The sequence below is a fragment of the Leclercia pneumoniae genome (assembly GCF_017348915.1).
GTDB classification, from domain to species: Bacteria; Pseudomonadota; Gammaproteobacteria; order Enterobacterales; family Enterobacteriaceae; genus Enterobacter; species Enterobacter pneumoniae.
Window position 1 is genome coordinate 3,900,155 of the sequence record NZ_CP071383.1, and the last position, 53,846, is coordinate 3,954,000.

68 protein-coding genes (2 of these 68 running past the window's edge) are annotated in these 53,846 nt (G+C 54.5%); 17 read left to right on the forward strand and 51 right to left on the reverse strand.

Going from position 1 to position 53,846, the window contains the following annotated elements; all coding sequences use genetic code 11:
* The 16 genes from rpsH to rpsJ form a co-directional block, all read right to left on the reverse strand.
* A protein-coding gene (gene rpsH, locus JZ655_RS18945) for a 30S ribosomal protein S8 (protein WP_032614699.1) crosses the window boundary here: on the reverse strand, window positions 1-360 show its 5' portion. It extends 33 nt beyond the left edge of the window; only the first 360 of its 393 coding nucleotides appear in the window; its start codon is at window positions 358-360; its stop codon lies beyond the left edge, outside the window.
* A gap of 30 nt (window positions 361-390) precedes the next feature.
* Window positions 391-696: a 30S ribosomal protein S14 gene (rpsN, locus tag JZ655_RS18950; RefSeq protein ID WP_032614701.1), complete on the reverse strand. Its 306-nt coding sequence runs from the start codon at window positions 694-696 to the stop codon at window positions 391-393.
* Window positions 697-710: 14 nt separating this feature from the next.
* Window positions 711-1,250: a 50S ribosomal protein L5 gene (gene rplE / locus JZ655_RS18955; RefSeq protein ID WP_032614703.1), complete on the reverse strand. Its 540-nt coding sequence runs from the start codon at window positions 1,248-1,250 to the stop codon at window positions 711-713.
* A 14-nt stretch (window positions 1,251-1,264) separates the two neighbouring features.
* The gene (rplX, locus tag JZ655_RS18960) at window positions 1,265-1,579 is read right to left on the reverse strand and encodes a 50S ribosomal protein L24 (protein WP_003863287.1); all 315 of its coding nucleotides are present in this window, start codon (window positions 1,577-1,579) and stop codon (window positions 1,265-1,267) included.
* 10 nt (window positions 1,580-1,589) lie between these two features.
* Window positions 1,590-1,961: a 50S ribosomal protein L14 gene (gene rplN, locus JZ655_RS18965; protein WP_002919748.1), complete on the reverse strand. Its 372-nt coding sequence runs from the start codon at window positions 1,959-1,961 to the stop codon at window positions 1,590-1,592.
* Between the two features lie 166 nt (window positions 1,962-2,127).
* Window positions 2,128-2,382, reverse strand: a complete 255-nt coding sequence (gene rpsQ, locus JZ655_RS18970) for a 30S ribosomal protein S17 (protein WP_040078356.1) — start codon at window positions 2,380-2,382, stop codon at window positions 2,128-2,130.
* A complete protein-coding gene (rpmC, locus tag JZ655_RS18975) occupies window positions 2,382-2,573 on the reverse strand; it encodes a 50S ribosomal protein L29 (RefSeq protein WP_032614707.1) in 192 nt (63 codons plus the stop codon). The genes rpsQ and rpmC overlap by 1 nt, the downstream gene beginning before the upstream one ends.
* Window positions 2,573-2,983, reverse strand: coding sequence for a 50S ribosomal protein L16 (gene rplP / locus JZ655_RS18980; RefSeq protein WP_002919759.1), 411 nt, complete (start codon window positions 2,981-2,983; stop codon window positions 2,573-2,575). The genes rpmC and rplP overlap by 1 nt, the downstream gene beginning before the upstream one ends.
* A 12-nt stretch (window positions 2,984-2,995) precedes the next feature.
* Window positions 2,996-3,697, reverse strand: a complete 702-nt coding sequence (gene rpsC, locus JZ655_RS18985; RefSeq protein WP_000529945.1) for a 30S ribosomal protein S3 — start codon at window positions 3,695-3,697, stop codon at window positions 2,996-2,998.
* 17 nt (window positions 3,698-3,714) lie between these two features.
* The gene (rplV, locus tag JZ655_RS18990; protein ID WP_002919773.1) at window positions 3,715-4,047 is read right to left on the reverse strand and encodes a 50S ribosomal protein L22; all 333 of its coding nucleotides are present in this window, start codon (window positions 4,045-4,047) and stop codon (window positions 3,715-3,717) included.
* Between the two features lie 14 nt (window positions 4,048-4,061).
* Window positions 4,062-4,340: a 30S ribosomal protein S19 gene (gene rpsS / locus JZ655_RS18995; protein ID WP_001138117.1), complete on the reverse strand. Its 279-nt coding sequence runs from the start codon at window positions 4,338-4,340 to the stop codon at window positions 4,062-4,064.
* 16 nt (window positions 4,341-4,356) lie between these two features.
* Window positions 4,357-5,178, reverse strand: a complete 822-nt coding sequence (gene rplB / locus JZ655_RS19000) for a 50S ribosomal protein L2 (RefSeq protein ID WP_002919786.1) — start codon at window positions 5,176-5,178, stop codon at window positions 4,357-4,359.
* Window positions 5,179-5,195: 17 nt separating this feature from the next.
* A complete protein-coding gene (rplW, locus tag JZ655_RS19005; RefSeq protein WP_000617546.1) occupies window positions 5,196-5,498 on the reverse strand; it encodes a 50S ribosomal protein L23 in 303 nt (100 codons plus the stop codon).
* Entirely contained in the window at window positions 5,495-6,100 is a 606-nt protein-coding gene (rplD, locus tag JZ655_RS19010) for a 50S ribosomal protein L4 (protein WP_003031119.1), read from the reverse strand. The genes rplW and rplD overlap by 4 nt, the downstream gene beginning before the upstream one ends.
* Before the next feature lie 10 nt (window positions 6,101-6,110).
* Window positions 6,111-6,740, reverse strand: coding sequence for a 50S ribosomal protein L3 (gene rplC, locus JZ655_RS19015; protein ID WP_016538466.1), 630 nt, complete (start codon window positions 6,738-6,740; stop codon window positions 6,111-6,113).
* Between the two features lie 32 nt (window positions 6,741-6,772).
* Complete coding sequence (gene rpsJ, locus JZ655_RS19020; RefSeq protein WP_001181005.1) at window positions 6,773-7,084, reverse strand: 30S ribosomal protein S10; 312 nt, start codon at window positions 7,082-7,084, stop codon at window positions 6,773-6,775.
* A 385-nt stretch (window positions 7,085-7,469) separates the two neighbouring features.
* On the opposite strand from rpsJ, the gene JZ655_RS19025 reads away from it, so the two are divergent.
* Window positions 7,470-7,943 (forward strand): prepilin peptidase, encoded by a 474-nt coding sequence (locus JZ655_RS19025; protein WP_207293882.1) that lies wholly within the window; start codon window positions 7,470-7,472, stop codon window positions 7,941-7,943.
* Here JZ655_RS19025 and bfr read toward each other — a convergent pair.
* The 11 genes from bfr to fkpA form a co-directional block, all read right to left on the reverse strand.
* The gene (bfr, locus tag JZ655_RS19030) at window positions 7,927-8,403 is read right to left on the reverse strand and encodes a bacterioferritin (RefSeq protein WP_040078352.1); all 477 of its coding nucleotides are present in this window, start codon (window positions 8,401-8,403) and stop codon (window positions 7,927-7,929) included. The two genes, JZ655_RS19025 and bfr, sit on opposite strands and share 17 nt — an antisense overlap.
* 72 nt (window positions 8,404-8,475) lie before the next feature.
* Complete coding sequence (bfd, locus tag JZ655_RS19035) at window positions 8,476-8,670, reverse strand: bacterioferritin-associated ferredoxin (protein WP_003863268.1); 195 nt, start codon at window positions 8,668-8,670, stop codon at window positions 8,476-8,478.
* A gap of 178 nt (window positions 8,671-8,848) precedes the next feature.
* The gene (tuf, locus tag JZ655_RS19040) at window positions 8,849-10,033 is read right to left on the reverse strand and encodes an elongation factor Tu (protein ID WP_040078350.1); all 1,185 of its coding nucleotides are present in this window, start codon (window positions 10,031-10,033) and stop codon (window positions 8,849-8,851) included.
* 69 nt (window positions 10,034-10,102) lie between these two features.
* The gene (fusA, locus tag JZ655_RS19045; RefSeq protein ID WP_040078349.1) at window positions 10,103-12,217 is read right to left on the reverse strand and encodes an elongation factor G; all 2,115 of its coding nucleotides are present in this window, start codon (window positions 12,215-12,217) and stop codon (window positions 10,103-10,105) included.
* A gap of 96 nt (window positions 12,218-12,313) precedes the next feature.
* Window positions 12,314-12,784 (reverse strand): 30S ribosomal protein S7, encoded by a 471-nt coding sequence (gene rpsG, locus JZ655_RS19050; protein WP_004106370.1) that lies wholly within the window; start codon window positions 12,782-12,784, stop codon window positions 12,314-12,316.
* A 96-nt stretch (window positions 12,785-12,880) separates the two neighbouring features.
* A complete protein-coding gene (rpsL, locus tag JZ655_RS19055) occupies window positions 12,881-13,255 on the reverse strand; it encodes a 30S ribosomal protein S12 (RefSeq protein ID WP_000246815.1) in 375 nt (124 codons plus the stop codon).
* A 124-nt stretch (window positions 13,256-13,379) separates the two neighbouring features.
* Window positions 13,380-13,667 (reverse strand): sulfurtransferase complex subunit TusB, encoded by a 288-nt coding sequence (gene tusB / locus JZ655_RS19060; RefSeq protein WP_207292502.1) that lies wholly within the window; start codon window positions 13,665-13,667, stop codon window positions 13,380-13,382.
* 7 nt (window positions 13,668-13,674) lie between these two features.
* Window positions 13,675-14,034 carry a sulfurtransferase complex subunit TusC gene (gene tusC / locus JZ655_RS19065; protein ID WP_207292503.1) on the reverse strand — a complete coding sequence of 120 codons (360 nt, stop codon included), beginning with the start codon at window positions 14,032-14,034 and terminating at the stop codon, window positions 13,675-13,677.
* Window positions 14,034-14,420, reverse strand: a complete 387-nt coding sequence (gene tusD, locus JZ655_RS19070) for a sulfurtransferase complex subunit TusD (protein ID WP_046886732.1) — start codon at window positions 14,418-14,420, stop codon at window positions 14,034-14,036. The genes tusC and tusD overlap by 1 nt, the downstream gene beginning before the upstream one ends.
* Window positions 14,420-15,142: a helix-turn-helix transcriptional regulator gene (locus JZ655_RS19075; protein ID WP_040078344.1), complete on the reverse strand. Its 723-nt coding sequence runs from the start codon at window positions 15,140-15,142 to the stop codon at window positions 14,420-14,422. Before JZ655_RS19075 ends, tusD begins: the two co-directional genes overlap by 1 nt.
* A 166-nt stretch (window positions 15,143-15,308) precedes the next feature.
* Window positions 15,309-16,130: an FKBP-type peptidyl-prolyl cis-trans isomerase gene (gene fkpA / locus JZ655_RS19080; protein ID WP_040078343.1), complete on the reverse strand. Its 822-nt coding sequence runs from the start codon at window positions 16,128-16,130 to the stop codon at window positions 15,309-15,311.
* A gap of 219 nt (window positions 16,131-16,349) precedes the next feature.
* On the opposite strand from fkpA, the gene JZ655_RS19085 reads away from it, so the two are divergent.
* Window positions 16,350-16,568 carry a protein SlyX gene (locus JZ655_RS19085; RefSeq protein WP_040078342.1) on the forward strand — a complete coding sequence of 73 codons (219 nt, stop codon included), beginning with the start codon at window positions 16,350-16,352 and terminating at the stop codon, window positions 16,566-16,568.
* 48 nt (window positions 16,569-16,616) lie between these two features.
* Here the strand turns inward: JZ655_RS19085 and slyD are convergent, their stop codons facing one another.
* From slyD to kefG, 4 genes are all read right to left on the reverse strand, one after another.
* Window positions 16,617-17,213, reverse strand: a complete 597-nt coding sequence (slyD, locus tag JZ655_RS19090; protein ID WP_207292504.1) for a peptidylprolyl isomerase — start codon at window positions 17,211-17,213, stop codon at window positions 16,617-16,619.
* A gap of 94 nt (window positions 17,214-17,307) precedes the next feature.
* A complete protein-coding gene (locus tag JZ655_RS19095; protein ID WP_003861689.1) occupies window positions 17,308-17,508 on the reverse strand; it encodes a YheV family putative zinc ribbon protein in 201 nt (66 codons plus the stop codon).
* A 13-nt stretch (window positions 17,509-17,521) separates the two neighbouring features.
* Window positions 17,522-19,327 (reverse strand): glutathione-regulated potassium-efflux system protein KefB, encoded by a 1,806-nt coding sequence (gene kefB, locus JZ655_RS19100; protein ID WP_046886733.1) that lies wholly within the window; start codon window positions 19,325-19,327, stop codon window positions 17,522-17,524.
* Window positions 19,327-19,878 (reverse strand): glutathione-regulated potassium-efflux system ancillary protein KefG, encoded by a 552-nt coding sequence (kefG, locus tag JZ655_RS19105; RefSeq protein WP_207293883.1) that lies wholly within the window; start codon window positions 19,876-19,878, stop codon window positions 19,327-19,329. Before kefG ends, kefB begins: the two co-directional genes overlap by 1 nt.
* 141 nt (window positions 19,879-20,019) lie before the next feature.
* Between kefG and JZ655_RS19110 the strand changes: the two genes are divergently transcribed.
* The 5 genes from JZ655_RS19110 to JZ655_RS21680 all read left to right on the forward strand — a co-directional run bounded on the left by JZ655_RS19110 (window position 20,020) and on the right by JZ655_RS21680 (window position 24,913).
* Window positions 20,020-21,924: an ABC transporter ATP-binding protein gene (locus JZ655_RS19110; RefSeq protein ID WP_040078336.1), complete on the forward strand. Its 1,905-nt coding sequence runs from the start codon at window positions 20,020-20,022 to the stop codon at window positions 21,922-21,924.
* Between the two features lie 15 nt (window positions 21,925-21,939).
* Window positions 21,940-22,881 carry a LysR family transcriptional regulator gene (locus JZ655_RS19115; RefSeq protein ID WP_040078335.1) on the forward strand — a complete coding sequence of 314 codons (942 nt, stop codon included), beginning with the start codon at window positions 21,940-21,942 and terminating at the stop codon, window positions 22,879-22,881.
* Window positions 22,882-22,994: 113 nt separating this feature from the next.
* The gene (locus tag JZ655_RS19120) at window positions 22,995-24,152 is read left to right on the forward strand and encodes a DUF8093 domain-containing protein (RefSeq protein WP_207292505.1); all 1,158 of its coding nucleotides are present in this window, start codon (window positions 22,995-22,997) and stop codon (window positions 24,150-24,152) included.
* Complete coding sequence (locus JZ655_RS19125) at window positions 24,149-24,439, forward strand: DUF6966 domain-containing protein (protein WP_207292506.1); 291 nt, start codon at window positions 24,149-24,151, stop codon at window positions 24,437-24,439. Before JZ655_RS19120 ends, JZ655_RS19125 begins: the two co-directional genes overlap by 4 nt.
* A gap of 258 nt (window positions 24,440-24,697) precedes the next feature.
* Window positions 24,698-24,913, forward strand: a complete 216-nt coding sequence (locus JZ655_RS21680) for a DUF6966 domain-containing protein (protein ID WP_425352495.1) — start codon at window positions 24,698-24,700, stop codon at window positions 24,911-24,913.
* Between the two features lie 142 nt (window positions 24,914-25,055).
* Here JZ655_RS21680 and mdcH read toward each other — a convergent pair whose 3' ends face one another.
* The 8 genes from mdcH to mdcA all read right to left on the reverse strand — a co-directional run bounded on the left by mdcH (window position 25,056) and on the right by mdcA (window position 32,102).
* Window positions 25,056-25,952 carry a malonate decarboxylase subunit epsilon gene (gene mdcH, locus JZ655_RS19130; protein WP_207292507.1) on the reverse strand — a complete coding sequence of 299 codons (897 nt, stop codon included), beginning with the start codon at window positions 25,950-25,952 and terminating at the stop codon, window positions 25,056-25,058.
* Window positions 25,952-26,569, reverse strand: a complete 618-nt coding sequence (locus tag JZ655_RS19135) for a malonate decarboxylase holo-ACP synthase (protein ID WP_207292508.1) — start codon at window positions 26,567-26,569, stop codon at window positions 25,952-25,954. The genes mdcH and JZ655_RS19135 overlap by 1 nt, the downstream gene beginning before the upstream one ends.
* Window positions 26,570-26,571: 2 nt before the next feature.
* A complete protein-coding gene (locus JZ655_RS19140) occupies window positions 26,572-27,531 on the reverse strand; it encodes an AEC family transporter (RefSeq protein WP_046886741.1) in 960 nt (319 codons plus the stop codon).
* 123 nt (window positions 27,532-27,654) lie between these two features.
* Entirely contained in the window at window positions 27,655-28,455 is an 801-nt protein-coding gene (mdcE, locus tag JZ655_RS19145; protein ID WP_040078329.1) for a biotin-independent malonate decarboxylase subunit gamma, read from the reverse strand.
* Window positions 28,455-29,288: a biotin-independent malonate decarboxylase subunit beta gene (locus tag JZ655_RS19150; RefSeq protein ID WP_207292509.1), complete on the reverse strand. Its 834-nt coding sequence runs from the start codon at window positions 29,286-29,288 to the stop codon at window positions 28,455-28,457. The genes mdcE and JZ655_RS19150 overlap by 1 nt, the downstream gene beginning before the upstream one ends.
* Window positions 29,281-29,580: a malonate decarboxylase acyl carrier protein gene (mdcC, locus tag JZ655_RS19155; RefSeq protein WP_006177845.1), complete on the reverse strand. Its 300-nt coding sequence runs from the start codon at window positions 29,578-29,580 to the stop codon at window positions 29,281-29,283. Before mdcC ends, JZ655_RS19150 begins: the two co-directional genes overlap by 8 nt.
* A gap of 9 nt (window positions 29,581-29,589) precedes the next feature.
* Window positions 29,590-30,447, reverse strand: a complete 858-nt coding sequence (locus JZ655_RS19160; RefSeq protein WP_046886744.1) for a triphosphoribosyl-dephospho-CoA synthase — start codon at window positions 30,445-30,447, stop codon at window positions 29,590-29,592.
* Window positions 30,447-32,102, reverse strand: coding sequence for a malonate decarboxylase subunit alpha (mdcA, locus tag JZ655_RS19165; protein WP_207292510.1), 1,656 nt, complete (start codon window positions 32,100-32,102; stop codon window positions 30,447-30,449). Before mdcA ends, JZ655_RS19160 begins: the two co-directional genes overlap by 1 nt.
* A 228-nt stretch (window positions 32,103-32,330) precedes the next feature.
* Between mdcA and JZ655_RS19170 the strand changes: the two genes are divergently transcribed.
* Genes JZ655_RS19170 through JZ655_RS19180 form a run of 3 tightly spaced genes read left to right on the forward strand, consistent with a single transcriptional unit; the run spans window position 32,331 to window position 34,468 of the window.
* Entirely contained in the window at window positions 32,331-33,353 is a 1,023-nt protein-coding gene (locus tag JZ655_RS19170) for a hydrolase (RefSeq protein ID WP_040078325.1), read from the forward strand.
* Window positions 33,350-33,568 (forward strand): YheU family protein, encoded by a 219-nt coding sequence (locus JZ655_RS19175; protein WP_040078324.1) that lies wholly within the window; start codon window positions 33,350-33,352, stop codon window positions 33,566-33,568. The genes JZ655_RS19170 and JZ655_RS19175 overlap by 4 nt, the downstream gene beginning before the upstream one ends.
* A gap of 30 nt (window positions 33,569-33,598) precedes the next feature.
* On the forward strand, window positions 33,599-34,468 hold the full coding sequence (locus tag JZ655_RS19180; protein ID WP_040078322.1) for a phosphoribulokinase: 870 nt from the start codon (window positions 33,599-33,601) through the stop codon (window positions 34,466-34,468).
* Window positions 34,469-34,534: 66 nt separating this feature from the next.
* Here JZ655_RS19180 and JZ655_RS19185 read toward each other — a convergent pair whose 3' ends face one another.
* A complete protein-coding gene (locus tag JZ655_RS19185) occupies window positions 34,535-34,939 on the reverse strand; it encodes an OsmC family protein (RefSeq protein WP_040078321.1) in 405 nt (134 codons plus the stop codon).
* A 310-nt stretch (window positions 34,940-35,249) separates the two neighbouring features.
* On the opposite strand from JZ655_RS19185, the gene crp reads away from it, so the two are divergent.
* Entirely contained in the window at window positions 35,250-35,882 is a 633-nt protein-coding gene (gene crp / locus JZ655_RS19190) for a cAMP-activated global transcriptional regulator CRP (RefSeq protein WP_000242758.1), read from the forward strand.
* Between the two features lie 57 nt (window positions 35,883-35,939).
* On the forward strand, window positions 35,940-38,027 hold the full coding sequence (locus tag JZ655_RS19195; protein ID WP_046886748.1) for a YccS/YhfK family putative transporter: 2,088 nt from the start codon (window positions 35,940-35,942) through the stop codon (window positions 38,025-38,027).
* Here the strand turns inward: JZ655_RS19195 and argD are convergent, their stop codons facing one another.
* From argD to ppiA, 5 genes are all read right to left on the reverse strand, one after another.
* Window positions 38,028-39,248: a bifunctional acetylornithine/succinyldiaminopimelate transaminase gene (gene argD, locus JZ655_RS19200; protein ID WP_207292511.1), complete on the reverse strand. Its 1,221-nt coding sequence runs from the start codon at window positions 39,246-39,248 to the stop codon at window positions 38,028-38,030. It abuts the gene before it with no gap.
* Window positions 39,249-39,335: 87 nt separating this feature from the next.
* Window positions 39,336-39,899, reverse strand: a complete 564-nt coding sequence (pabA, locus tag JZ655_RS19205; RefSeq protein WP_207292512.1) for an aminodeoxychorismate synthase component 2 — start codon at window positions 39,897-39,899, stop codon at window positions 39,336-39,338.
* Between the two features lie 32 nt (window positions 39,900-39,931).
* Window positions 39,932-40,534: a putative adenosine monophosphate-protein transferase Fic gene (locus JZ655_RS19210; RefSeq protein ID WP_046886751.1), complete on the reverse strand. Its 603-nt coding sequence runs from the start codon at window positions 40,532-40,534 to the stop codon at window positions 39,932-39,934.
* The gene (locus JZ655_RS19215; protein WP_207292513.1) at window positions 40,524-40,691 is read right to left on the reverse strand and encodes a YhfG family protein; all 168 of its coding nucleotides are present in this window, start codon (window positions 40,689-40,691) and stop codon (window positions 40,524-40,526) included. Before JZ655_RS19215 ends, JZ655_RS19210 begins: the two co-directional genes overlap by 11 nt.
* 109 nt (window positions 40,692-40,800) lie before the next feature.
* Window positions 40,801-41,373: a peptidylprolyl isomerase A gene (gene ppiA, locus JZ655_RS19220; protein ID WP_040078315.1), complete on the reverse strand. Its 573-nt coding sequence runs from the start codon at window positions 41,371-41,373 to the stop codon at window positions 40,801-40,803.
* A gap of 278 nt (window positions 41,374-41,651) precedes the next feature.
* On the opposite strand from ppiA, the gene tsgA reads away from it, so the two are divergent.
* Window positions 41,652-42,836, forward strand: coding sequence for an MFS transporter TsgA (gene tsgA / locus JZ655_RS19225; RefSeq protein WP_040078313.1), 1,185 nt, complete (start codon window positions 41,652-41,654; stop codon window positions 42,834-42,836).
* 3 nt (window positions 42,837-42,839) lie between these two features.
* On the opposite strand, the gene JZ655_RS19230 is transcribed toward tsgA, so the two are convergent.
* The gene (locus JZ655_RS19230) at window positions 42,840-44,156 is read right to left on the reverse strand and encodes a cytosine deaminase (RefSeq protein WP_207292514.1); all 1,317 of its coding nucleotides are present in this window, start codon (window positions 44,154-44,156) and stop codon (window positions 42,840-42,842) included.
* A gap of 240 nt (window positions 44,157-44,396) precedes the next feature.
* Between JZ655_RS19230 and nirB the strand changes: the two genes are divergently transcribed.
* From nirB to cysG, 4 genes are all read left to right on the forward strand, one after another.
* On the forward strand, window positions 44,397-46,940 hold the full coding sequence (gene nirB, locus JZ655_RS19235) for a nitrite reductase large subunit NirB (RefSeq protein ID WP_040078311.1): 2,544 nt from the start codon (window positions 44,397-44,399) through the stop codon (window positions 46,938-46,940).
* A complete protein-coding gene (gene nirD / locus JZ655_RS19240) occupies window positions 46,937-47,263 on the forward strand; it encodes a nitrite reductase small subunit NirD (protein ID WP_040078310.1) in 327 nt (108 codons plus the stop codon). The genes nirB and nirD overlap by 4 nt, the downstream gene beginning before the upstream one ends.
* 68 nt (window positions 47,264-47,331) lie before the next feature.
* Window positions 47,332-48,141, forward strand: coding sequence for a nitrite transporter NirC (nirC, locus tag JZ655_RS19245; protein WP_207292515.1), 810 nt, complete (start codon window positions 47,332-47,334; stop codon window positions 48,139-48,141).
* Window positions 48,142-48,152: 11 nt separating this feature from the next.
* On the forward strand, window positions 48,153-49,526 hold the full coding sequence (gene cysG / locus JZ655_RS19250; RefSeq protein ID WP_040078307.1) for a siroheme synthase CysG: 1,374 nt from the start codon (window positions 48,153-48,155) through the stop codon (window positions 49,524-49,526).
* A gap of 60 nt (window positions 49,527-49,586) precedes the next feature.
* Here cysG and trpS read toward each other — a convergent pair whose 3' ends face one another.
* The 5 genes from trpS to damX all read right to left on the reverse strand — a co-directional run.
* Window positions 49,587-50,591: a tryptophan--tRNA ligase gene (gene trpS / locus JZ655_RS19255; RefSeq protein WP_040078306.1), complete on the reverse strand. Its 1,005-nt coding sequence runs from the start codon at window positions 50,589-50,591 to the stop codon at window positions 49,587-49,589.
* The gene (gph, locus tag JZ655_RS19260; protein ID WP_040078305.1) at window positions 50,584-51,345 is read right to left on the reverse strand and encodes a phosphoglycolate phosphatase; all 762 of its coding nucleotides are present in this window, start codon (window positions 51,343-51,345) and stop codon (window positions 50,584-50,586) included. The genes trpS and gph overlap by 8 nt, the downstream gene beginning before the upstream one ends.
* Window positions 51,338-52,015 carry a ribulose-phosphate 3-epimerase gene (gene rpe / locus JZ655_RS19265; protein WP_040078304.1) on the reverse strand — a complete coding sequence of 226 codons (678 nt, stop codon included), beginning with the start codon at window positions 52,013-52,015 and terminating at the stop codon, window positions 51,338-51,340. The genes gph and rpe overlap by 8 nt, the downstream gene beginning before the upstream one ends.
* Window positions 52,016-52,056: 41 nt before the next feature.
* Complete coding sequence (gene dam, locus JZ655_RS19270; RefSeq protein ID WP_040078303.1) at window positions 52,057-52,869, reverse strand: adenine-specific DNA-methyltransferase; 813 nt, start codon at window positions 52,867-52,869, stop codon at window positions 52,057-52,059.
* 67 nt (window positions 52,870-52,936) lie between these two features.
* Window positions 52,937-53,846, reverse strand: partial view of a cell division protein DamX gene (damX, locus tag JZ655_RS19275; protein WP_207292516.1) — the 3' portion only. It continues 353 nt past the right edge of the window; 910 of the gene's 1,263 nt are visible here — the last part of the coding sequence; its start codon lies beyond the right edge, outside the window — the gene reads right to left on this strand; the stop codon is at window positions 52,937-52,939.

Here is a 53,846-nt window from a genome sequence, read left to right on the forward strand (position 1 = left end):
ACCAGCCTGGCGCGCTGCACGATCAGTCATAACACCTTTAGAGGTAGAAACAACTGCGATACCCATGCCGGCCATAACTTTTGGCAGCTCATCTTTTTTCTTATAGATGCGCAGACCTGGGCGGCTGACACGCTGAATGCTTTCTACAACAGCTTTACCCTGGAAATACTTAAGAGTAAGTTCCAGTTCCGGCTTGGTGTCGCCTTCAACTTTAAAATCTTCGATAAAACCTTCTTCCTTCAGCACGTTGGCAATTGCCACTTTCAGCTTGGCGGAAGGCATGGTGACCGCAACTTTGTTCGCGGCCTGACCGTTACGGATACGGGTCAGCATATCCGCGATCGGATCTTGCATGCTCATCTGTCTTTACTCCCGTGATTCAATTGGTAATTACCAGCTAGCCTTTTTCAAGCCTGGTACTTCACCGCGCATGGCGGCTTCACGCAGTTTGATACGGCTCAACCCGAACTTGCCCACAAAACCATGTGGACGACCTGTTTGACGACAGCGGTTACGCTGACGAGACGGGCTGGAATCACGCGGCAGAGACTGCAGCTTGAGAACAGCATTCCAACGATCTTCGTCGGAAGCGTTCACATCAGAAATGATCGCTTTCAGTTCAGCGCGTTTAGCGAAGAATTTATCAGCTAAAGCTACGCGCTTTACTTCGCGTGCTTTCATTGATTGCTTAGCCATTCAGTAACCCTACCTTACTTGCGGAACGGGAAGTCAAAGGCAGCCAGCAGAGCACGGCCTTCTTCATCAGAGTTCGCAGTAGTGGTGATGGTAATATCCAAACCACGCACGCGATCGACTTTATCGTAGTCAATCTCTGGGAAGATGATCTGCTCACGGACACCCATGCTGTAGTTGCCACGACCGTCGAAAGACTTAGCGGACAAGCCACGGAAGTCACGGATACGTGGTACAGCAATAGAGATCAGGCGCTCAAGGAACTCCCACATGCGTTCGCCACGCAGAGTTACTTTACAGCCGATCGGATAGCCCTGACGGATTTTGAAGCCTGCAACTGATTTGCGTGCTTTGGTGATCAACGGCTTTTGACCGGAGATAGCTGTCAGGTCAGCTGCTGCGTTATCCAGCAGTTTCTTGTCAGCGATCGCTTCACCAACACCCATGTTCAGGGTGATCTTCTCGACCCGAGGGACTTGCATGACAGAATTGTAGTTAAACTCAGTCATGAGTTTGTTAACTACTTCGTCTTTGTAGTAATCATGCAGTTTCGCCATCGTACTACTCCAAATTACTTGATAGTTTCGCTGTTAGATTTGAAGAAACGGACTTTTTTGCCGTCTTCGAATCTAAAGCCTACACGGTCAGCCTTGCCGGTAGCCGCATTGAAGATTGCAACGTTAGAAACCTGAATAGCAGCTTCTTTTTCAACGATGCCACCTGGTTGGTTCAGGGCCGGAACCGGCTTCTGATGTTTCTTAACCAGGTTGATACCTTCAACGACAAGTTTGCCGGAAGACAGAACATTTTTTACTTTACCGCGTTTACCTTTGTCTTTACCGGTTAACACGATAACTTCGTCATCACGACGGATTTTCGCTGCCATGATTCGCTCCTTAGAGTACTTCTGGTGCCAGAGAGATAATTTTCATGAACTTCTCAGTACGAAGCTCACGAGTTACCGGCCCAAAGATACGCGTGCCGATAGGCTGCTCGCTGTTATTGTTCAAAATAACGCATGCATTACCATCGAAGCGAATGACAGAACCGTCAGGGCGACGAACACCCTTCTTGGTGCGCACCACTACCGCTTTCAGCACATCACCTTTCTTGACCTTACCACGTGGAATTGCTTCTTTGATGGTGATCTTGATGATGTCGCCTACGCCTGCGTAGCGACGGTGCGAGCCACCCAGAACCTTGATACACATTACGCGACGTGCACCGGAGTTGTCGGCGACGTTCAGCATAGTCTGTTCTTGGATCATTTTAGTGCTCCGCTAATGTCAACTACTACCTGAGACTCTAAAATCAGAGCCGTTGAAAAGCCCCATATCGAGGGCGCGGCATTATAACACCGCTTCTACAATATGGGTAGAAAAAATAAACGGCTCATCGCTGAGCCGTTTATTCGTATTGAGAAGGCTTACTGTATTACAGAACCGCTTTCTCTACAACGCGAACCAGCGTCCAGGACTTAGTCTTGGACAGCGGACGGCATTCACGGATTTCAACCTTGTCGCCGATACCGCATTCGTTGTTCTCGTCATGTACGTGCAGTTTGGTCGTACGCTTGATGAATTTACCGTAGATCGGGTGTTTCACAAAACGTTCGATAGCAACAACCAGAGATTTCTCCATTTTGTTGCTAACAACACGACCTTGCAGAGTACGGATTTTATCGGTCATTACGCACCCGCCTTCTGAGTCAGTAAAGTCTTAACGCGTGCAACATCACGACGAACCTGCTTCAGCAGGTGAGTCTGTTGCAGCTGGCCACTTGCAGCCTGCATGCGCAGGTTGAATTGCTCACGCAGCAGGTTCAGCAGCTCAGCGTTCAGCTCTTCTACGCTTTTTTCACGCAGCTCATTTGCTTTCATTACATCACCGTCTTAGTTACAAAGGTGGTTTTAATCGGCAGTTTCGCTGCTGCCAGGCCGAATGCTTCACGGGCCAGCTCTTCCGGTACGCCGTCCATTTCATACAGGACTTTACCCGGTTGGATCAAGGCAACCCAGTACTCCACGTTACCTTTACCTTTACCCATACGAACTTCCAGCGGCTTCTCGGTGATTGGTTTGTCCGGGAATACACGGATCCAAATCTTACCTTGACGCTTAACTGCACGGGTCATAGCACGACGTGCTGCTTCGATCTGACGTGCAGTCAGACGACCACGGCCAACAGCTTTCAGACCGAAAGTGCCGAAGCTAACATCCGTACCCTGCGCCAGACCACGGTTGCGGCCTTTGTGCACTTTACGGAATTTTGTACGCTTTGGTTGTAACATCAGCGACGCTCCTTATTTACGGCCTTTACGCTGCTGCTTTTTAGGTTGAGCAGCCGGTTTTTCCGGTTGTTCAACAGCAGCCATACCACCCAGGATCTCACCTTTGAAGATCCATACCTTAACGCCGATTACACCGTAAGTGGTGTGCGCTTCAGAGGTGTTGTAGTCGATGTCAGCACGCAGAGTGTGCAGCGGTACGCGACCTTCACGGTACCATTCGGTACGTGCGATTTCCGCGCCGCCCAGACGGCCGCTAACTTCAACTTTGATACCTTTAGCGCCCAGACGCATTGCGTTCTGAACAGCACGCTTCATCGCACGACGGAACATAACACGACGTTCCAACTGAGAAGTGATGCTGTCAGCAACCAATTTAGCGTCCAGTTCAGGCTTACGAACTTCAGCGATATTGATCTGTGCAGGAACGCCAGCGATATCCGCTACGACCTTGCGCAGTTTTTCTACGTCTTCGCCTTTCTTACCGATAACGATGCCAGGACGAGCAGTGTGAATAGTTACACGGATGCTCTTAGCCGGACGCTCGATAACGATACGAGATACGGACGCTTTAGCCAGTTCCTTAGTCAGGTACTGACGTACTTTAAAATCGCTGTCCAGGTTGTCAGCGAATTCTTTGGTGTTCGCAAACCAGGTAGAGTTCCATGGTTTTACAATACCCAGGCGAATACCATTAGGATGTACTTTCTGACCCATTGCTAGTCTCCAGAGTCTCAGCGATCGGACACAACCACAGTAATGTGGCTGGTGCGCTTCAGGATGCGATCTGCACGACCTTTCGCACGCGGCATAATGCGCTTCATGCTTGGGCCTTCATCTACGAAAATTTTCGCGACTTTCAGATCGTCGATGTCAGCGCCATCGTTGTGTTCAGCGTTAGCAATGGCAGATTCCAGTACTTTCTTGACCAATACCGCAGCTTTCTTGTTGGTATAGGTCAGGATGTCCAGGGCCTGCGACACTTTCTTACCGCGAATCAGGTCAGCAACAAGGCGAACCTTCTGAGCAGAAGAACGAGCATGGCGATGTTGAGCTAAAGTTTCCATCTCTTCCTCCTACCTTATTTCTTCTTCGCTTTTTTATCAGCAGCGTGGCCGCGATAAGTACGAGTCGGTGCGAATTCACCCAGTTTGTGACCAACCATTTCGTCGGTAACAAAGACTGGAACGTGCTGACGACCATTATGGACAGCGATGGTCAAACCGATCATGTTAGGAAAGATCGTTGAACGACGGGACCAAGTGCGCAAAGGCTTCTTGTCTCCGCTTTCCACCGCTTTCTCTACCTTCTTCAGCAAGTGCAGGTCAATAAAAGGACCTTTCTTGAGAGAACGTGGCATGGCTTATCCTCTAAAATTATTTGCTACGGCGACGTACGATAAATTTATCAGTACGCTTGTTGCTGCGGGTCTTCTTACCTTTGGTCTGGAGGCCCCACGGAGATACCGGGTGCTTACCAAAGTTACGACCTTCACCACCACCATGTGGGTGATCGACTGGGTTCATCGCAGTACCGCGAACGGTAGGACGAACACCACGCCAGCGTGCAGCACCTGCTTTACCCAGAACGCGCAGCATATGCTCAGCATTGCCAACTTCGCCCAGAGTAGCGCGGCAGTCTGCTTCGACTTTACGCATTTCACCAGAACGCAGACGCAGGGTGACATAAGCACCATCACGAGCAACGATCTGAACGTAAGTACCAGCGGAACGTGCCAGCTGACCGCCTTTACCTGGTTTCATTTCTACGTTATGCACGGTAGAACCAACCGGGATATTGCGCATCGGCAGGGTGTTACCTGCTTTGATTGCAGCATCAACGCCAGACTGAATCTGGTCACCAGCTTTCAGGCCTTTAGGGGCCAGGATGTAACGGCGTTCGCCATCTTTGTACAGAACCAGCGCGATGTTCGCGGAACGGTTCGGATCGTACTCAAGACGCTCAACAACTGCTGGGATACCGTCTTTGTTGCGTTTAAAGTCAACAATACGATAAGCCTGCTTGTGGCCACCACCGATGTGACGAGTGGTGATACGGCCATTGTTGTTACGACCACCGGATTTGCTGTTTTTTTCCAGCAACGGAGCAAAAGGTTTGCCCTTGTGCAGCTCAGGGTTAACCACTTTAACTACGTGGCGACGACCCGGAGATGTCGGTTTACATTTAACAACTGCCATTGTATTACTCCTCCGACTTACTCAGCGCCGCCAACGAAGTCCAGATTCTGGCCTTCCTTCAGGGTGACGTAAGCTTTTTTCCAGTCGCTACGACGACCGATACGCTGTCCGTGACGTTTAACTTTCCCTTTAACTACCAGGGTGTTAACGACTTCGACTTCGACTTCAAACAGTTTCTGCACAGCAGCTTTGATCTCTGCTTTGGTCGCGTCTTTAGCAACTTTGAGAACGATGGTGTTAGTTTTTTCCATCGCAGTAGACGCTTTTTCAGAAACGTGCGGTGCGCGCAGCACCTTCAGCAGACGTTCTTCACGAATCATGCCAGCATCTCCTCAACTTGCTTAACAGCATCAGCAGTCATTACGACTTTGTCGAAGGCGATCAGGCTAACCGGGTCGATACCAGTTGCATCGCGTACGTCAACCTTGTGCAGGTTGCGCGCAGCCAGGAACAGGTTCTCGTCCAGCTCACCGGTGATGATCAGCACATCTTCCAGAGCCATGTCTTTCAGTTTCTGTGCCAGCAGCTTAGTTTTAGGCGCTTCAACAGAGAATGATTCGACAACGATCAGACGATCCTGACGTACCAGTTCGGACAGAATGCTTTTCAGCGCGCCGCGGTACATCTTTTTGTTAACTTTTTGACTGTGGTCCTGTGGACGCGCAGCGAAGGTCACGCCACCTGAACGCCAGATCGGGCTCTTGATAGAACCTGAACGCGCACGGCCGGTACCTTTCTGGCGCCATGGCTTTTTGCCAGAACCAGTTACTTCAGCACGAGTCTTCTGAGCACGAGTACCCTGACGAGCACCAGCTGCATAAGCAACAACAACCTGGTGAACCAGCGCTTCGTTGAAATCACGACCGAAGGTAGTTTCGGAAACAGTCAGCGCGCTCTGCGCGTCTTTCAATACTAATTCCATTGCTATCCCCTTACGCCTTCACAGCTGGTTTAACGATCAGGTCGCTACCGGTTGCACCCGGGACCGCACCTTTAACCAGCAGCAGGTTGCGCTCAGCGTCAACACGTACTACGTCCAGGCTCTGAACAGTTACACGTTCGTTACCCAGCTGACCTGCCATTTTCTTGCCTTTGAACACTTTGCCCGGAGTCTGGTTCTGACCGATAGAACCCGGTACGCGGTGAGACAAGGAGTTACCGTGGGTAGCGTCCTGGGTACGGAAGTTCCAGCGCTTAACGGTACCAGCGAAACCTTTACCTTTAGAGGTACCGGTTACGTCAACTTTTTTAACTTCAGCAAACAGCTCAACGCTAATGTCCTGACCTACGGTGAACTCTTCGCCTTCAGCAAGACGGAATTCCCACAGACCACGGCCAGCTTCTACGCCAGCTTTAGCGAAGTGACCCGCTTCTGGTTTGGTTACACGGTTAGCTTTTTTAGCACCAGTGGTAACCTGAACAGCGCGGTAGCCATCGTTAGCCAGATCTTTAACCTGAGTAACGCGGTTTGCTTCAACTTCGATTACGGTTACTGGGATAGAAACGCCATCTTCAGTGAAGATGCGGGTCATTCCCACTTTTTTACCGACTAAACCAATCATTGTTTCAACCTCTCAATCGCTCGATGACCTGATTAACCCAGGCTGATCTGCACGTCTACACCGGCAGCCAGATCCAGACGCATCAGAGCATCAACGGTTTTCTCAGTTGGCTCAACGATGTCAACCAGACGCTTGTGAGTGCGGATTTCGTACTGATCACGCGCGTCTTTGTTTACGTGCGGAGAGATCAGAACGGTGAAGCGCTCTTTGCGGGTCGGCAGCGGGATCGGACCACGGACTTGCGCACCAGTGCGCTTAGCAGTCTCGACGATTTCCGCGGTTGATTGATCGATCAGACGATGATCAAACGCTTTAAGGCGGATACGGATTCTTTGGTTCTGCATGAGACCAGAGCTCCAATTATTTTATAAACGAAAATGATTACTCCTCAAACCCATTACGATTGATGGGAGAGTGTAACCGTTCTTACGTAGCTCCCCAATTGGGAGCATTATTGAGTAACAAAATGAGTTACCCTGGTTCAGATTGAACCCGCCGTCAATTACGACAAGCCCGCGCATTATACGTAAATCTGGGCGCGACGCAAGCTTAGTTTAGAAAACAGGCGGTCCAGAACAATTTCGCGTGCTTGCTCGTACCTCTACTGCAACTTCCACACGTTGCGTCTCTTCTTTGGATAGCGCTTTCCAGTTCTGCATCTTGCTATTTGTCGCGCATTTATGGATTTGAGAAAAGTACGGCCATATCCATTGTACTGAGGTTTTTATGATGCTGAATGCCCTCCCCTTCCTGCTAGCGTATCTGGCTTTGACCGCCATTCTCATACGTGCCGATATCCGTACCGGCTTGCTGCCAGACAGGTACCTATGCCCGCTGTTATGGTCCGGACTACTTTTTCATCTCTGTATCAACCCTGACTTTTTGCCAGCCGCGATAACTGGCGCGATGGCAGGTTACGCAGGGTTCGCGCTTATCTATTGGGGTTACAGGCTAGTGTGCAAGCAAGAAGGTATGGGATATGGCGATGTGAAGTATTTAGCGGCTCTCGGTGCATGGCATGGCTGGTGTGTTTTGCCCGTACTGGCGCTCGCCGCGGCGCTGATGGCCACTGTTTATGTGTTGATACGATCAATGATAAAGCCGGGAGAGAAACTGTTTAAAAACCCGCTGCCTTTTGGCCCCTTTATGGCGGCAGCAGGTTTACTTACTGGATGGCAAAGCCTGGTTAGCTTTCCACTTTAATCTGAGACTGTAGATAATTCTGCACACCAATTTTATCGATCAGATCCAGCTCCGTTTCCAGCCAGTCGATATGGCCTTCTTCGTCTGCAAGGATCTGGATCATCATATCGCGGCTCACATAATCATGAACGCTGTCCGCATAGGCTATCGCTTCACGAAGGTCTTTCGCCCCTTCCAGCTCCAGCCGCAGATCGGAACGCAACATCTCCTCGACATCTTCGCCGATACCCAGCTTGCCGAGGTCCTGCAGATTTGGGATACCCTCGAGGAAGAGAATACGCTCGATATACTTATCGGCGTGCTTCATTTCATCGATGGATTCGTGATATTCAACGTCGTTGAGGCGAGTTAAGCCCCAATTCTTGAACATACGTGCATGAAGAAAATACTGATTGATTGCGACAAGCTCATTTCCCAATAATTTATTGAGATAACTTATGATTTTAACATCACCTTTCATTATATAGTCCCTCCGCTTCCACTCATTGAAGCGTAGAACGGGCTACAGGGATGTCAAAAAAAAGATAGGCGCTCAGGCAATCTCTTTGAATTCTGGGATCTGCATCAGTTCATCCTGCATGATCTCACGGGCAGCACGAACGCACTTACCGCATTGATTTCCGACTGGAACAAACTTGCGTAGCTGTTGGAAGGATTGTGGCTGAAATTGACGAACGGCCTGACGGATTTTTTTATCACTCACACCATTACAAAGACAAACGTACATACGCACTCCCGTTCAAAATATGCGCAAAGTGTAAGTGAGAATGGTTATGATTACAATAGCACAAGCCGCAGGATACGCGCCGGGAGAGTACAAAAAATGCGAGAATTTGTGACAGCATTAAATTGTAGAAAACAAAAAAGGACGCCGAAGCGTCCTTTTTTAATTCAGGGATAATTAATTAGCCCAGAACTTTAGCAACAACGCCCGCGCCAACGGTACGACCGCCTTCACGGATTGCGAAACGCAGACCGTCGTCCATCGCGATTGGGTGGATCAGAGTCACAACCATCTTGATGTTGTCGCCTGGCATTACCATCTCAACGCCTTCTGGCAGTTCGATGGTACCGGTCACGTCAGTTGTACGGAAGTAGAACTGCGGACGGTAGCCTTTGAAGAACGGAGTATGACGGCCGCCTTCGTCTTTGGACAGGATGTACACTTCAGATTCGAACTTGGTGTGTGGCTTGATGGAGCCTGGCTTCGCCAGAACCTGACCACGTTCGATTTCTTCACGTTTGATACCACGCAGCAGAACACCAACGTTCTCACCAGCACGGCCTTCGTCCAGCAGTTTGCGGAACATTTCAACGCCAGTACAGGTAGACTTAGCAGTGTCTTTGATACCAACGATTTCAACTTCTTCGCCAACTTTGATGATACCGCGCTCTACACGACCGGTAACAACGGTACCACGACCGGAGATGGAGAATACGTCTTCGATTGGCAGCAGGAACGGCTTGTCAATCGCACGCTCTGGCTCAGGGATGTAAGAATCCAGGTAGCCAGCCAGTTCGATGATTTTCTCTTCCCACTCTGCTTCGCCTTCCAGCGCTTTCAGCGCGGAACCACGAACGATTGGGGTGTCGTCGCCTGGGAAATCGTACTGAGACAGCAGTTCACGAACTTCCATCTCTACCAGTTCCAGCAGCTCTTCGTCATCAACCATGTCGCATTTGTTCAGGAACACGATGATGAAAGGAACGCCTACCTGACGACCCAGCAGGATGTGCTCACGGGTCTGAGGCATAGGGCCGTCAGTCGCAGCAACAACCAGGATCGCGCCGTCCATCTGCGCAGCACCGGTGATCATGTTTTTAACATAGTCGGCGTGGCCTGGGCAGTCTACGTGTGCGTAGTGGCGAGTCGGGGTGTCATATTCAACGTGAGAAGTGTTGATGGTGATACCACGCGCTTTTTCTTCTGGTGCGTTATCGATCTGGTCGAATGCACGAGCAGCACCGCCGTAGGTTTTAGCCAGTACGGTAGTGATTGCAGCGGTCAGAGTAGTTTTACCGTGGTCAACGTGGCCGATAGTACCAACGTTGACGTGCGGTTTTGTACGTTCAAATTTTTCTTTAGACACGGCTATATTCCTTACTATAGTGCTCTCCCCTCTGGAGAGAGCACGGGACTTAGGTTTTAATCCTGTGGATTATTTACCACGGGCTTCGATAACGGCCTGAGCAACGTTGTTCGGTGCATCATCATACTTCAGGAATTCCATGGTGTATGATGCACGACCTTTGGTCAGAGAACGCAGCTGAGTTGCATATCCGAACATTTCAGACAGCGGAACTTCAGCGTGGATCTTAACGCCAGTCACTTCGGATTCTTGACCACGCAGCATACCGCGACGACGGCTCAAGTCACCGATAACGTCACCGGTGTTCTCTTCCGGAGTTTCTACTTCAACCTTCATGATTGGCTCAAGCAGAACTGGTTTCGCTTTCTTAAAGCCATCTTTAAAGGCAAGAGAAGCAGCCAGTTTAAACGCCAGTTCAGAGGAGTCAACGTCGTGGTAAGAACCGAAGTGCAGACGGATACCAATGTCTACTACCGGGTAACCTGCCAGCGGACCAGACTTCAGCTGCTCCTGAATGCCTTTATCAACGGCAGGGATGTATTCGCCAGGAATTACACCACCTTTGATGTCGTTGATGAACTCGTAACCTTTCGGATTAGAGCCCGGCTCCAGTGGGTACATGTCGATCACAACGTGACCGTACTGACCGCGACCACCAGACTGCTTAGCGTGTTTACCTTCGATATCGGTAACTTTAGTACGAATCGCTTCACGGTAAGCAACCTGAGGTTTACCTACGTTCGCTTCAACGTTGAATTCACGCTTCATACGGTCAACGATGATATCCAGGTGAAGTTCACCCATACCAGCGATGATGGTCTGGTTAGATTCTTCGTCAGTCCATACGCGGAAGGACGGGTCTTCTTTCGCCAGACGGCCCAGAGCCAGACCCATTTTTTCCTGGTCAGCTTTGGTTTTAGGTTCAACGGCGATGGAGATTACCGGCTCAGGGAATTCCATACGCTCCAGAATGATCGGGTGATCCGGGTTACACAGGGTGTCACCGGTGGTCACGTCTTTCAGACCGATAGCCGCAGCGATATCGCCCGCGCGAACTTCTTTGATCTCTTCACGTTTGTTAGCGTGCATCTGTACGATACGGCCGAAACGCTCACGAGCTGCTTTCACGGAGTTCAGGATGGTGTCACCGGAGTTAACCACACCAGAGTACACGCGGAAGAACGTCAGGTTACCCACGAACGGGTCGGTAGCGATTTTGAACGCCAGTGCAGAGAACGGCTCGTCATCACTTGCGTGACGCTCAGCCGGAGTATCTTTACCGTCGTCCAGGATACCGTTGATCGCAGGAACGTCTACTGGGGATGGCAGGTAATCAATTACCGCATCCAGCATTGCCTGAACACCTTTGTTCTTGAACGCAGAACCGCAGGTTACCAGGATGATTTCGTTGTTCAGAACGCGCTGACGCAGAGCTTTTTTGATCTCTTCTTCAGTCAGTTCTTCACCACCCAGGTATTTCTCCATCAGCTCTTCAGATGCTTCAGCTGCGGATTCGATCAGGTTCTGGTGCCATTCGTCAGCCAGGTCCTGCATGTCAGCCGGGATATCTTCGTATTCGAAGGTCACGCCTGCATCTGCTTCGTTCCAGTTGATGGCTTTCATTTTCACCAGGTCAACAACACCGGTGAAACCTTCTTCAGCACCAATAGCCAGCTGCAGCGGAACAGGGTTCGCGCCCAGACGGGATTTGATCTGACCAACAACTTTCAGGAAGTTAGCACCCATACGGTCCATTTTGTTAACGAACGCGATGCGTGGAACTTTATATTTGTTAGCCTGACGCCATACGGTCTCAGACTGTGGCTGAACACCACCAACTGCGCAGTAAACCATTACTGCACCATCAAGAACACGCATGGAACGTTCTACTTCGATAGTGAAGTCAACGTGGCCCGGGGTGTCGATGATGTTTACGCGATGCGGTTCATACTGCTTAGCCATACCAGACCAGAATGCAGTAGTCGCAGCGGAAGTGATGGTGATACCACGTTCCTGCTCCTGCTCCATCCAGTCCATGGTAGCTGCACCGTCATGAACTTCACCGATTTTGTGGTTTACACCGGTGTAGAACAGAATACGTTCGGTAGTAGTGGTTTTACCGGCGTCGATGTGCGCACTGATACCGATGTTACGGTAGCGTGCGATGGGTGTTGTACGAGCCATTTGATTCCTCGTTTGTTTCTTTAGGCGTTCAGTTAAGTTACCCAGAGCGGGCGGCTTCTCTGAAGCGCCCGCCTGGTGACTACGACTCCGAAGGGATTACCAACGGTAGTGTGCGAACGCCTTGTTGGCTTCTGCCATACGGTGAACGTCTTCACGTTTCTTAACTGCAGTACCTTTGTTGTCTGCAGCATCAGAAAGTTCGTTCGCCAGACGCAGAGCCATGGATTTATCACCGCGTTTACGAGCAGCTTCAACGATCCAACGCATTGCCAGAGCATTACGACGAACCGGACGAACTTCAACTGGAACCTGATAAGTAGAACCACCAACGCGGCGGGACTTAACTTCTACAGTTGGGCGAACGTTGTCGAGAGCGACTTCGAAAGCTTCCAGTTCATTTTTACCAGAACGCTGAGCCAGGGTCTCAAGCGCGCTGTATACGATTGCTTCTGCAGTAGATTTTTTACCATCTACCATCAGGATATTTACAAATTTTGCCAGCAGTTCTGATCCGAATTTCGGATCTGGAAGGATTTTACGCTGACCAATGACGCGACGACGTGGCATGGGAATACTCCGTTGTTAATTCAGGATTGTCCAAAACTCTAAGAGTTTAGTGTGACATTAAGATAAATCAGTTTGGCCTTACTTAACGGAGAACCATTAAGCCTTAGGACGCTTCACGCCGTACTTGGAGCGAGCCTGCTTACGGTCTTTAACACCAGAGCAGTCGAGCGCACCACGAACGGTGTGGTAACGAACACCCGGAAGGTCTTTAACACGACCGCCACGGATCAGGATCACGGAGTGCTCCTGCAGGTTGTGACCTTCACCACCGATGTAGGAAGTCACTTCAAAACCGTTAGTCAAACGCACACGGCATACTTTACGCAGTGCGGAGTTTGGTTTCTTAGGAGTGGTGGTATATACACGAGTACATACGCCACGTTTCTGCGGGCAGGCTTCCAGCGCAGGCACGTTGCTTTTTGCAACTTTGCGAGCGCGTGGTTTGCGTACCAGCTGGTTAACTGTTGCCATTAAATAGCTCCTGGTTTTAGCTTTTGCTTCGTAAACACGTAATAAAACGACCTCATACAATATGAGGACGCGAAATTTTAGGGCTACGTCGAAAAGGTGTCAAGAAATATACAGCGATCTCAAATCACCAGTTCATTTGACTGGTATGCGTAACTGCAAGATCAACGAAATCAGTATAGCCAACTACGTCAATTTTGGTTGAAATTTGACCAGCCAGCCCTCGCGCGTCAAGGTCGTCTTTGAGCGCATAGACCTTAATGGGGGCGTTAGTGATATTTTCAACGTAACGACTGCCTGCAATTGCGGCCAATACGCCGTCCTGAATTAGCAACAGAGCATCGCCGTCGCGCAACATTCTCAGTAATCCGTCAATGTCGCACTGCCAGGGTGAACGGCTCAGAGTATAGAGCATGGCGGCCTCAGAAGGTTAAAACGGTATCGTAATGAGAAAGTTCTTCGCGTAAGCGGTCGGATGTCAGCCGTGTCGCATCCAGAACCAGCGGCGTCTCGTCGTCCAGCCCGCGCTCTCGCATTGACGTGGAACAGATCCAGAAGGTCTCGATATCATAGAGAGGCAGTACCTTAAACGTGGCGATATAGTCGCGCATTAATATCGTCTGGGGCTGCTGTCCGGCGAGAAGTTGAAATATACCGTCGCCAATAAAGAAGACGCCAATCTCCTCCGTCAGGGCGGAAGTGGCAAGCAGTGCATCCAGCCCTTCCCTGCCAGCAGCATTGCCATGCGGAGCGGAAGTAAAAACAAAAGCCACGCGATTCATCAGAATTGCACCATGCGGTCGCAGGTTAATGCGGCTTGCGCCAGGGCGCCTAATCCGCTGAGAGTGAAACCCGGCTGCAGATTGGCGCCTGCCAGGCCCAGACGTTCGGCTTCTGTGGCGTCGGCAATACCACGGCGCAACGCCGCAGCCACACAAATATGTAGCGCGACACCGGACTGTTGATGTAGGGCTTGCCAGCCACGCACCAGATCAAATTCATCGCTGGCAGGCGAAGTGAGCTGGTTAGCGTTATAGACGCCTTCACGATAGAAAAACACACTTATGAGCTCATGGCCGGCTTCCAGAAGTGCGCGGGCAAACTGCAGCGCGCTGCTTGCCTGCTGAGTGCCATAAGCCGGGCCGGTCACCATCAACGCAAAACGCATTACTTCTCTTGTCCCACAAAGTCGCCGCTTTTGAACTGACGGATGTAGAGGTACACCGTGTGTTTGGAGATATTCAGGCGATCCGCAACCTGGTTAATCGCATCTTTAATGTCGAAGATACCTTTCTCGTAGAGATTGAGCACGATCTGGCGATTTTTAGCATTGTTAGAAACATTGCGATCGGCATTAACCTCTTCGATGGTGAATTCCAGCGTCTGGGTGACGAGATCTTCAACGGACGAGGCGAAGTTAACGGAAGAGCCCACGTCAGGCGTTTCCGGCGGAATAAAGGTGTTCATGATTTGCGAGAACGGAACGTCAAGGTTCATGTTGATACAGAGCAAACCAATGACGCGCTGTTCGCGGTTACGGATAGCGATAGTGACCGACTTCATCAGCACGCCGCTTTTGGCGCGTGTGAAATAGCATTTGGAGACGCTACTGTCCGCGCCGGTCATGTCGTGCAGCATACGCAGTGCAAGGTCGGTGATTGGCGATCCAATTTTACGGCCGGTATGCTCACCATTAGCAATGCGGATGGCAGAACATTTCAGATCTTGCAGGGAGTGCAATACGATTTCGCAGTGGGACCCAATGAGCATCGCTAACCCGTCCACTACCGCCTCGTAGGATTTCAGAATATCGAAATCGGTCTGATCGAAAGGACGCTGATCCAGCAGATCGAGCTCACTGGTTTCGTTGGTTAAAAGCGACCTGGTCATGAAAAAAACACTCCTTTTCAGGAGCCTGTCGGTAGGTTTTCAGGGCAGGCTCATCATTTACACGGACAACTAAATTAATACAGCGTAGGTAAGGCTTTCCAGTGTTAATTGACTCTGCCCCGGAATAAAAAAAACCGCCGCCTGGAAGGCGGCGGGTTTCGCAGTTTTATTTCTTCGCTGCGTCTGCAGCTTTAGCATCTGCTGCAGCTTCAGGCTTGGCATCCGCCTTCGGTGCGGGTTTGATGTCCAGCAGCTCTACGTCAAAGACCAGCGTAGAGTTAGCCGGAATACCCGGAACGCCGGTTTTACCGTAAGCCAGATCCGGTGGGATGACCAGCTTGATTTTGCCGCCTTTCTTGATGTTTTTCAGGCCTTCTGTCCAGCCAGGGATAACACCATCCAGACGGAAGGAGAGCGGTTCGCCACGGGTGTAAGAGTTATCAAACTCTTTGCCGTCGATCAGAGTACCTTTGTAGTTAACGACCACGGTGTCGCTGTCTTTCGGTGCGTCTCCGGTACCTTCTTTCTCAACTTTGTAGACCAGGCCGGTAGAAGAGGTTTTTACGCCCTTCTCTTTCGCAAAGGTGTCACGATAGGCTTTACCTTTGGTTTCGTTCTCGGCTGAATCTTTTTCCATCTTCTCTTGTGCAGCGCCTTTCACACGCGCTTCAAAAGCCTGGAGAGTTTGTTCAATTTCCTGATCGGACAGTTTGCTCTTATCAGCAAAGGCGTCCTGAACACCGGCAATCAGCTGCGCCTGATCCAGTTTGATGCCCAGTTTTTCCTGCTCTTTGAGAGAGTTTTCCATATAACGACCCAGAGATGCTCCGAGCGCATAGGCTGATTTCTGGTCGTCATTTTTGAACGCCGCTTTGCTGTCTGCAGCAGCAGCTGGTTTCGCAGCGGTATCTGCAGCGAAAGACAGCGGTGCATTCAGCGCGACAGCCATAGTGGTTGCCAGCAGCGTTACTTTAAACAGTGATTTCATCCATATCTCCAGGGACCAGGGCCTCTCACCCCAGTGTTAAATGTAAATGAGTTGCGTACTATAAAACGTTGCGGAAGAAATCTACAGACAGACTCCCCCGAAACTCGATTCTTTTCAGACTATTTTTGTTTAAATTAGTTTCTTACTGGCAGCATGATTACTGCGAACCGGGCCAAAGTCAGTTAATATTCCGCGCCAGACTGAACAACGAGGTGAATCATGCAGGATACAACAATGGAAGCGAGACTGGCGGAGCTGGAAAGTCGGCTGGCTTTTCAGGAGATCACCATCGAAGAGCTGAACCAGACGGTCACGGCCCACGAACTTGAAATGGCAAAATTGCGCGACCTGCTACGCTTGCTGACTGAAAAGATCAAGGCGACCCAGCCTTCCCATATTGCTTCCCAGTCTGAAGAGACCCCCCCTCCTCATTATTGAGACGTAAAAAAAGCGGGATAATCCCGCTTTTTTATTACCTGCAAGGTATTAGTGGCAACCGCAGCCGCCGTTACCGCAACCACCTTTACCGTGGTCGTGACCATGGTCGTGATCGTGGCCGTGGCCGTGGCCACCGCAGCAGCCGTCGTGACCGTGATCATGATCGTGGTCATGACCGTGCGCACCGTGAACGTGGCCATGAGCCAGCTCTTCTTCGGTCGCTTCGCGGATCGCAACAACTTCAACGTTGAACTTCAGGTTCTGGCCAGCCAGCATGTGGTTGCCATCAACAACAACGTGGTCGTCTTCAACTTCGGTGATTTCAACCGGTACTGGACCCTGGTCGGTTTCTGCCAGGAAGCGCATGCCAACCTGCAGCTCGTCAACGCCCATAAATACATCTTTAGGAACACGCTGAACCAGATTCTCATCGTACTGACCGTAAGCGTCGTTTGCGCCAACAGCAACATCGAATTTATCACCGACTTCATGACCGTCCAGCGCGGTTTCCAGGCCGGAGATCAGGGAACCGTGACCATGCAGGTAGTCCAGCGGCGCACTCACCGGAGACTCATCAACCAATACACCGTCTTCTGTACGTACCTGATAGGCCAGGCTGACCACCAGGTCTTTTGCTACTTTCATGATATCTCCTGAGCGTGGGAAAATTGCTGGCGCAGATTGTAACGGAAATCTGCACCTGTGTACCCTTTAGCTTAAAAAAACTCGGGGCATATCGCTAGTCCGGATGGAAAATGCCGATCACTTGCTCTTCTTTGCGAACGTGATCGCGGGCCTCTTTGTCAGCCTCGCGCATCTGGTGGCCGCACTTAACACACTCAACGATATCAATATTATTCTCGCGCCACATCGCCAGCGTGTCTTGCGCCTGGCAGGATGGGCATTTTGCGCCCGCGATAAAGCGTTTACGTACAGCCATCTTTCGTTACCCTTTATTCAAATTCATCCCAGCCGTCCAGTTGGCGTCGTTCCTGCTGCATCTCACGCTGAAAAATCTCTTCCAGTTCACGCCGGGCTTCCCGCGCGCGGGAGATTTGCACCGTGTCGGTATGCACAGGCATCAGTTCACGCAGCATACGCATATCCAGACGACGAAAATGCAGTTGCGCGCGCTGGGCCTGATGCGGGTGCATGCCGAGGGTAACCAGCGTTTTGCGCCCCAACTCCAGCGCACTGGAGAAGGTCTCGCGGGAGAACTGTTTTACCCCCGCCTGTAGTAGCTCATGGGCCTCTACGCGACCCCGCGCGCGGGCCAGAATATGCAGATGCGGAAAATGCTGCTGGCAAATCTCCACCAGCTTCATGGTGTCTTCAGGCTCATTACAAGTAATCACAATGGATTCCGCCGCTTCAGCCCCGGCAGAACGCAACAGCTCAACCTGAGTCGCATCACCGTAATAAACCTTATAGCCATATTTGCGCATCAAATTTACCGCGCTAATGTCGCGCTCGAGCACGGTGATCCGCATCTTATTCGCCATTAACAGACGCCCAATCACCTGACCAAATCGCCCAAAGCCCACCACGATCACCTGCGGTTTATCGTCTTCGACCCATGGTGTCTCGTCTTCATCCTCTGAAGGATTAAACTGCCGCGAAAGTTGTCTATCGATCAATTTCATCAGCAGAGGCGTGGTCATCATCGATAAGGTCACGGTCACCAGCAGCAGCGCCATCTGATCATGCTGGAACAAACGCTGGGAAGATGCTGTGGAGAAGAGCACAAAAGCGAACTCACCGCCCTGGCTTAATACGCCAGCAAACTGCATTCTTTCAGAATTGCGCAGGCCATAGATTCGCGCAAGCAAATAGAGCACCAGGGTTTTTACTGCCACCAGCAAGGCTACGCCTACCACGACCAGCAGCAGATGGGTATAGAGCACCCCCAGATTCAGCGCCATGCCCACGGAGATAAAGAACAACCCCAGCAGCAAGCCCTTAAACGGATCGATTGCCATCTCCAGCTCGTGGCGATACTCGCTCTCCGCCAGCAGCACCCCGGCAATAAAGGTGCCCAGCGCCATAGACAGCCCCAGGGCATCCATAAACAGGGCCGAGCCTAATACCAGCAGCAGCGTGGCGGCGGTAAAGACTTCGCGCACGCCGGACGCGGCAATAAAGCGAAATACCGGCCGCAGCAGATAGCGTCCACCAATCAACATGCCAATAAACGCCAGCACTTTCATGCCAACCTTCATCCAGTCGAAATGGTCATCGCCGGAACCGGCCAGCAGCGGTACCAGCGCCAGCGCCGGAATCACCGCCAGGTCCTGAAAGAGCAATACCGAGAAGCCCAGTTGCCCGGCTTCGTTACGGTTCATCCCTTTTTCACGCATAAGCTGCAATGCCATCGCCGTGGAGGACATGGCCAGGCCAATCCCGCCGATGACCGCCGCCTGCCAGGAGAAATCGGTCAGCATCAACAGGCCACCCAGCACCGCTGCGCTACAGAGCACCTGCGCTGCGCCCACACCAAAAATCGAGCGCCGCAATTGCCACAACTTCGCCGGGTTGAGTTCAAGGCCGATGATAAACATCAGGAATACGACGCCAAGCTCGGAGAAATGCAGAATTTCATCGACATCGCTAATGAAGCCTAGCCCCCACGGACCAATGGCGATGCCGGCCAGCAGATAACCCAGCACCGCACCAATACCCAGCCGCGCGGCCAGCGGCACGGCGACCACCGCCGCAAATAAGAATAAAACGCCTGCCAGTAACAGATCGGAACCTTCCATCAGCGGCCTCCCGTCGGCAGGGGGTCAGCCAGCCAGTCACCATAGGCTTTGGCATGGCTTGCCAGCGTTTGCGGCTGCTGCCGACGCGCCCAGTAGATAATAATCGGACTGAGCCAGTGCATATGGCACATGGCCGCCGTTAGCTCAAAAGGCCGCAGAATGTCGCTCATGGGATAACGGTTAAGCCCATCGTGACGGTAGGCGCTCTCTGGCTCGCCAGTAGTGATCACGTTCCGCCAGTACTTTCCCGCCAGCTGATTGCCCCCCACGCCGCTGGAGAAACCCCGGCTGAGCACGCGGTCCAGCCACTCTTTCAGCAGCGCCGGGCAGCTATAGGTATAAAGCGGATGCTGGAAGACAATCACATCATGCTGACGCAGGAGTTCTTGCTCATGGGGAATATCAATAAAGAAATCAGGATAGTGCGCGTAGAGATCGTGCACTGTGACGTTGCTGAGCTGTGTCGCCGGCTTAAGCAGTACCCGGTTCGCCACCGAGTCCTGAGATTCCGGATGGGCATACAGCAGCAGCACTTTGGCTGTCTGAGACATCATTCCCCTCCCGGTAAGGTTTCTGTTTTTGTGTATCGTTGTTGTTTTGGGCTACCATGGCGGCCCGGTGCGGCGGCAAATGGTCCACACCTTACATTATCATAATGACAAATTAACATAGTCGGAACATACGGCGCTTCTATGATTGTTTTCTCCTCGTTACAAATTCGTCGCGGCGTGCGCGTCCTGCTGGACAATGCCACTGCCACCATCAACCCTGGCCAGAAGGTCGGGCTGGTCGGCAAAAACGGCTGCGGTAAATCCACCCTGCTGGCGCTGCTGAAAAACGAGATTAGCGCTGACGGCGGCAACTTTACCTACCCCGGAAACTGGCAGCTCGCCTGGGTTAACCAGGAGACGCCCGCACTGAGCGAACCGGCGCTCGACTATGTGATTGACGGTGACCGCGAATACCGCAAGCTGGAAGCGGAGCTCAATGCCGCAAACGAGCGCAACGACGGCCACGCTATCGCCACCGTTCACGGCAAGCTGGACGCCATCGACGCGTGGACCATCCGCTCCCGCGCCTCCAGCCTGCTGCACGGCCTGGGCTTTAGCAACGACCAGCTCGAACGCCCGGTGAGCGACTTCTCCGGCGGCTGGCGTATGCGCCTTAACCTGGCGCAGGCGCTGATTTGCCGCTCTGATTTACTGCTGCTTGATGAACCGACTAACCACCTCGATCTCGATGCGGTTATTTGGCTGGAGAAGTGGCTCAAGAGCTATCAGGGCACTCTGATTCTGATTTCCCACGACCGCGACTTCCTCGATCCGGTGGTGGATAAAATTATCCATATCGAACAGCAAACGATGTTCGAATACACCGGCAACTACAGCTCCTTCGAGCGCCAGCGCGCAACGCGTCTTGCCCAGCAACAATCGATGTATGAAAGCCAGCAGCAGCGCGTGGCGCACCTGCAGAGCTTTGTCGATCGTTTCAAAGCGAAAGCCTCGAAGGCCAAACAGGCGCAAAGCCGCATCAAGATGCTGGAACGCATGGAGATGATTGCGCCTGCGCACGTCGATAACCCGTTCCACTTCAGCTTCCGCGCGCCGGAGAGCCTGCCGAACCCGCTGCTGAAGATGGAAAAGGTCAGCGCAGGCTACGGCGAGCGTACGATTCTCGACTCTATCAAGCTCAACCTGGTGCCGGGTTCACGTATTGGTCTGCTGGGGCGTAACGGTGCCGGTAAATCAACGCTGATCAAACTGCTGGCGGGCGAGCTTAACCCGGTCAGCGGCGAAATCGGTCTGGCAAAGGGCATTAAGCTTGGCTACTTCGCCCAGCACCAGCTGGAATTTTTACGCGCGGATGAATCGCCGATTCAGCATCTGGCGCGGCTGGCACCGCAGGAGATGGAGCAGAAGCTGCGCGACTACCTCGGCGGGTTTGGTTTCCAGGGCGATAAAGTCACTGAGAATACCGAGCGCTTCTCCGGGGGGGAAAAAGCCCGTCTGGTGCTGGCGCTGATCGTCTGGCAGCGTCCGAACCTGCTGCTGCTCGATGAACCGACCAACCACCTGGATCTCGACATGCGTCAGGCGCTAACCGAAGCGCTGATCGAGTTTGAAGGCGCGCTGGTGGTTGTCTCGCACGATCGTCACCTGATCCGCTCCACCACGGACGATCTTTATCTGGTGCACGACGGCAAGGTCGAACCGTTCGACGGCGACCTGGAAGACTATCAGCAGTGGCTGACGGACGTGCAGAAGCAGGAAAACCAGCCGGACGAGTCGGCAAAAGACAACGCCAACAGCGCGCAGGCGCGTAAAGACCAGAAGCGCCGGGAAGCGGAACTGCGCACCCAGACGCAACCGCTGCGTAAAGAGATCGCGCGTCTGGAAAAAGAGATGGAAAAGCTTAACGCCACGCTTGCGGCCGTTGAAGAGAAGCTGGGCGACAGCGAGCTGTACGATCAGAGCCGCAAGGCCGAGCTGACGGACTGCCTGCAAACCCAGGCCAAAACCAAATCCAGCCTCGAAGAGTGTGAGATGGCGTGGCTGGACGCCCAGGAACAGCTGGAAGCGATGCTACAGGCCGACTAAACCGCCGGGAGGAGTATGAGTTTCGATACCACGAGCGACATTACATTTCGCAAGCTCAGCATCTTCATGACGTTCATGGAGAAGGGCAATATCGCGCGTACCGCCGAAACTCTGGGCCTCAGCGGTGTCAGCGTGCACCGCGCGCTGCACACCCTGGAAGAGAACGTGCGCTGCCCGCTCTTCACCCATAAGGGGCGCAACCTGATTGCGCTCCCCTCCGCCTGGACGCTGCTGGAGTATTGCCAGGAGGTGATGCAGGTCATGGCGCGCGGCGTGGAAGAGTCCCGTAAAATTGCCGGTATAGGTCAGGGACGGCTGCGCGTCGGCACGCTTTATTCGCTAACGCTGGAGACCGTGCCGCGCCTGATCATGGGCATGAAGCTGCGCCGTCCGGATCTGGAGATGGATCTGACGATGGGCTCCAACGAAACGTTACTGCATATGCTGGACGAAGGCTCGCTGGACGCGATTTTGATCTCCATTTCCGAAAGCGATATCGATCGTAACAGTCTTGAAGTGCTTCCCCTGTTCCACGACGACATTTTCCTTGCCGCACCGGCGTCTGCGTCCCTCAACACCGGCGAGCTGGCCGACCTGCGTGATTATAAAGATCAGAAATTCGTCGCGCTTGCAGAAGGGTTCGCCACCTACGCCGGGTTCCAGGAAGCGTTCCACATCGCCGGATTCGAGCCGGAAATCGTCACGCGTGTGAACGACATTTTCTCTATGTTGAGCCTGGTGCAGGCGGGGGTCGGCTTTACGCTGATGCCGGGCAGGATGAAGAAAGTGTATGAGAACTCGGTGCAGCTACTGAAGCTGGCGCAGCCGTATCAGATGCAGCAGTTGATCGCCATCGTCTTTGCCCGCAACCGCGAGCAGGATCCCAGCCTGCGCGCACTGGCCGCCGAAGGGCGGATGTATGCGCGAAGCCTCACAGCAGATACCTCGGCCCCGTAAGCCTGGTGCATTCCCCCTGTTCCAGGGTTTACTAAAACTGAACGCCACGTTTGACTTATCATCCGTTATCTCTGAATATCCACAAAAACAACATGGCTTATAGCAGGAACAGGATGTTCACACTCTATATGAAATGGGATGCGGGCTGTGATCTAGCACCGGGTGATATTCAGTTCATCCTCACGCCACGCGATGCACTGGAAATGGCAAGCGTATTTTATGAACTGGATTATCTAAAATATGACCCTCAAACCCGTTTTCAACATTTTACCATCCCCAGGCGACGTGACGGCGTATACCACCGCTTCGCGGCACAGCCATACAAACGCAAGCGCCACATTGAATACGACGGCCTTTATGATGAAGTAAAATGGAATCTAGAGCATGGCTGGATGGTTGGCGTAAACACCGCAGAGAAGTGGGACCGTTTCCGCAACCCCTTCTTCTTCGATGACGACGGTAATCTGGTTTATGACTGTTTCATGGACAGCTATAGCGACAGTTTCCAGCGAGAAGTACGGAATATTTACGAACATTGCCTGAACGCACACCCGGGACGAAAACCTGCTCCGACCATTAAACAACATGATTCCGATGCTCCCGTACAGCACGCACAGGCCACCAAAACCATTAACAGCAAAGCAGCCGGACGATTACTGGCGGCAGGTGGAATCTACAACGGCAACATTGAAGGCTTTAGGCAAACAGCGGAGCAACTTGGTGGTGATGCGCCAGCCGGATACACTGAAGTCATGGACAATAAGGGGCTAATCATTGCTGGCGCTTCTGTCGCTGCGGGATTTGGTCTTAGTCGACTAGGTACGGCAAGTGAGCTTTCTGAACTGGAGAATCTCCATGTTCTTGGAAAGGTCGAGGGTGAATATTCGATGATCAAGCCTGGACCATTGAGTAATAGATTTGCTGAAACGTTCTCAGGAGGTGTATATAAAGAAATAACGCTTTCTGAAGATACAGTTTTCTATCGAGGCGGCCAGAACGGTACTGATTTAGGACGTTTTTTTAGTTACGAGAAACCTCAAGGTATTATCCAAACTCGAATCGATAAAGCAGTCCTGCCTGAATGGCCTGATGGAAGCAAATCAATAATTAATAGTTACTTTGAAGTAGAAATACCTGCTGGCTCAAAGGTCTATATTGGAAATGTCGGTTACCAAACGGGTTTCTATGCGGGTGGTTCAGAACAGGTTTTAATTCCAGCTCCATGGGATATACCAGGAGTGAAAACACTAGGTTTTGGTAATCTAAAATGAAAGCTAATTTTCAGAAATTATTGGTAAAAATAACCCATCTGCTTTCAGATAGTGGTGAAACGAAATGGGCTGCAACATTTCAGAATTTCAGCAAGGACCTGGAGGTAGATTACGACACAACGTTAATCAAGATTAAACGTACATTCGGTGGCGCTGGGTCATTTAATGACGTAGTTTTACATCAAAACGGTCAAATGTTAACTAGTGAAAACAGAGAGTTGAACATACTGCAGGATCAACTTTATGACGCATTAACAGCAGAAATTGTGCGGACAAGAGGTCATTAAGCGCTTAATGATTGCCCCTGACATCCGTACCCGGCATAACGAAAATGTGCTCAGGAAGCGCTGCTATCATCCTATCTCAACGCTGCTGTGTTCCAGCGTAGTAGAGTTACTCTCCCATTCCAACTGCCGCATTTTTCACTGGAACGGAGCAAGAACTCGTGCGTGAACCGTGGAAAACACCTGGTGTTAGAATACTGAATAGTGTGATTTGAAATGATAAATGAAATATAGAAAACGTTAACCAATATTATTAGCGTACTGCGCTCAAACAATGAGAATGCATGGGCCAAAACCTTTGAGACACTTGGTAGTGAACTTGGCGTCGACTGTGAAACTTCAATATTCGCATTAAAAAAAGTTTACGGTGGAATGGGATCATTTAACGATATTGTTCTTCACAAAAATGGGCTACCGCTCCGTAAAGAGAATGACGAGCTGGAAGATTTGAGCCATAGGCTTTACCAGCAACTTTAGCAGGCAAACGATTTAATTAAAAAAGGGTGTTTACTCTAACACTCATCATCAGCGTCGCTGACGCATGCTCAGGGAGATATCCACCCTGAGCTATAAGCGCCTAACTTGCCTTACGTTTTTCGAAAGCGCCGTTGGGCAAAACTCACCGCTTAAGCCGCCCCGCCAAATGGACCGCTACCTCAACCCCGCTGCGTTCCAGCGATATAGACTCCCCTTCCCACGCCGCCTGGCGCGTTAAGCAGGTCAATATGCCGCCGGGCGGCATCTCAATAGCCAGTCGCGCGTCGCGTTCGTTGGCTGAAATGACTGCCTCCTGCCAGCGCACGGTGCGGGCCATATTCATCGCCAGATCGTCGGCGATCTTCTCCGGCTGCCACAGTACGCGGCCGGTGCTGCCGCTAAGATAGGCTAAGCGTGGGCGAGAGAGCGTCACGTTTTCAAACGCCGCCACCAGCTTCTGCGCCGGTTCCGCCAGCAGCGCGCAGTGCGATGGTACGCTGACTGCCAGTCGTTTGGCCTTGCTCGCCCCTTTCGCCAGCGCGCGCTCGGCTACCTGCGCCATCCCGTCATCGCGTCCGGCGATCACGATCTGCGTTTCGGCGTTCAGGTTCGCAATATAGGTTCCGGTGCCTTCGATAAGCTGTTCCACCTGCGGCAGGGTCAAGCCCATAATCGCCGTCAGGCCATAGTCGTGCGGATACGCCTGCTCCATTAAATCGCCACGCAGCGCGACCAGCCTGAGCGCGTCGGTGAAATCCAGCGCGCCCGCGATAACCGCCGCCGGGTATGCGCCAATGGAAAGCCCGCTGACGATATCCGGCGTTACGCCGTGTCGCTCAAGCTCGCGCGCCCAGGCGACACCGGCTATCAGCAGCGAAAGCTGCACCGCGCGGGTATGGGATAACGAAGCAGCGCTATCCAGCGTATCAACCTCCGCCCCCAGCACCTCGCGCGCCTGTGCCAGCTCGGTGCCCGGCAGGTTTTGCAGCATGCCTTCATGCTGCGTGCCCTGCCCCGGAAAAGTAAACAGTATTTTCATCACGCCTCCCTGTGCCACGGGTCCGTCACCAGACGCGGCCCGCGGCGTGTTTTCAGCAGCGTTTTGCCGTCGCGCAGCCACTCCGCCAGCGCAAAGCCGCCCTCGGGCGTATCCACCTGCGTATCTGCCCGGCACAGCGCGCGGCTAAGCCGGGCTTGCCAGGCAGCAAACGCATCGGGGGAGAGAGGCTGCGGCGCGCGGATCAGCAGGTCGAGATCGCTGTCGGCATGGATAACCGGAATGCCGGTTGCCAGCGCGTAACCGGTGCTGCCGGTAATGCCCCACGACCACGGCCACGGCTGCTGGGAAAGTTGCAGCGCCACCTGAACCGGCGGCTGCGTCACAAAGGGCGAGCGCAGCAGATCGGCCGTTACGCTCAGTGATTCGGGCGACACCACACGCAACACGTTTTCTGGCTTCACCCATCCGGCCGCCCGCTGGTCGCGGCGCAATCCGCGCACGCCAACGGGAATACGGCCTTCGCTATCAACATCACGCCGCACCACGACCGGCAGGCCGGTATGCCAGGCCGCCTCCACCCAGGATTCGGTGATGCCTTCCAGCGCGTCACGCGCGGTAAGCCAGATGAGGTCGTGGGGGCGTAATGTTGTGGTCATGATTACATTCCTGAAGTCAACGAGATAAACAGCGGCAGCGACAGGATACACAGTACGGAGCTTAACAGCAGCACGGCTTCCGCATCCGGTGACTGCACGCCAAAGCGGTTACCGAACACCACGCCGAAGAAGCCCGCGGACAGCGCAATCATCAGGATAGCGGTGATCGCCACAGAACCGTGCAGACCGAAGATTAAAACGATACCCCAGGCAATCGCAGGCTGGATCAGCAGCTTGGCGATGGTGGAGGTGATCACCATGGTGTTGATCTGCAGCTTACGGGCAGAGAGGATCACCCCGGTCAGGAACAGCGCAGCTGCGGTGGCAGACAGCCCCAGCGGTTTGATCGCCGCGAGAACCAGTTCCGGCATTTTGATGCCGATAGCGGAGAGGATCACCCCCAGCAGCGGGCCCATAACGATCGGTTTTTTAATCGAGCGCCACATCAGCACCGGCAGCATGGAGAGGGTTGAGCCGGAGTTATTCCCTTCGGCGCGCGCTTTTTCACGCTCAAGGATCAGCAGGCAGAACGGCGTCATCAGTACGGAGCCGCAGGCGATGGAGACCGCCACAGAGAGCGAGGTAGAAGAACTTTCACCCAGCACGCTGCCCAGGATTGGCAGGCCGAGCGCCGCATAGTTCGGCAGGGCGACGGTCAGCGTCAGCACGGCCGCATCCTGCGGAGATTTTTTAAAGACGTTGGTGGCGAGGAAATAGATGGCCGCATAGGTTATCCACATCGCCAGAGTCAGCACCAGAATCAGCGGCGACTGGGCCACGATGCCGGTCCACGGCGTTTGCACGGTGGCGCTGAACAGCGCGGCAGGCAGTGCAAAATCCATGACGAAAATATTAAGCAGGGAAACATTTTTGTTATCGACCATCTTTGCCTTACCGGCCCAGAATCCCAGCAGCATGATGACAAAAATCGGTGCAAGAGCATGAACAATTACGTAAGTCATAAATCACCTGTAGTAAAAAAGTTTAAGCACTGGCGCGATGTTTATTATTTTCAGGATGCAGCCTCCCGTGTGGGCGCAACGAGTGCGCCCACGGGGACGTGCATCTGGCAGGTCTCTTTTTACTTACCAGCTGGCTCGCATGCGTTCGCGAACGAGTGCCGAGCTGCGGCGATTGTCAGCGCCTAAGCGGTTTTTCAGGGTGGCGTCCTGACGCGCGTCGTTGATGGCCTGTTGCAGCGTGGTTTTCACCTGCGCCAGATCGTTATCGGTTGGGGCATCCGGGTTGTTGATATCCAGCAGGCTGGAAAGCAGCCCCAGCGTGGCGTAGTTGCTGATGTCATACGCCATCGGCGGAATGGTGGCCGCCAGTTTTTCCAGCGCCTCCACGGTACGCAGGGTGATACGCGCCGCTGACTCTTTACCCATTGCGTGGATCAGCACCCCTTTGTCGTTAAAGGCGATCAGGCGGTTAGCCTGGTAGCCGTGCGCCAGAAACGCGCCGGACATCGCTTTGCCGACAATCAGGCCAATCACCGGATGACCGGCCAGGCGCGCGTTAGCGTAGGCCGCAGCGGCACCGGCCAGCGCCTGGTGAATACCAAACGCCTCTTCACGACGACCATAGGCCTGACTTGGGACGTCAATCACCGCCACAATCGGGCGTTTAACGGCTTTATCGGCATCAGCGGCAACGGTTTCGCTGACTACTTTTGCCAGCGTCCAGCCTTCAAGCAGGCCCACTTCGCCCTGCGCGGCACGCGGATAGTGGTTGTTGGCATCCGGAACGACGGCGACAAAACGTACCGTTTCACCGTTAAGCTCACCGTCTGCGGCCTGCACGGACGGGCAGAGCCCTTCCAGACGTTTGGCGTTCGGGGCGAGGGTTTCCAGCCAGAGTTCGCCACGGCTCATTGAATTACTCATCATTTCACCTCCCGGGCAAAAAGCGCTTTGATCTGTTCGGCATCGGCCTGTTTGCGGGTGTCGAAATTGGTCAGACGGTTCAGGTAATCGTCGTAGTTATCGGTACGGTGTTTCGCCGGCACGCCTTTCGCCATCGCGTCGTTCATTGCTGCTTTCACCGCATTCACGCCGTCACCTACCAGCGCATCCACCAGGCCGCTTTCATAGCGCACTTCACCGCCGGTCATGCTCCAGATAAACGGACGGTCGCGGGAGTCGTACTCTTCAATCCCCGCCTCCTGTTCGATAACCTGTGGGCCGTTCAGGCCAAGACGCGCTTCGCGGGTCACAATCAGGTAGCTGCACAGCGCTGCGGCGATGGACATCCCGCCGAAGCAGCCCACGGTCCCGGCCACAATGCCGATCACCGGCGTGTAGCGACGCAGATCGACAATCGCCGCGTGGATATCGGCAATCGCCGCCAGGCCCAGGTTGGCTTCCTGCAAGCGCACGCCGCCGGTTTCGAGGCACAGCACCGCCTGAGTCGGGATGCCGTTGCGGTTATCTTCCGCCGCCAGCTCCAGCGCAGCCGCCATTTTGGCACCGGACACTTCACCCATACTGCCGCCCTGGAACGCGCCTTCGATGGCAACTACCACGGCAGGCTGACCGTTGATGGTCCCTTTCGCTACCACCATGCCGTCGTCGGCCTGTGGCACAATCCCCTGCGGCCCCAGCCACGGAGAAATAATGCCTTCAAACGGATCCAGCAGTTCGCGGTAGCTGCCCTCATCCAGCAGCGCCTGCGCACGCTGACGTGCTTTTAGTTCGATAAAGCTGCTGTCATCACGCATGGCTCACCCCCTCAAAAACCTGTTCGATACGAATGCGCGCCACGCCCGGCGTCGCGCCGAAGTCGTGGATGGTCAGTTTGCCTGCGGGCAGGCTGCTGACGGTTTGCAGGCGGGTAAACAGGGCTTCCCAGCGACCGCGGCTGTTGTCGACGGAAGTGGTGATATCAATGGTTAACGTCTGGCCCGGTTCGGCGGCGAAAAGCACCTCCATATCCCCGGAACCGACAACCCCTGCCAGCGCCTTACCGCTTAACGCGCGGCTGGCGGGCATGGTTAATGTGATTTTTTCCATAACATCCTCTTAATGCTTTGAATATGGCGTTTCGACGCGGTCGAGAAACAGCGTGGCGGCAAGCAGGTCGGCAGCACCGCCCGGTGAGGCGTTGAGTGCCAGCATCTGACGATCTAACGTTGCCAGCGCCAGTTGGCCTGCGGGCGTGGCACATCCTCCGGCGTTCAGCACGGCGCGGGCGCCGTCCTGCATGGCGTCCAGCCCCTCCATTCCGGCGCGCGACAGCACGCAGGTATCGGTAAGCGACGTCATGATGGCCATCAGCGCGTCGAGCCTCGCCTGCGCTTCGCTGCTGCCGTGAAGTCGGCTCAGACGAAGCTGCGGCAGCGCACGCTGCATGATGTGCGGAAACGCCTCCTGTGCCTCTTCACGCGCGCCCGGCACGCGATAGCGATGCGTGGCGCGTAGCCCTTTGCTGAACACTTTCGGTGCGGCGTCATCCGGCAGTTTTGCCAGCCGGGCGGCGGTCTCTGCGACGGTTTGCGCAGAGGCGTCGCCGCCCTGCATCGCCACCGCGCTGACCAGTAATCCCAGCGCCCAAATCGCACCCCGGTGGGTATTGACCCCGCCGGTTGCCTTCATCATCTGCTGCTCGCCTTCGCGGCCAAGCCGCCCGACGGTTTGCCTGAGCGCGATGTCAGCCGGACGCTGCCAGCTTTGCTGCGCCAGCGCCTGAAACGTAGGGGTCAGGCTGTGCGCGGAGCGCTCCATTAGCGCCAGCGTAAGATCGTGGTGCGCGCCGTTCCCCCGACTGTCCACCAGACCGGGTTTCGGGCTTAATCGTGCTTCGTCAATCAGACACTGCGTGGCGGTTCGCGCCAGCCATTCGGCACCGCCTTCAACCTGAATCTGGGGCAGAAGTTTCATTACCAGCTCCGGAATTTCGCAGGTGGGTTATACAGACCGCCGGACCACTCAACGAGGTCAGACACGCTGCCCGCCGCCAGCAGTGAGCGGGTGGCATCGGTGCGGCGAATGCCCATATCTTCCGGGTAAACCACTTTTCCGCTCTGACGAAGTTCTGCGACGCGTTTGGCGTCTACGCCCAGTCCGATATCGGTGATCCCCGCCACGGCAGCAACCATCGCCCGACGCTCTTCCAGATCTTTGGCACGATAGAGGTAAGCAATCCCCTCTTCGGTCAGAACGTGGGTCACGTCATCGCCGTAAATCATCACTGGCGCCAGCGGCATCCCGGAAGCTTTCGCCACGTCAACGGCATCCAGTTTCTCCACAAAGGTCGGCTTCACGCCTGCCTGGAAGGTTTCCACCATCTGTACGACCAGTTTTTTACCACGCTGCAGTGGGTCAGGCTCGGTAATCATGTTCAGCCAGGCCGGTGTGGCGTGGCGACGACCGTGCGGATCGTGGCCCATGTTTGGCGCACCGCCGAAGCCGGAGAGACGCCCGCGGGTCACGGTTGAGGAGTTAGCGTAGCCGTCCACCTGGAGGGTGGAGCCGATAAACATATCTACCGCATACTGGCCTGCCAGCTGGCAGAAGGCGCGGTTGGAACGCATGGAGCCGTCGGCACCGGTAAAGAAGATATCCGGACGGGCGCGGATGTACTCTTCCATCCCCAGCTCGCCGCCGAAGCAGTGCACGCTTTCCACCCAGCCGCTTTCAATCGCCGGGATCAGCGTTGGATGCGGGTTCAGGGTCCATTGCTTACAGATTTTGCCCTTCAGGCCGAGCTGTTCGCCGTAGGTCGGCAGCAGCAGTTCAATCGCTGCGGTGTTAAAGCCGATCCCGTGGTTGAGGGACTGCACCTGATGTTCCGCGTAGATGCCCTTAATCGCCATCATCGCCATCAGGATGTGTTCCTGTTTGATCAGACGCGGGTCACGGGTGAACAGCGGTTCAATAAAGAACGGCTTGTCGGCCACTACCACGTAGTCGATCCAGGAGCCTGGAATATCCACGCGCGGCAGATCGCATTCGTCGTCCACCAGCTCGTTCACCTGTGCGATGACGATCCCGTCGTGGAACGCGGCGGCTTCAACCAGCGCCGGGGTATCTTCGGTGCTCGCCCCGGTATAGAGGTTACCTTTACGGTCCGCTTTAAAACCGGCAATCAGAGCCACGTTGGGCGAGAGGTCGACGTAGAGGCGGGAATAGAGTTCGATATAGGTGTGGATCGCGCCAATTTCGAGCTGGCCATCTTCCAGCAACTGCGAAATACGCAGGCTCTGGGTACCCGAGAAAGAGAAGTCCAGCTTACGGGCGATCCCTTTCTCGAAGATATCCAGATGCTCGCTGCGCCCGACGCTTGGCATGATCATATGCAGGTCATGCACTATTTGCGGATTCACTTCAGCGAGTGAGCGGGAAAGAAAATCTGCCTGCTTCTGGTTGTTGCCTTCCAGAACGACTTTGTCGCCTGGTGCGATCAGTTTTTCCAGCATGGCGACAAAATCGCCAGTCGGCAGTACCTTGCCCTGAACCGGTACGGATGCCAGACGACGCGCTTTTTCCGTGCGTCTGGTGTTCCATTGCCGGGTAGGTGTTTGCCCAGATAACATTATTAACCTCCTGATTCAGCACATCATTCTGATTTGCTTAACGTTGAGTAAAGTGTGCGCGCTGGTGAGAAAGGCATCAATTAAGCGTAGAGCGCAATCATTAGCCTGAGAGTAATAATCAACGTTAGGAAATGTGATCGGGATCAGTTCATGTTTCGGAAATACGGGCTCAACGGGGTACAATTCGGAAGGTATAGTAAATTTCTGACAAGAATCATCATCATCCTTATGACTCAAATTATTCCATCAGACTTCGACATTGCGACCGAAGAGAGCGCAGAATTTGTGCCCATGCGCGGCGTGGCGAATCGCCATCTGCAAACCATGCTGCCGCGCCTTATTCGCCGCAAAGTGCGCTTTACGCCGCATTGGCAGCGTCTCGACCTGCCCGATGATGATTTTGTCGATTTAGCCTGGAGTGAAGAGCCGCTCAGTGCGCGACATAAACCCCGGCTGGTGGTGTTCCACGGCCTGGAGGGGAGCCTGCACAGCCCTTATGCTCACGGTCTGATTGAGGCGGCGAAAGCGCGCGGCTGGCTTGGCGTGGTGATGCACTTTCGCGGATGCAGCGGCGAGCCAAATCGGCAAAAGCGCATCTATCACTCCGGGGAAACGGAAGACGGTACCTGGTTCCTGCGCTGGCTGGCCGAAACGCTCGGCCCGGCCCCTACCGCTGCGGTGGGGTATTCGCTCGGGGGAAACATGCTCGCCTGTCTGCTGGCGAAAGAGGGTGAAAGCGTTCCGCTGGATGCCGCCGCTATCGTCTCGGCGCCGTTTATGCTGGAACAGTGCAGTTACCATATGGAAAAAGGCTTTTCGCGCGTCTATCAGCGCTATCTACTGAACCTGCTGAAAGCCAATGCAGCGCGAAAGCTGAAGGCTTATCCCGACACGCTGCCGGTGAGCCTGCGCCAGCTGAAGAAAGTGCGCCGTATTCGCGAGTTCGACGATCTGATCACCGCGAAAATCCACGGATTTGCCGATGCGATCGACTATTACCGCCAGTGCAGCGCCATGCCCGTACTGAGTAAGATCACCAAGCCAACGCTGATTATTCATGCTAAAGACGATCCCTTTATGGATCATCACTCCATCCCGGCGCAGGAATTTTTGCCCGCTAACGTCCATTATCAACTGACCGAGCACGGCGGCCACGTCGGCTTTGTTGGCGGCACGTTGCGTCGTCCACAGATGTGGCTGGAAACCCGTATTCCTGACTGGCTGACAACATACCTGGAACCGAAACTATGATCATTCCCTGGCAAGATCTGGCTCCCGAAACGCTGGATAATCTGATTGAAAGCTTTGTGTTACGTGAAGGCACAGATTATGGTGAACAAGAACGCACGCTCGAACAGAAAGTGGCCGATGTTAAGCGTCAGCTGCAAAACGGCGAGGTACTGATCGTGTGGTCCGAGCTACATGAAACCGTCAACGTCATGCCCCGCAATCAATTTCGCGGTTAATCGCTTCATCTTTCTACTCAGGGAGTTGCTATGTCCGCCAGACATCCGGTTATTGCCGTCACAGGATCGAGTGGTGCAGGCACCACCACTACCAGCCTCGCCTTTCGTAAAATCTTCTCTCAGCTTCATTTAAGCGCCGCAGAGGTCGAGGGTGACAGCTTTCACCGCTACACCCGTCCTGAGATGGACATGGCCATTCGTAAAGCGCGCGATCTGGGTAAGCACATCAGCTATTTCGGCCCGGAAGCGAACGATTTCGGCCTGCTGGAGCAAACCTTTCTCGAGTATGGCCTGAGCGGTAAAGGACAGTCACGCAAATACCTGCACACCTATGACGAAGCGGTGCCCTGGAATCAGGTGCCGGGCACCTTCACCCCCTGGCAGCCGCTGCCGGAGCCGACGGATGTGCTGTTTTACGAAGGGCTGCACGGCGGCGTGGTCACGCCACAGCACGACGTGGCGCGCCATGTTGACCTGCTGGTGGGCGTGGTGCCTATCGTTAACCTCGAGTGGATTCAGAAACTGACCCGCGATACCAGCGAGCGTGGACATTCGCGTGAGGCGGTGATGGACTCCGTGGTGCGCTCGATGGAAGACTATATCAATTTCCTGACGCCGCAGTTCTCGCGCACCCACATCAACTTCCAGCGCGTCCCTACAGTGGACACCTCTAACCCCTTTGCGGCTAAAGCCATCCCCTCTCTGGATGAGAGCTTTGTGGTGATCCATTTCCGCAACCTGGAGGATATCGACTATCCCTGGCTGCTGGCGATGCTGCAGGGCTCATTTATTTCGCACATGAATACGCTGGTCGTGCCGGGCGGGAAGATGGGGCTGGCGATGGAGCTGATTATGACGCCGCTGGTGCAAAGATTGATGGAAGGGAAGAAGATCGCATAAGCCTGGTCCCTCTCCCTGTGGGAGAGGGTTAGGGTGAGGGCATCAACACGCACGATGCCCGATAAATTACGCTTCGATCACCTCATACGAATGCGTAATATTCACCGCTTTCTCCAGCATCAACGCCACGGAGCAATACTTCTCTGCTGACAGATCCACGGCGCGGGAGACCGCCGCGTCTTTCAGTTCTTTACCCGTGACAATGAAGTGCAGGTTGATATGCGTGAACAGGCGCGGCGCCTCTTCACGGCGTTCCGAGGTCAGTTTCACTTCGCAGTTTGTCACCTCATGGCGACCTTTTTGCAGGATAGAAACCACATCAATTGCGCTGCAACCGCCAGCGGCCATCAGCACCATCTCCATCGGGCTTGGCGCCTTATCTCCGGAGTTGCCGTCCATCAAAATCTGGTGCCCTGAAGCCGACTCGCCCAGGAACGTTAAGCCCTCAACCCATTTCACACGCGCTTGCATTGTAGTTAACTCCGAAGTTGCAATTTTCCTGACAGATTACGCGCCAGTAACAATTCTGGCAACGGAAGGCGACCTGTATCAAGCTGAAGCGAGACACCAGGAGACAGGCGGCTAAAGCTATGCTAAAACAGTCTGGATGCTACAGTAATACATTGACATTACGCATGTATGCAGAGGACATCACACATTACAGGCTGCTGAATATTGTGACAGCCCGATTCCCAGGAATGGGGAAGAATTCGATTGCAACCCCAGAGTGAAGGCGTCCATCCCGGCTCTGGAGACAGCTTATAACAGAGGATAACAGCGCATGGTGCTTGGCAAACCGCAAACAGACCCGACTCTCGAATGGTTCTTGTCTCATTGCCACATTCATAAGTACCCATCGAAGAGCACGCTGATTCACCAGGGTGAAAAAGCGGAAACGTTGTATTACATCGTTAAAGGCTCCGTGGCCGTGTTGATCAAAGATGAAGAAGGGAAAGAGATGATCCTTTCTTATCTGAACCAGGGCGACTTTATTGGCGAACTGGGCCTGTTTGAAGAAGGTCAGGAACGTAGCGCCTGGGTACGGGCAAAAACCGCGTGTGAAGTGGCTGAGATCTCCTACAAGAAGTTCCGCCAGTTGATCCAGGTGAACCCGGACATTCTGATGCGCCTCTCCTCGCAGATGGCACGCCGCCTGCAGGTGACTTCTGAGAAAGTGGGTAACCTCGCCTTCCTGGACGTGACCGGCCGTATCGCTCAGACGCTGCTGAATCTGGCAAAACAACCTGACGCGATGACCCATCCGGATGGTATGCAGATCAAAATCACCCGTCAGGAGATTGGTCAGATTGTGGGTTGTTCCCGCGAAACCGTTGGCCGTATTCTGAAAATGCTGGAAGATCAGAACCTGATCTCCGCCCACGGTAAAACGATCGTGGTTTACGGGACGCGTTAATTCCGAAAGAACGGCGTGCCATCGCAAGATGTCACGCCGTTTTTGTCTCTGGCATCTATGTGGCGCAGGCTGATTTATCACCCGGAAGTTAACTACGCACTTCGACAAACGCTGGTGCTGTGTCTTCCTGTGGCCGTCGGTCTGATTCTCGGCCACCTGCAACAGGGTCTGCTCTTCTCTCTCGTGCCTGCCTGCTGCAACATCGCAGGGCTGGATACCCCCCATAAACGCTTTTTCAAACGTCTGATCGTTGGCGGCTCGCTCTTTGCCGGCTGTAGTCTCGCCGTCCAGTTACTTCTGGCCCGCGACATCCCCCTGCCCCTGATTCTCACCCTGCTGGCGATGACGCTAGGGGTGACGGCAGAGATCAGCTCTTTGCATGCCAGGCTGCTACCCGCCTCGCTGATTGCCGCCATCTTTACCCTGAGCCTGGCGGGCAATATGCCGGTGTGGGAGCCGTTGCTGATCTATACGCTGGGCACGCTCTGGTATGGGCTATTTAACTGGTTCTGGTTCTGGATGTGGCGCGAACAGCCGCTGCGGGAATCGCTGAGCTTGCTGTACCGCCAGCTCGCTGACTACTGCGAAGCGAAATATACCCTGCTCACCCAGCATACCGACCCGGAAAAATCCCTGCCGCCGCTGCTGGCCCGCCAGCAGAAGGTGGTGGATCTTATCAGCCAGTGTTATCAGCAGCTACACATGCTGGCAGCTAACAGAAATCACGAATACAAACGTCTGTTGCGAACCTTCCAGGTCGGGCTCGACTTGCAGGAGCATATCTCCGTCAGCCTGCATCACCCGGAAGAGGTGCAAAAGCTGGTGGAACGCAGCCACGCCGAAGCCGTGATCAGATGGAATGCCCAGACCGTCGCCGCACGCCTGCGTGTACTCTCGGATAATATTCTCTATCACCGCTACCCCACCCGCTTCAGCATGGACAAGCAGCTGGGCGCGCTGGAGAAAATCGCCCGGCAGCACCCGGAAAACCCGGTTGGGCAGTTCTGTGCCTGGCACTTTAGCCGCATCGCCCGCGTACTACGTACCCAGCGTCCGCTCTACTCGCGCGACCTGATGGCCGATAAGCAAAAACGTCTGCCGCTCTTCCCGGCGCTGAAAAGTTATCTGTCGCTCAAGTCTTCCGCGCTGCGCAATGCCGCACGCATCAGCGTCATGCTCAGCATCGCCAGCCTGATGGGGATGGCCCTCCATTTACCGAAGCCCTACTGGATCCTTATGACCGTTCTGCTGGTCACGCAAAACGGCTACGGGGCGACGCGGGTACGCATATTCCACCGGGCAGGCGGTACCCTGGCAGGGCTGATTATCGCGGGTGCCACGCTGCACTTCCACGTGCCGGAGGGCTTTACGTTACTGAGCATGCTGCTGATTACGCTGGTGAGCTACCTGATCATTCGTAAAAACTACGGCTGGGCGACGGTCGGCTTTACGGTGACCGCGGTATACACGCTGCAGCTCCTCACGCTGAACGGCGATCAATTTATCATCGCCCGTCTCGCAGACACGCTGATAGGCTGTTTAATCGCTTTTGGCGGCATGGTGTGGTTGTGGCCGCAGTGGCAAAGCGGGTTGCTACGACAGAACGCCCACGATGCGCTGGAAGCCGACCAGGAGGCTATTCGCCTGATCCTGAGCAGTGACCCTCAGCCAACACCGCTTGCCTGGCAGCGCATGAAGGTGAACCAGGCGCACAACGCCCTGTTCAACTCGCTGAATCAGGCGATGCAGGAACCGGGGTTCAATTCACACTACCTGGCCGACATGAAGCTGTGGGTCACGCACAGCCAGTTCATCGTAGAACATATCAATGCCATGACGACGCTGGCACGGGAACACACCATGCTGACGCCGGATCTGGCCGAGCGCTATCTGCAGTCTTGTGAAATTGCGCTGCAGCGTTGTCAGCAGCGGCTGGATTATGACGCGCCGGGAGAGAGTGGCGACGCCAATATTCTGGAAGCGCCGGAGACGCTGACCCACGGGCCGATGAGCACCCTGGAGCAGCATCTACAACGCATACTGGGGCATCTGAGCACCATGCACACCATTTCGTCGGTGGCATGGCGTCAACGTCCGCATCACGGTGTCTGGTTAACCCGTATTTTAAAGCGGACGCCGTACTGATCAGGCCTGGACCACGCTCTTCACCGCGGCGGCAAAACGGCTCAACCCCTCGTCAATATCGTTATCTTCCACCACCAGCGAAGGGGCAAAGCGCATCACGTCCGGGCCCGCATTGAGGACCATCACCCCTTCCTGCGCCGCAGCGTGCAGGAAATCACGCGTCCGCCCTTTAAACTGCGGCTTAAGCTCAGCACCGACCAGCAGCCCCATCCCACGGATTTCGCTGAAAACATCATACTGCTCGTCGATCTGCTGCAGCTGTTTTACAAAGCGTTCACGCTTCGCGTGCACACCCCTAAGCACCTCGGGCGTATTAATAATATCAAAGGCCGCGCCCGCAATAGCGCAGGCAAGCGGATTACCGCCGTAAGTAGAGCCGTGAGACCCCACGTGGAATGCGGAGGCGATATCCTGCGTGGTGAGCACCGCGCTGATCGGGAAGCCGCCGCCCAGCGCTTTAGCGCTGGTGAGAATATCTGGCGTCACGCCGTAATGTTGATAGGCGAAAAGTTCGCCGGTTCGGCCCATGCCGCTCTGTACTTCGTCAAAGACCAGCAGCGCCTGATGCTGGTCGCACAGATCGCGCAGCCCCTGCAGAAACGCCGGCGTCGCCGCCGTCACGCCGCCTTCGCCCTGAATCGGCTCCACCACTACGGCGCAGGTATGATCGTCCATCACCGCCTTCACCGCATGCAGATCATTGAAGGGAACATGGATGATGTCAGCCGGTTTCGGGCCAAATCCATCGGAATACTTCGGCTGGCCGCCAACGGAAACCGTGAATAGCGACCGCCCGTGAAAGGCATTATGAAAAGCGATGATTTTGGTTTTGTAGGGGCTATGGCGGGTAGAGGCATAGTAACGGGCCAGTTTAAAGGCAGTTTCGTTGGCTTCGGTCCCCGAGTTCATAAACAACACACGTTCGGCAAAGGTCGCATCAATGATCTTACGTCCCAGGCGCAGGGCGGGTTCATTGGTGAAGACGTTGCTGGTGTGCCACAGGGTCTCGCCCTGAGTTTTCAGCGCCTCTACCAGCGCCGGGTGGCAGTGGCCTAACGCGGTAACCGCAATCCCGCCGGCGAAATCAACGTACTCTTTCCCCTGCTGATCCCAGACGCGGCTCCCTTTCCCCTTAACCGGGATAAATTCAGCCGGTGCATAAACTGGCAGAATGACGTCGTCGAATGTCGCGCGTGTAATTGCAGATTGTTCAGTTGCCATGTAACCCCACCCTTTTTTTAGCAAAAACAGGAAGTGAAAATATAATCACGAAATATGCTTAAAGAATCACTTTGTGGCAACTAAAAATCAACGATGAAGGAAATTAGCCAGCAGTTGGTGCCCCTGTTCGCTAAGAATGCTCTCCGGATGGAACTGGACGCCTTCCAGATCCCACTCACGATGGCGGATACCCATGATCTCCTGCGTCTCACTCCAGGCGGTGACCTCAAAGCAGGCGGGAAGCGTAGCAGGATCAATTAACAGCGAGTGATAGCGGGTCACGGTGAGCGGGTTGTTTAGCCCCTGGAAAACGCCGGTCCCGCTATGGGTGATGGGGCTGGTTTTACCATGCATGACCCTTGCTGCACGGACAATGCTCGCGCCAAATACCTGAGCAATGGCCTGATGGCCGAGGCAGACGCCGAGCAGCGGTATGTTACCGGCATAATGGCGGATGACCTCAAGCGAGATCCCTGACTCATCAGGCGTGCAGGGGCCAGGCGAGATAACGATTTTTTGTGGATCCAGAGCAGCGATATCCGCCAGCGTTAGCGCATCGTTTCGTCGTACTTCCACCTTGGCCCCCAGCTCGCAAAAATACTGGTACAGGTTCCAGGTGAACGAATCGTAATTATCAATCAGTAAAATCATGGCGGCTCCGGGTCAACAATCGCCGCCCTATTTTACTCAGATTCTCCCGCTTCGCTCACCACTTTGCCAAAGATGGTCTGCAACGCGCTGAGATCGCCCATCGCCCCGCTCTGATTGGCCTGCGCCCAGGCCTCGGGATCAATATCGCGCCAGTTGAGCTGGTAACCCGCATGGATAGCCAGTTGTTCAAAGAAGATGCGCTGCGCAATACCATTGCCGATACGGAATGGATGCAGGACGTTAATTTCACAATAATAATGGCTGAGGCGTGCGACAAACTCCTCTGGGTTCAACCCCACCAGGTACGCCTCATCCTCCAGATCCTGCATCAGGGCATTGCCCTCTTTTTCGATATAGGCGAAGTGACAAAAACGGGTGTCCCCCTGATAAATATCGATTTCGCGAATCTCACCCGCCCAGTCAAACACATCCTGGTAAAGATGGCGATGAATGGCGCACAGATGTGGCAAGCCGCGCGCAGAGGGCCCCAGGGGCAAAGTTGCAGCGCGCAGAGCCGTCAGTTCATAGGCCGCCTGCGCAAGGCGTTCGGCCTGGCGAATTCCCAGCCGGTTACGCATCACATTCAAACCGGGATAGAGATAAGGGTCGCGACCGTCGCCGTATTTATCGCTCATAGTGCCTCCTGAGTTCCTCAAGGCGCACCTGCGCTTCTTCCGCATTAAGCGTAACCAGTGGACTGTCGACCCCCTCAAGGAGGCGGCTGGCCCGGAAATTGGCATTTCGTAGCTGCTCCCAGAGATGGGATTTTTGCTTATCGGTGAGCTTTTTCACTTATGTCCTCCCTGCTTGTGTCCGTGTTTGCCACAAGTATAAGCAGCAAATAGCGGTTCCGCAGGGAGGAAAACGCATCGCGGACGTAGAATGCCCGCGTGAAGGGCGATTAAGGCAGGACTTTCGCGGAGAGGATAACTACCGGTTTTGACGGAACATTTTGGTATGGGCCCACGTCGTGAGTCTGCACCTGAGAAATCTTATCCGCCACGTCCATTCCTTTCACAATTTTACCAAACACTGCATAGCCAAAATCACGCTGTCCGTGATCGAGGAAGGCATTGTCAGCCACATTGAGGAAGAACTGGCTGGTTGCGCTGTCTTTATCAGCGGTACGCGCCATAGAGATGGTGCCGCGCTTGTTCAGCAGTCCGTTATCCGCTTCGTTTTTGATTGGCGGGTTAGGTTTCTTCTGCTGCATCTGCTCGGTGAAACCGCCGCCCTGGATCATAAAGCCCGGGATCACACGGTGGAAGGTGGTGTTGTTATAAAAGCCACTGTTTACGTAATCGAGGAAGTTTTTTACTGATACAGGGGCTTTCTGGCTATTCAGTTCCAGCTCAATGTTGCCGGCGGAAGTGGTCAACAGAACGTGAGGGTCTCCTTTCGCTGCCAGCGCAGCAGGAGAAACGGCAGAAAGAGCAAACACAGCTGCAACAGCCGCCAGTGTTGATTTGAGCATGAGAATTCCTTAACAAAGCGCAGTATAAAAAGCGAATGGCTTGATTCTAAAGAGCAGTATGAGCCGAGACCAGCCTTTTACCTAATTTTACGAAAATGAAACAATTATTACCGCGCAAACGATTGGTTATCTCGCCGATTAATGTGATCTGGATCACATATAAAACTGCAACGATCTTCAAATTTCTCTTAAAAGATATGAATGGATCACTTTAATGTCTAAAATCTGCCCGCTCTCAGCGCCCTTTCCGGCGCTTCTCTTTTTTGAACAGGCCAGACATGACTAACAGCAATCGCATCAAGCTCACATGGATCAGCTTCTTCTCCTACGCCCTGACCGGCGCGTTGGTGATCGTCACCGGGATGGTGATGGGAAATATCGCAGACTACTTCCAGCTGCCCGTTTCCAGCATGAGTAACACCTTCACCTTCCTTAACGCGGGGATCTTGATCTCCATCTTCCTGAACGCCTGGCTGATGGAAATTGTCCCTCTGAAAACACAGCTGCGCTTTGGCTTCGTACTGATGGTTGCCGCCGTGGCGGGCCTGATGCTCAGCCACAGCATCGCGCTCTTCTCTGCCGCCATGTTCGTACTGGGTCTGGTGAGCGGGATCACCATGTCCATCGGTACCTTCCTGATTACTCACATGTATGAAGGCCGTCAGCGCGGCGCTCGCCTGCTCTTTACCGACTCCTTCTTTAGCATGGCCGGCATGATATTCCCGATGGTGGCTGCCGTGTTGCTGGCACGTAGCATTGAGTGGTACTGGGTATACGCCTGCATCGGGCTGGTGTACGTAGCGATCTTTATTCTGACCTTCGGCTGCGACTTCCCGGTGCTGGGCAAAAAAGCGCAGACGACCTCAGAGCCGGTGGTGAAAGAGAAATGGGGCATCGGCGTACTGTTTCTCTCTATCGCGGCCCTGTGCTACATCCTGGGGCAGCTGGGCTTTATCTCCTGGGTACCGGAATATGCGAAAGGTCTCGGCATGAGTCTGAATGACGCGGGTAAACTGGTGAGCGATTTCTGGATGTCTTACATGTTCGGTATGTGGGCGTTTAGCTTCATCCTGCGCTTCTTCGACCTGCAGCGCATTCTGACCGTACTGGCTGGGCTGGCAACCGTGCTGATGTATCTGTTCATCAACGGTTCACCGGAGCATATGCCATGGTTCATTCTGACCCTGGGCTTCTTCTCCAGCGCGATTTATACCTCCATCATTACGCTGGGATCGCTGCAGACCAAAGTGGCCTCGCCGAAGCTGGTGAACTTCGTTCTGACCTGCGGCACCATCGGCACCATGCTGACCTTTGTGGTTACCGGCCCTATCGTGGCTCACAGCGGCCCGCTGGCCGCCCTGCATACCGCTAACGGTCTGTACGCCGTGGTGTTTGTCATGTGTCTGGTACTGGGCTTTGTGACCCGCCACCGCCAGCACAACATGGCGGCAGCGTCGCACTAATCCTTATGCCCCTTTGCGCTCTGCGAAGGGGCTGTTTTTCGTAAAGAATACCTCCTCCCCACCGTTGTCCATCTGAATCCAGGTCTGCGCCAGCTGCGTGGTGGCAATCACCCGCCCGTGACGAATTGACCAGCGTACCGGCACCTGACAGCGCACCGCTTCAAAACCGCTCTCCGCGGGCAAAATAATCAGGTTCGCCGGATTTCCCGTCTCGATGCCGTAATCACTCAGTCCGAAGGTGCGGGCGCTTTTGTGAGTGATCAGGTTCAGCCCACTGTCGATCTGCGAATAACCCATCATCTGGCACACATGTAGCCCCATATGCAGCACCTGCAGCATATTGCCGGTGCCGAGTGGGTACCAGGGATCAAAGACGTCATCATGGCCGAAACAGACGTTAATCCCCGCCTCCTGCAGCTCTTTAACCCGGGTAATGCCCCGACGCTTAGGGTAGTCGTCAAAGCGACCCTGCAGGTGGATATTCACGAGCGGGTTAGCCACAAAGTTAATCCCCGATATCTTCAGCAGCCGGAACAGCCGCGAGGTGTAAGCGCCATTGTAAGAGTGCATAGCGGTGGTGTGACTGGCGGTCACGCGCGGGCCAATGCCTGCCTCATAGGCCAGGGTTGCCACCGTCTCGACAAACCGTGACTGTTCGTCGTCGATTTCATCGCAGTGAATGTCCAGCGGACGGTCATATTTCTTCGCCAGCGCGAAGGCGATGTGCAGCGACTCCACGCCATATTCGCGGGTGAACTCAAAATGCGGGATTGCGCCGACCACATCCGCCCCCAGCTTTAACGCCTCTTCCAGCAGCGCCGCGCCGTTCGGGTAAGAGAGGATCCCCTCCTGCGGAAATGCCACGATTTGCAGCGTCACCCACGGGGCCACCTCCTGCTTCACCTCCAGCATGGCCTTCAGGGCGGTAAGCGTCGGGTCGGAGACATCCACGTGGGTACGTACAAACTGGATGCCGTTGGCAATTTGCCATTTCAGCGTCTTCCAGGCGCGTGCTTTCACATCGTCGTGGCTCAGCTGCGCCTTGCGCTCCGCCCAACGTTCAATGCCCTCGAACAGGGTGCCGGACTGGTTCCAGTTCGGCTCACCTGCGGTCTGGGTGGTATCGAGATGAATATGCGGCTCAATAAACGGCGGGATCGCCAGGCCGCCGCGGCCATTAAGCACTTCATAACTTTCAGCGTGGGCATCGCCCATCGGCGTAATCTCGCCAAAATGACCGTTCTCCACGGCAAGTTGCCAGAGTCCTTCACGGCCAGGTAAACGGACATTCTGGATAAGCCAAAGCGGAGCTGTACTCATGATGTTCTCCTGAAGAACGCGGCTGAAATTTAGAGGTAGCCGGATCGGCATAATAACCCTGTAATTTGTACACAAATTCAACAAAGACGAAAAGCTCGATATTTCCGCAACTTAGAAAATCCCTGACAAATCAGGCATCTACTCACTAAGGAGTAGTTGAAGGCGTATTTGATTTACATCAATAAGTGGCTTTGCTGAATCGTTAAGGTAGGCAGTAATAGAAAAGAAATCGAGGCAAAAATGAGCAAAGTCAGACTCGCTATCATCGGTAACGGCATGGTCGGCCACCGCTTTATTGAGGATCTTCTCGATAAAGCCGAGGCTGACCAGTTCGACATTACCGTGTTCTGTGAAGAACCCCGTAAGGCGTACGACCGCGTGCATCTCTCTTCCTACTTCTCTCACCACACTGCCGAAGAGCTCTCTCTGGTGCGTGACGGCTTTTACGAGAAGCATGGCGTGAAGGTGCTGGTGGGCGAGCGCGCTATCACCATTAACCGTCAGGAAAAAGTGATTCATTCCAGTGCGGGACGCACGGTTTTTTACGACAAGCTGATCATGGCGACTGGCTCCTATCCATGGATCCCGCCCATTAAAGGCTCGGAAACCCAGGATTGCTTCGTTTATCGCACCATTGAAGATCTGAACGCCATCGAGTCCTGCGCCCGCCGTAGCAAACGCGGCGCGGTCGTCGGCGGCGGTCTGCTCGGTCTGGAAGCGGCCGGTGCGCTGAAGAACTTAGGCGTTGAAACCCACGTCATCGAATTTGCCCCGATGCTGATGGCAGAACAGCTCGACCACATGGGTGGCGATCAGCTGAAACGCAAAATCGAAAGTATGGGTGTGAAGGTACACACCAGCAAGAATACCAAAGAGATCGTGCAGGAAGGCACCGAGGCGCGTAAAACGATGCGCTTCGCCGACGGCAGCGAGCTGGAAGTCGACTTTATCGTCTTCTCTACCGGTATTCGTCCTCGCGACAAACTGGCGACCCAGTGCGGCCTGGCCGTGGCCCAGCGCGGCGGGATCATGATTAACGACACCTGTCAGACCTCCGATCCGGATATCTACGCCATCGGTGAGTGTGCCAGTTGGGAGAACCACGTCTACGGTCTGGTCGCCCCTGGTTACAAAATGGCGCAGGTCGTGGCAGACCATATCCTGGGTAATGAAAATGCCTTCGCGGGCGCCGACATGAGCGCCAAGCTGAAACTGCTGGGCGTGGACGTGGGCGGCATCGGTGATGCGCATGGTCGCACTCCGAACTCTCGCAGCTACGTTTATCTCGACGAAAGCAAAGAGGTCTATAAACGCCTTATCGTTAGCCCGGATAACAAAACCCTGCTCGGTGCGGTGCTGGTGGGCGACACCAGCGACTACGGTAACCTGCTGCAACTGGTTCTGAACGGGATTGAGCTGCCGGAGAATCCGGACGCCCTGATCCTCCCGGCTCACGCCTCCAGCGGTAAGCCCTCCATTGGGGTAGATAAACTGCCGGATAGCGCGCAGATCTGCTCCTGCTTCGACGTCACCAAAGGCATGCTGGTTGCGGCCATCAACAAAGGCTGTCACACCGTTGCGGCGCTGAAAGCCGAAACCAAAGCCGGTACCGGCTGCGGGGGTTGTATCCCGCTGGTAACTCAAGTGCTGAACGCCGAGCTGGCCAAACAGGGCATCGAAGTGAATAACAACCTGTGCGAGCATTTCGCTTACTCTCGCCAGGAGCTGTATCACCTGATTCGTGTTGAAGGCATCAAATCCTTCGACGAATTACTGGAAAAACACGGCCAGGGTTATGGCTGTGAAGTGTGTAAACCGACAGTGGGCTCACTGCTGGCCTCGTGCTGGAACGACTACATCCTTAAACCGCAGCATACGCCGCTGCAGGATACCAACGACAACTTCCTGGCCAACATCCAGAAAGATGGTACCTACTCGGTGATCCCACGCTCTGCCGGCGGTGAAATCACGCCGGAAGGGCTGGTCGCGGTTGGTCGCATTGCACGCGAGTTTAACCTCTATACCAAAATCACCGGTTCTCAGCGTATCGGCCTGTTTGGTGCGCAGAAAGATGACCTGCCGGAAATCTGGCGTCAGCTGATTGAAGCCGGTTTCGAAACCGGTCACGCGTATGCTAAAGCGCTGCGTATGGCGAAAACCTGCGTAGGCAGCACCTGGTGCCGCTACGGCGTGGGCGATAGCGTGGGCTTCGGCGTAGAGCTGGAAAACCGCTACAAAGGCATCCGTACGCCGCACAAAATGAAGTTTGGCGTCTCCGGCTGTACCCGTGAATGTGCGGAAGCACAGGGTAAAGACGTGGGTATCATTGCTACCGAGAAGGGCTGGAACCTGTACGTCTGCGGTAACGGCGGGATGAAACCACGCCATGCGGATCTGCTGGCGGCGGACATTGATCGCGAAACGCTGATCAAATACCTCGACCGCTTCATGATGTTCTACATCCGCACTGCGGACAAACTGACCCGTACCGCCCCGTGGTTAGATAATCTGGAAGGCGGCATCGACTACCTGAAGTCGGTCATTATTGACGACAAACTGGGTCTGAACGCACACCTGGAAGAAGAGATGGCCCGCCTGCGCGACGCGGTGATTTGCGAGTGGACAGAAACCGTGAACACCCCGGCCGCTCAGGTTCGCTTCAAACACTTCATCAACAGCACCCAGCGCGATCCGAACGTGCAGGTTGTGCCTGAGCGCGAGCAGCACCGTCCTGCAACACCGTATGAACGCATTCCCGTCACTCTGGTGGAGGAAAACGTATGAGCCAGTGGGTAAACATCTGCAGCATTGACGCTATTCTGCCTGCAACCGGCGTATGTGCGCTTTTAGGTAACGAGCAGGTCGCCATTTTCCGTCCACGTCACGATGAACAGGTTTTTGCCATCAGCAATATCGACCCGTTCTTCGAGTCCAGCGTGCTCTCCCGCGGCCTGATTGCTGAACACCAGGGTGAACTGTGGGTTGCCAGTCCGCTGAAAAAACAGCGTTTCCGTCTGAGCGACGGGCTCTGTATGGAAGATGAAGGCCACTCCGTGAAGCACTATGACGTCCGGGTGAAGGATGGGCAGGTGCAACTGCGCGGTTAAACACTTATTGGGAGGCGCAATGCCTCCCTTTTTTACATTTTTCTTTTCATTTTCAGGATAATCAAACCATGTTCACAGACACTATCAACAAGTGTGCGGCTAACGCTGCGCGCATCGCACGGCTCAGCAAGAATAACCCCCTCGGCTTTTGGGTCAGCTCAGCGATGGCGGGCGCCTACGTTGGTCTGGGCATCATCTTGATCTTCACCCTTGGCAATCTGCTGGAGCCCTCTGTTCGTCCGCTGGTAATGGGTGCAACCTTTGGTATCGCGTTAACCCTGGTCATCATCGCCGGATCGGAGCTCTTCACGGGCCATACCATGTTCCTGACGCTGGGCGTTAAAGCGGGCACCATTACTCAGGGCCAGATGTGGGCCATCCTGCCGCAAACCTGGATGGGTAACCTGCTGGGCTCGGTCTTCGTCGCGCTGCTGTATAGCTGGGGTGGCGGAAGCCTGCTGCCTGTGGATACCAGCATCGTTCACTCCGTAGCGCTGGCGAAGACGACTCAGCCAGCTATGGCTCTGTTCTTCAAGGGCGCGCTCTGTAACTGGCTGGTATGCCTGGCAATATGGATGGCAATCCGTACCGAAGGCGCGGCCAGGTTTATCGCTATCTGGTGGTGCCTGCTGGCGTTCATCGCCTCCGGCTACGAGCACTCCGTGGCAAACATGACCCTCTTCGCCCTCTCCTGGTTTGGACACCATAGCGAAGCTTTCACCCTTTCGGGTATCGGCCATAACCTGTTGTGGGTAACCCTGGGCAATACCCTTTCGGGTGCAGTATTTATGGGCTTAGGTTACTGGTATGCTACCCCTAAAGCGGAGCGTCCGACTCCGGCCAACATCGCAACAGCACCGGCGAAAGCCCATTCTTAAGAGGTAATGTCGTGGATCACCTGCCAATATTTTGTCAATTACGCAACCGCGACTGCCTGCTGGTGGGCGGTGGTGATGTCGCCGAACGCAAAGCACGTCTGCTGTTAGAGGCAGGTGCACGACTGACCGTTAACGCCCTCGCGTTCGCGCCACAGTTTGAGGTCTGGGCGAAGGAAGGGATGCTCACCCTTGCGCCTGGCGAGTTTGACGAATCCCTGCTTGATACCTGCTGGCTGACCATCGCAGCCACGGACAATGATGACGTGAACCAGCGCGTCAGCGATGCCTGCGAAGTTCGCCGCATCTTCTGCAACGTGGTGGATGCGCCGAAAGAGGCGAGCTTTATCATGCCTTCAATCATCGACCGTTCGCCGCTGATGATTGCGGTGTCATCCGGGGGACGTTCGCCCGTTCTGGCTCGCCTGTTACGGGAAAAGCTGGAGGCCCTGCTGCCCCAGCACCTCGGGCAGATTGCACACTACGCCGGGCAACTTCGCTCCCGCGTGAAGCAAACCTTCCAGACCGTTGGGGAGCGCCGCCGCTTCTGGGAAAAATTCTTTGTTAACGACAGGCTGGCGCAGTCGCTGGCGAATCAGGATCAGAAGGCCATTGAAGAGACGACAGCGCAACTGTTGAGCGAGCCGCTGGATCATCGCGGTGAAGTGGTGCTGGTTGGCGCAGGCCCGGGTGATGCAGGCTTGCTGACGTTGAAGGGGCTGCAGCAGATCCAGCAGGCAGATATCGTGGTTTACGATCGCCTCGTATCGGACGACATCATGAATCTGGTGCGACGCGATGCGGATCGCGTGTTCGTGGGTAAACGCGCAGGTTACCACTGCGTACCGCAGGAGGAGATTAATCAGATCCTGCTGCGCGAGGCGCAGAAAGGCAAACGCGTGGTGCGTCTCAAGGGGGGCGATCCTTTTATCTTTGGCCGCGGTGGCGAAGAGCTGGAAACTCTCTGCGAAGCGGGCATTCCCTTCTCCGTGGTGCCCGGTATTACGGCAGCTTCTGGCTGTTCGGCTTACTCCGGTATTCCGCTGACCCACCGTGATTACGCCCAGAGCGTACGTCTGGTAACGGGGCACCTGAAAACCGGCAGCGAACTGGACTGGCACAACCTGGCTGCTGAAAAACAGACGCTGGTGTTCTATATGGGGCTGAACCAGGCCGCCACGATTCAGGCGAAACTGCTGGAGCAGGGTATGGATGCAGAGATGCCCGTCGCGCTGGTGGAAAACGGCACCGCCGTTACGCAGCGGGTGGTGAACGGCGTTCTGACGCAGCTGGGTGAACTGGCACAACAGGTTGAAAGCCCGGCGTTGATTGTGGTTGGCCGGGTGGTGGAACTTCGCAACAAGCTCAACTGGTTCTCAAATCACTAACGGACAAGCATAAAAAAACCGGGGCCATCCCCGGTTTTTTTAACTGAGACTTCGCTGTATTTACGGTTTTGCCACAAAGCCAATCGCTTCGTAGACCGCCTTCAGGGTTTCAGACGCACGGGCACTGGCTTTTTCCGCCCCGTCTTTCATCACCTTCTGCAGGAAAGCTTCGTCGTTACGGAAACGGTGATAACGCTCCTGCAGGTCAATCAGCATACCGGACACCGCATCAGCAACTTCGCCTTTCAGGTGGCCATACATCTTACCTTCGAAGTGCTGCTCCAGCTCCGGAATGCTCTGGCCGGTCACGCCGGAGAGGATATCCAGCAGGTTAGAGACACCCGCTTTGTTCTGCACGTCGTAACGTACCACTGGCGGCTCATCAGAGTCGGTCACGGCGCGTTTCAGTTTTTTCACCACCGCTTTCGGATCTTCGAGCAGGCCGATAACGTTGTTGCGGTTATCGTCCGACTTGGACATCTTTTTGGTCGGCTCCAGCAGAGACATTACGCGCGCGCCGGATTTCGGAATGAACGGCTCCGGAACTTTGAAGATCTCGCCGTAGATGGCGTTAAAGCGCTGGGCGATATCGCGGCTCAGCTCCAGGTGCTGTTTCTGGTCTTCGCCAACCGGAACCTGATTGGTCTGATACAGCAGAATATCTGCAGCCATCAGCACCGGGTAATCGAACAGACCGGCGTTAATGTTTTCGGCATAGCGGGAAGATTTATCTTTGAACTGAGTCATACGGCTCAGCTCACCGAAATAGGTGTAGCAGTTCAACGCCCAACCCAACTGCGCATGCTCCGGCACGTGAGACTGAACGAAAATGGTGCTTTTCTCAGGATCGATACCGCAGGCCAGATAGAGGGCAAGCGTATCCAGCGTGGCTTTACGCAGCTGCTGTGGATCCTGACGCACGGTGATCGCGTGCTGGTCAACGATGCAGTAAATGCAGTGATAGTCATCCTGCATGTTTACCCACTGACGCAGCGCACCCATGTAGTTGCCAATGGTCAGTTCACCTGAGGGCTGTGCGCCACTAAAAACGATGGGCTTAGTCATTTTTCAATTCCTGATTTTCACTGTGCGGGAGCCCGAGTGCGGGCAGTAAATCTTTAAAGTGGTCGAAGACGTAATCCGGCTCACTGAGGGTAATGGCTTCACCGTAGTTGTAGCCATAGGTCAGGCCAACGGAGGGGCTCCCCGCAGCTTTCGCAGCCAGAATATCATTGCGGGAATCACCCACAAAGAGCAGCGCTTCCGGCGATAAGGATAATTTTCCCGCCACCAGCAACAGCGGCTCCGGGTGTGGTTTTTTGTTCTGTACGTCGTCGCCGCCAACAATCACTGAGAAATAGTGGGCGATATTCAGCGCTTCCAGCAGTGGGGCAACAAAGGGGGTCGGCTTATTGGTCACCAGCCCCAGCGGCAAGCCTTTGGCATGCAGCGCACTCAGCGTGGCCTCAACGTCCGGGAACAGGAAGCTGCCCTCTTCAACCGTCTCTTCATAGAAACGGTCAAACAGTTTGCGCAGGATACGTACCTGCTCTTCCTGAGGGATATCCGCATGGTCAACGCCCGGTTTGCCCTGTGCGGCGCGCTGAATGGCGCGCTCCTGGCGCGCCCAGCTTAATGCGCGCTCCATTAGCACATCGGCACCGTTGCCGATCCAGGTAATGACCCGCTCTTCGCCCGCAACGGGCAGCTCCAGTGCGTATAACGCCTGGTCGACGGCGCTGGTTAAACCCGGTGCGCTGTCCACCAGCGTACCGTCGAGGTCAAAGGCTACACCCCGAATTGCCTGCAATTTATTCATGACTTACCTTTGCCAGTTCGCTGCGCATTTCATCAATCACTTTGCGGTAGTCCGGCTGATCGAAGATGGCAGAACCGGCGACAAACATATCCGCACCTGCCGCTGCGATTTCACCAATATTATTGACCTTCACTCCCCCATCCACTTCAAGACGAATGTCGTAGCCAGATTCGTCGATACGGCGGCGGACTTCACGCAGCTTATCCAGCGTTTGAGGAATAAAGGATTGACCACCAAAGCCCGGGTTGACGGACATCAGCAGAATGACATCCAGCTTATCCATCACGTAATCCAGGTAGCTCAGCGGCGTGGCCGGGTTGAACACCAGTCCGGCTTTACAACCGTGCTCTTTAATCAGCTGTAGGGTGCGGTCTACGTGCTCGGAGGCTTCCGGATGGAAAGTAATGATGCTGGCACCTGCGGCGGCAAAATCCGGCACGATGCGATCAACCGGCTTGACCATCAGATGTACGTCAATCGGCGCGGTGATACCGTAACTGCGCAGCGCCTTCAGTACCATCGGGCCGATGGTAAGATTCGGCACATAGTGGTTATCCATCACGTCGAAATGAACCACATCCGCGCCGGCAGCCAGCGCCTTCGCGGTATCTTCACCCAGGCGGGCGAAATCGGCCGACAGAATTGAGGGAGCAATCAAATACTGTTTCATCCGCATCTCCTTGAAAAGTTTATAGCGGCGGGCGAAACGGCTCAGGGTCGATAGAGAGCCAGCAGTTCGTCCACCTTTTTACGTGTGCCGCCGTTGCTGCTGATGCTACGGCGCACCTTCACCTGATAATGCTTCGCGGCTTTGTACCATTCGCGCGTATCAGGCGTGTCATGATTCGAAATTAACACCGGTATTCTTTTGCTGACCAGCTTTTCCGCCATCTCCGCCAGACGCGCCTGCTCGGCAGGGCTGAAGCTGTTGGTGTGATAGGCGGTAAAATTCGCTGTGGCAGACAGGGGGGCGTAAGGGGGGTCACAGTAGACCACCGAGTTTGCATCAGCACGATCCATACACTCCTCATACGAGAGGCAGTGGAACTCTGCATTCTGCGCTTTTTCGGCGAAGTGATACAACTCGGCCTGCGGGAAATAGGGGCGCTTATAACGGCCAAATGGCACGTTAAATTCGCCGCGCAGGTTATAGCGGCACAGGCCGTTGTAGCCATGGCGGTTGAGATAGAGGAACAACAGCGCACGGCGGAAAGGCTCCTGGCTCTGATTAAATTCAGTGCGGAACTGGTAGTAAACGTCCGGATGATTATGCTCAGGCGTAAAAAGCTTACGGGCCTCATCAACGAACTCGTCTGTTCGCTCTTTAACGATGTTATAGAGGCTGATCAGGTCGCTGTTGATATCCGCCAGGATGTAACGAGAAAAATCGGTATTGAGAAATACCGACCCGGCCCCGACAAAGGGCTCGATAAGGCACTCGCCTTTCGGCAGGTGTTTTTTAATATCATCAAGCAGGGGGTATTTCCCCCCTGCCCATTTCAGAAAAGCGCGATTTTTTTTCATGCTGACTAACTGATTACACCTTCTCCGGCTGTGGAGAAAGCTCCGACAGCATCCTGCGCTTCACAGATTATTTCAAATCGGACTGAACCTGACGGATAGGTTTAGCCCATGGGTTTTTCGCCTGAACGTCCGCTGGCAGCGAGGAAACAGCGCGTTTCGCCTCATCTTTAGAAGCATAAACACCGCTTACCAGCACGTACCATGGCTGACCGTTACGCGTGGTTTGATAGACCACATAGTTTTTCAGGTTCGACTTTTTAGCCCAACCGTTCAGGTTGTCATAGTTCGATGAGCTGCTCAGCTGCAACGTATAGTTGCTGGAGGGTGCAGATTTCAGCGAACTGACGTTGCCAGTGGTTTTACCCGCGCTGCTGGTTGCAGTGGCTGTCGCTGCAGGAGCGGCAGGTGCCGTTGCGGTCGCCTTCGGCGCAGACGGCGCTGCTGTGGTCGGCGCTTTTACCGGTGCGCTGGTCACGGTTTCGCTGTGCTTAGGCTGCGCGGCTGGTTTTGGCTCTGCGGCTTTGGCTACGGGCTGTGGTTTGGTTTCACGCTTCGGCTCGATAACCGCCTGCTTGCGTTCCTGACGCGGTGCAGTCTGGGTCTGGCGAGGCGTTGATTCGGTCGCGGCGGTTTGCTGGCCATTCGCACCACGAATTGGCGCAACGGTAGCCGGTTCCGCCGGCAGCGTAGAGCTGACAACGTTGTTAACCTGCGTCTGACCCTGCGGCTGAGTCAGCGCATTATTCAGATCGCCCTGAACTTCTACACGCTGCTGGCCCTCAGGCGCGGCAGCTGCCTCACCCTGAGTCGGTGTGGAAGAGACTGGCGGCAGAGAAATCTCTTGCTGAGTATTGCCAGCAGTCTGCTCTGCAGAGGTCGTGCCCGGGGCTGGCTGAGTGCCATTAGCTTGATCGGCGGCGTTACCGGAAAGATCGATACTCTTTTCCGTATTTGCGCTTTGGTTAGCCGACGGGGTA

Excerpts from the sequence above, each read along its gene's own strand:
- rpsN (WP_032614701.1), bottom strand. The coding sequence starts at position 696 with ATGGCTAAGCAATCAATGAAAGCACGCGAAGTAAAGCGCGTAGCTTTA.
- rplE (WP_032614703.1), bottom strand. The coding sequence starts at position 1,250 with ATGGCGAAACTGCATGATTACTACAAAGACGAAGTAGTTAACAAACTC.
- rplX (WP_003863287.1), bottom strand. The coding sequence starts at position 1,579 with ATGGCAGCGAAAATCCGTCGTGATGACGAAGTTATCGTGTTAACCGGT.
- rplN (WP_002919748.1), bottom strand. The coding sequence starts at position 1,961 with ATGATCCAAGAACAGACTATGCTGAACGTCGCCGACAACTCCGGTGCA.
- rpsQ (WP_040078356.1), bottom strand. The coding sequence starts at position 2,382 with ATGACCGATAAAATCCGTACTCTGCAAGGTCGTGTTGTTAGCAACAAA.
- rpmC (WP_032614707.1), bottom strand. The coding sequence starts at position 2,573 with ATGAAAGCAAATGAGCTGCGTGAAAAAAGCGTAGAAGAGCTGAACGCT.
- rplP (WP_002919759.1), bottom strand. The coding sequence starts at position 2,983 with ATGTTACAACCAAAGCGTACAAAATTCCGTAAAGTGCACAAAGGCCGC.
- rpsC (WP_000529945.1), bottom strand. The coding sequence starts at position 3,697 with ATGGGTCAGAAAGTACATCCTAATGGTATTCGCCTGGGTATTGTAAAA.
- rplV (WP_002919773.1), bottom strand. The coding sequence starts at position 4,047 with ATGGAAACTTTAGCTCAACATCGCCATGCTCGTTCTTCTGCTCAGAAG.
- rpsS (WP_001138117.1), bottom strand. The coding sequence starts at position 4,340 with ATGCCACGTTCTCTCAAGAAAGGTCCTTTTATTGACCTGCACTTGCTG.
- rplB (WP_002919786.1), bottom strand. The coding sequence starts at position 5,178 with ATGGCAGTTGTTAAATGTAAACCGACATCTCCGGGTCGTCGCCACGTA.
- rplW (WP_000617546.1), bottom strand. The coding sequence starts at position 5,498 with ATGATTCGTGAAGAACGTCTGCTGAAGGTGCTGCGCGCACCGCACGTT.
- rplD (WP_003031119.1), bottom strand. The coding sequence starts at position 6,100 with ATGGAATTAGTATTGAAAGACGCGCAGAGCGCGCTGACTGTTTCCGAA.
- rplC (WP_016538466.1), bottom strand. The coding sequence starts at position 6,740 with ATGATTGGTTTAGTCGGTAAAAAAGTGGGAATGACCCGCATCTTCACT.
- rpsJ (WP_001181005.1), bottom strand. The coding sequence starts at position 7,084 with ATGCAGAACCAAAGAATCCGTATCCGCCTTAAAGCGTTTGATCATCGT.
- JZ655_RS19025 (WP_207293882.1), top strand. The coding sequence starts at position 7,470 with ATGCTGAATGCCCTCCCCTTCCTGCTAGCGTATCTGGCTTTGACCGCC.
- bfr (WP_040078352.1), bottom strand. The coding sequence starts at position 8,403 with ATGAAAGGTGATGTTAAAATCATAAGTTATCTCAATAAATTATTGGGA.
- bfd (WP_003863268.1), bottom strand. The coding sequence starts at position 8,670 with ATGTACGTTTGTCTTTGTAATGGTGTGAGTGATAAAAAAATCCGTCAG.
- fusA (WP_040078349.1), bottom strand. The coding sequence starts at position 12,217 with ATGGCTCGTACAACACCCATCGCACGCTACCGTAACATCGGTATCAGT.
- rpsG (WP_004106370.1), bottom strand. The coding sequence starts at position 12,784 with ATGCCACGTCGTCGCGTCATTGGTCAGCGTAAAATCCTTCCAGATCCG.
- rpsL (WP_000246815.1), bottom strand. The coding sequence starts at position 13,255 with ATGGCAACAGTTAACCAGCTGGTACGCAAACCACGCGCTCGCAAAGTT.
- tusB (WP_207292502.1), bottom strand. The coding sequence starts at position 13,667 with ATGCTCTATACTCTGAGCCGTTCACCCTGGCAGTGCGACATTGACGGA.
- tusC (WP_207292503.1), bottom strand. The coding sequence starts at position 14,034 with ATGAATCGCGTGGCTTTTGTTTTTACTTCCGCTCCGCATGGCAATGCT.
- tusD (WP_046886732.1), bottom strand. The coding sequence starts at position 14,420 with ATGCGTTTTGCGTTGATGGTGACCGGCCCGGCTTATGGCACTCAGCAG.
- JZ655_RS19075 (WP_040078344.1), bottom strand. The coding sequence starts at position 15,142 with ATGACCAGGTCGCTTTTAACCAACGAAACCAGTGAGCTCGATCTGCTG.
- fkpA (WP_040078343.1), bottom strand. The coding sequence starts at position 16,130 with ATGAAATCACTGTTTAAAGTAACGCTGCTGGCAACCACTATGGCTGTC.
- JZ655_RS19085 (WP_040078342.1), top strand. The coding sequence starts at position 16,350 with ATGCAGGATACAACAATGGAAGCGAGACTGGCGGAGCTGGAAAGTCGG.
- slyD (WP_207292504.1), bottom strand. The coding sequence starts at position 17,213 with ATGAAAGTAGCAAAAGACCTGGTGGTCAGCCTGGCCTATCAGGTACGT.
- JZ655_RS19095 (WP_003861689.1), bottom strand. The coding sequence starts at position 17,508 with ATGGCTGTACGTAAACGCTTTATCGCGGGCGCAAAATGCCCATCCTGC.
- kefB (WP_046886733.1), bottom strand. The coding sequence starts at position 19,327 with ATGGAAGGTTCCGATCTGTTACTGGCAGGCGTTTTATTCTTATTTGCG.
- kefG (WP_207293883.1), bottom strand. The coding sequence starts at position 19,878 with ATGTCTCAGACAGCCAAAGTGCTGCTGCTGTATGCCCATCCGGAATCT.
- JZ655_RS19110 (WP_040078336.1), top strand. The coding sequence starts at position 20,020 with ATGATTGTTTTCTCCTCGTTACAAATTCGTCGCGGCGTGCGCGTCCTG.
- JZ655_RS19115 (WP_040078335.1), top strand. The coding sequence starts at position 21,940 with ATGAGTTTCGATACCACGAGCGACATTACATTTCGCAAGCTCAGCATC.
- JZ655_RS19120 (WP_207292505.1), top strand. The coding sequence starts at position 22,995 with ATGTTCACACTCTATATGAAATGGGATGCGGGCTGTGATCTAGCACCG.
- JZ655_RS19125 (WP_207292506.1), top strand. The coding sequence starts at position 24,149 with ATGAAAGCTAATTTTCAGAAATTATTGGTAAAAATAACCCATCTGCTT.
- mdcH (WP_207292507.1), bottom strand. The coding sequence starts at position 25,952 with ATGAAAATACTGTTTACTTTTCCGGGGCAGGGCACGCAGCATGAAGGC.
- JZ655_RS19135 (WP_207292508.1), bottom strand. The coding sequence starts at position 26,569 with ATGACCACAACATTACGCCCCCACGACCTCATCTGGCTTACCGCGCGT.
- JZ655_RS19140 (WP_046886741.1), bottom strand. The coding sequence starts at position 27,531 with ATGACTTACGTAATTGTTCATGCTCTTGCACCGATTTTTGTCATCATG.
- mdcE (WP_040078329.1), bottom strand. The coding sequence starts at position 28,455 with ATGAGTAATTCAATGAGCCGTGGCGAACTCTGGCTGGAAACCCTCGCC.
- JZ655_RS19150 (WP_207292509.1), bottom strand. The coding sequence starts at position 29,288 with ATGCGTGATGACAGCAGCTTTATCGAACTAAAAGCACGTCAGCGTGCG.
- mdcC (WP_006177845.1), bottom strand. The coding sequence starts at position 29,580 with ATGGAAAAAATCACATTAACCATGCCCGCCAGCCGCGCGTTAAGCGGT.
- JZ655_RS19160 (WP_046886744.1), bottom strand. The coding sequence starts at position 30,447 with ATGAAACTTCTGCCCCAGATTCAGGTTGAAGGCGGTGCCGAATGGCTG.
- mdcA (WP_207292510.1), bottom strand. The coding sequence starts at position 32,102 with ATGTTATCTGGGCAAACACCTACCCGGCAATGGAACACCAGACGCACG.
- JZ655_RS19170 (WP_040078325.1), top strand. The coding sequence starts at position 32,331 with ATGACTCAAATTATTCCATCAGACTTCGACATTGCGACCGAAGAGAGC.
- JZ655_RS19175 (WP_040078324.1), top strand. The coding sequence starts at position 33,350 with ATGATCATTCCCTGGCAAGATCTGGCTCCCGAAACGCTGGATAATCTG.
- JZ655_RS19180 (WP_040078322.1), top strand. The coding sequence starts at position 33,599 with ATGTCCGCCAGACATCCGGTTATTGCCGTCACAGGATCGAGTGGTGCA.
- JZ655_RS19185 (WP_040078321.1), bottom strand. The coding sequence starts at position 34,939 with ATGCAAGCGCGTGTGAAATGGGTTGAGGGCTTAACGTTCCTGGGCGAG.
- crp (WP_000242758.1), top strand. The coding sequence starts at position 35,250 with ATGGTGCTTGGCAAACCGCAAACAGACCCGACTCTCGAATGGTTCTTG.
- JZ655_RS19195 (WP_046886748.1), top strand. The coding sequence starts at position 35,940 with ATGTGGCGCAGGCTGATTTATCACCCGGAAGTTAACTACGCACTTCGA.
- argD (WP_207292511.1), bottom strand. The coding sequence starts at position 39,248 with ATGGCAACTGAACAATCTGCAATTACACGCGCGACATTCGACGACGTC.
- pabA (WP_207292512.1), bottom strand. The coding sequence starts at position 39,899 with ATGATTTTACTGATTGATAATTACGATTCGTTCACCTGGAACCTGTAC.
- JZ655_RS19210 (WP_046886751.1), bottom strand. The coding sequence starts at position 40,534 with ATGAGCGATAAATACGGCGACGGTCGCGACCCTTATCTCTATCCCGGT.
- ppiA (WP_040078315.1), bottom strand. The coding sequence starts at position 41,373 with ATGCTCAAATCAACACTGGCGGCTGTTGCAGCTGTGTTTGCTCTTTCT.
- tsgA (WP_040078313.1), top strand. The coding sequence starts at position 41,652 with ATGACTAACAGCAATCGCATCAAGCTCACATGGATCAGCTTCTTCTCC.
- JZ655_RS19230 (WP_207292514.1), bottom strand. The coding sequence starts at position 44,156 with ATGAGTACAGCTCCGCTTTGGCTTATCCAGAATGTCCGTTTACCTGGC.
- nirB (WP_040078311.1), top strand. The coding sequence starts at position 44,397 with ATGAGCAAAGTCAGACTCGCTATCATCGGTAACGGCATGGTCGGCCAC.
- nirD (WP_040078310.1), top strand. The coding sequence starts at position 46,937 with ATGAGCCAGTGGGTAAACATCTGCAGCATTGACGCTATTCTGCCTGCA.
- nirC (WP_207292515.1), top strand. The coding sequence starts at position 47,332 with ATGTTCACAGACACTATCAACAAGTGTGCGGCTAACGCTGCGCGCATC.
- trpS (WP_040078306.1), bottom strand. The coding sequence starts at position 50,591 with ATGACTAAGCCCATCGTTTTTAGTGGCGCACAGCCCTCAGGTGAACTG.
- gph (WP_040078305.1), bottom strand. The coding sequence starts at position 51,345 with ATGAATAAATTGCAGGCAATTCGGGGTGTAGCCTTTGACCTCGACGGT.
- rpe (WP_040078304.1), bottom strand. The coding sequence starts at position 52,015 with ATGAAACAGTATTTGATTGCTCCCTCAATTCTGTCGGCCGATTTCGCC.
- dam (WP_040078303.1), bottom strand. The coding sequence starts at position 52,869 with ATGAAAAAAAATCGCGCTTTTCTGAAATGGGCAGGGGGGAAATACCCC.